Origin of the sequence: Corynebacterium macclintockiae, from assembly GCF_027570165.1 — a bacterium.
Lineage (GTDB): Bacteria > Actinomycetota > Actinomycetes > Mycobacteriales > Mycobacteriaceae > Corynebacterium > Corynebacterium macclintockiae.
Window position 1 is genome coordinate 287,358 of the sequence record NZ_JAKMUV010000002.1, and the last position, 55,543, is coordinate 342,900.

Annotated in this window: 56 protein-coding genes, 1 tRNA gene and 1 pseudogene (2 of these 58 only partly in view); 41 read left to right on the top strand and 17 right to left on the bottom strand. The window is 63.4% G+C overall.

Going from position 1 to position 55,543, the window contains the following annotated elements:
- On the bottom strand, positions 1-1,899 hold the 5' portion of the coding sequence (locus L8U58_RS02995) for an aconitate hydratase (protein WP_034967892.1). Its footprint begins 912 nt before the window's first position; the window shows 1,899 of its 2,811 coding nt (coding positions 1-1,899); its start codon is at positions 1,897-1,899; its stop codon lies off the left edge, out of view.
- 223 nt (positions 1,900-2,122) lie between these two features.
- Here L8U58_RS02995 and L8U58_RS03000 point away from each other — a divergent pair, with 223 nt between their 5' ends.
- Positions 2,123-2,650, top strand: coding sequence for an Rv1476 family membrane protein (locus tag L8U58_RS03000; RefSeq protein ID WP_034967887.1), 528 nt, complete (start codon positions 2,123-2,125; stop codon positions 2,648-2,650).
- A 401-nt stretch (positions 2,651-3,051) separates the two neighbouring features.
- Complete coding sequence (locus L8U58_RS03005) at positions 3,052-4,851, top strand: DIP1281 family NlpC/P60 protein (RefSeq protein ID WP_034974375.1); 1,800 nt, start codon at positions 3,052-3,054, stop codon at positions 4,849-4,851.
- Positions 4,852-4,858: 7 nt separating this feature from the next.
- Here the strand turns inward: L8U58_RS03005 and L8U58_RS03010 are convergent, their stop codons facing one another.
- Complete coding sequence (locus L8U58_RS03010) at positions 4,859-5,635, bottom strand: hypothetical protein (RefSeq protein ID WP_269954658.1); 777 nt, start codon at positions 5,633-5,635, stop codon at positions 4,859-4,861.
- A 25-nt stretch (positions 5,636-5,660) separates the two neighbouring features.
- Between L8U58_RS03010 and L8U58_RS03015 the strand changes: the two genes are divergently transcribed.
- Genes L8U58_RS03015 through L8U58_RS03025 form a run of 3 tightly spaced genes read left to right on the top strand, consistent with a single transcriptional unit; the run spans position 5,661 to position 8,116 of the window.
- Entirely contained in the window at positions 5,661-6,491 is an 831-nt protein-coding gene (locus tag L8U58_RS03015; RefSeq protein ID WP_034967876.1) for a DUF3097 domain-containing protein, read from the top strand.
- Between the two features lie 22 nt (positions 6,492-6,513).
- Positions 6,514-6,954 (top strand): NfeD family protein, encoded by a 441-nt coding sequence (locus tag L8U58_RS03020; protein ID WP_034967871.1) that lies wholly within the window; start codon positions 6,514-6,516, stop codon positions 6,952-6,954.
- A 19-nt stretch (positions 6,955-6,973) separates the two neighbouring features.
- Positions 6,974-8,116, top strand: a complete 1,143-nt coding sequence (locus L8U58_RS03025) for an SPFH domain-containing protein (RefSeq protein WP_034974369.1) — start codon at positions 6,974-6,976, stop codon at positions 8,114-8,116.
- Here the strand turns inward: L8U58_RS03025 and L8U58_RS03030 are convergent.
- The 3 genes from L8U58_RS03030 to L8U58_RS03040 form a co-directional block, all read right to left on the bottom strand.
- A complete protein-coding gene (locus L8U58_RS03030) occupies positions 8,113-8,733 on the bottom strand; it encodes a hypothetical protein (protein WP_034967864.1) in 621 nt (206 codons plus the stop codon). The genes L8U58_RS03025 and L8U58_RS03030 overlap by 4 nt on opposite strands.
- A 5-nt stretch (positions 8,734-8,738) precedes the next feature.
- A complete protein-coding gene (locus L8U58_RS03035) occupies positions 8,739-9,443 on the bottom strand; it encodes a TVP38/TMEM64 family protein (RefSeq protein ID WP_269954659.1) in 705 nt (234 codons plus the stop codon).
- 4 nt (positions 9,444-9,447) lie between these two features.
- Positions 9,448-9,533 (bottom strand) — tRNA-Leu (locus L8U58_RS03040).
- 151 nt (positions 9,534-9,684) lie between these two features.
- Here L8U58_RS03040 and L8U58_RS03045 point away from each other — a divergent pair.
- Positions 9,685-10,242 carry a YbhB/YbcL family Raf kinase inhibitor-like protein gene (locus L8U58_RS03045; RefSeq protein WP_034974368.1) on the top strand — a complete coding sequence of 186 codons (558 nt, stop codon included), beginning with the start codon at positions 9,685-9,687 and terminating at the stop codon, positions 10,240-10,242.
- On the opposite strand, the gene L8U58_RS03050 is transcribed toward L8U58_RS03045, so the two are convergent.
- Both L8U58_RS03050 and L8U58_RS03055 read right to left on the bottom strand, forming a co-directional pair.
- A complete protein-coding gene (locus L8U58_RS03050) occupies positions 10,239-11,342 on the bottom strand; it encodes a quinone-dependent dihydroorotate dehydrogenase (protein ID WP_269954660.1) in 1,104 nt (367 codons plus the stop codon). The two genes, L8U58_RS03045 and L8U58_RS03050, sit on opposite strands and share 4 nt — an antisense overlap.
- A 49-nt stretch (positions 11,343-11,391) precedes the next feature.
- Positions 11,392-12,513: a hypothetical protein gene (locus L8U58_RS03055; RefSeq protein ID WP_230580533.1), complete on the bottom strand. Its 1,122-nt coding sequence runs from the start codon at positions 12,511-12,513 to the stop codon at positions 11,392-11,394.
- 70 nt (positions 12,514-12,583) lie between these two features.
- Here L8U58_RS03055 and L8U58_RS03060 point away from each other — a divergent pair, with 70 nt between their 5' ends.
- The 3 genes from L8U58_RS03060 to L8U58_RS03070 are packed head-to-tail and all read left to right on the top strand — an operon-like array spanning position 12,584 to position 15,216.
- A complete protein-coding gene (locus L8U58_RS03060; protein ID WP_034976545.1) occupies positions 12,584-13,456 on the top strand; it encodes an undecaprenyl-diphosphate phosphatase in 873 nt (290 codons plus the stop codon).
- A gap of 11 nt (positions 13,457-13,467) precedes the next feature.
- The gene (mshC, locus tag L8U58_RS03065; protein WP_269954661.1) at positions 13,468-14,715 is read left to right on the top strand and encodes a cysteine--1-D-myo-inosityl 2-amino-2-deoxy-alpha-D-glucopyranoside ligase; all 1,248 of its coding nucleotides are present in this window, start codon (positions 13,468-13,470) and stop codon (positions 14,713-14,715) included.
- A 24-nt stretch (positions 14,716-14,739) separates the two neighbouring features.
- Positions 14,740-15,216, top strand: coding sequence for a hypothetical protein (locus L8U58_RS03070; RefSeq protein ID WP_034981934.1), 477 nt, complete (start codon positions 14,740-14,742; stop codon positions 15,214-15,216).
- On the opposite strand, the gene L8U58_RS03075 is transcribed toward L8U58_RS03070, so the two are convergent.
- The gene (locus L8U58_RS03075; RefSeq protein WP_034974362.1) at positions 15,213-16,058 is read right to left on the bottom strand and encodes a thioesterase family protein; all 846 of its coding nucleotides are present in this window, start codon (positions 16,056-16,058) and stop codon (positions 15,213-15,215) included. The genes L8U58_RS03070 and L8U58_RS03075 overlap by 4 nt on opposite strands.
- A gap of 89 nt (positions 16,059-16,147) precedes the next feature.
- Here L8U58_RS03075 and L8U58_RS03080 point away from each other — a divergent pair, with 89 nt between their 5' ends.
- From L8U58_RS03080 to aspA, 3 genes are read left to right on the top strand one after another with little or no spacing between them, the layout of a single operon-like run.
- A complete protein-coding gene (locus L8U58_RS03080; RefSeq protein ID WP_269954662.1) occupies positions 16,148-17,146 on the top strand; it encodes a phosphoribosyl-ATP diphosphatase in 999 nt (332 codons plus the stop codon).
- 22 nt (positions 17,147-17,168) lie between these two features.
- Positions 17,169-18,014 (top strand): ATP phosphoribosyltransferase, encoded by an 846-nt coding sequence (gene hisG, locus L8U58_RS03085; protein WP_269954663.1) that lies wholly within the window; start codon positions 17,169-17,171, stop codon positions 18,012-18,014.
- 58 nt (positions 18,015-18,072) lie between these two features.
- The gene (aspA, locus tag L8U58_RS03090; RefSeq protein ID WP_269954664.1) at positions 18,073-19,635 is read left to right on the top strand and encodes an aspartate ammonia-lyase; all 1,563 of its coding nucleotides are present in this window, start codon (positions 18,073-18,075) and stop codon (positions 19,633-19,635) included.
- Here the strand turns inward: aspA and L8U58_RS03095 are convergent.
- Positions 19,605-20,408: a RecB family exonuclease gene (locus L8U58_RS03095; protein ID WP_269954665.1), complete on the bottom strand. Its 804-nt coding sequence runs from the start codon at positions 20,406-20,408 to the stop codon at positions 19,605-19,607. The genes aspA and L8U58_RS03095 overlap by 31 nt on opposite strands.
- A gap of 54 nt (positions 20,409-20,462) precedes the next feature.
- Between L8U58_RS03095 and L8U58_RS03100 the strand changes: the two genes are divergently transcribed.
- Genes L8U58_RS03100 through L8U58_RS03150 form a run of 11 tightly spaced genes read left to right on the top strand, consistent with a single transcriptional unit; the run spans position 20,463 to position 32,557 of the window.
- A complete protein-coding gene (locus L8U58_RS03100; protein ID WP_034967823.1) occupies positions 20,463-21,296 on the top strand; it encodes a tRNA (adenine-N1)-methyltransferase in 834 nt (277 codons plus the stop codon).
- 13 nt (positions 21,297-21,309) lie between these two features.
- Complete coding sequence (arc, locus tag L8U58_RS03105; RefSeq protein ID WP_269954666.1) at positions 21,310-22,863, top strand: proteasome ATPase; 1,554 nt, start codon at positions 21,310-21,312, stop codon at positions 22,861-22,863.
- Positions 22,864-22,875: 12 nt separating this feature from the next.
- Positions 22,876-24,399, top strand: coding sequence for a depupylase/deamidase Dop (dop, locus tag L8U58_RS03110; protein WP_269954667.1), 1,524 nt, complete (start codon positions 22,876-22,878; stop codon positions 24,397-24,399).
- A 3-nt stretch (positions 24,400-24,402) separates the two neighbouring features.
- Positions 24,403-24,597 carry a ubiquitin-like protein Pup gene (locus tag L8U58_RS03115; protein ID WP_034967812.1) on the top strand — a complete coding sequence of 65 codons (195 nt, stop codon included), beginning with the start codon at positions 24,403-24,405 and terminating at the stop codon, positions 24,595-24,597.
- 26 nt (positions 24,598-24,623) lie between these two features.
- Complete coding sequence (gene pafA, locus L8U58_RS03120) at positions 24,624-26,003, top strand: Pup--protein ligase (RefSeq protein ID WP_269954698.1); 1,380 nt, start codon at positions 24,624-24,626, stop codon at positions 26,001-26,003.
- The gene (locus tag L8U58_RS03125) at positions 26,000-26,935 is read left to right on the top strand and encodes a helix-turn-helix transcriptional regulator (RefSeq protein WP_269954668.1); all 936 of its coding nucleotides are present in this window, start codon (positions 26,000-26,002) and stop codon (positions 26,933-26,935) included. Before pafA ends, L8U58_RS03125 begins: the two co-directional genes overlap by 4 nt.
- Positions 26,932-27,900: a WYL domain-containing transcriptional regulator gene (locus L8U58_RS03130; protein WP_034967805.1), complete on the top strand. Its 969-nt coding sequence runs from the start codon at positions 26,932-26,934 to the stop codon at positions 27,898-27,900. Before L8U58_RS03125 ends, L8U58_RS03130 begins: the two co-directional genes overlap by 4 nt.
- 38 nt (positions 27,901-27,938) lie before the next feature.
- The gene (gene tatA, locus L8U58_RS03135) at positions 27,939-28,199 is read left to right on the top strand and encodes a Sec-independent protein translocase subunit TatA (protein ID WP_034967801.1); all 261 of its coding nucleotides are present in this window, start codon (positions 27,939-27,941) and stop codon (positions 28,197-28,199) included.
- Positions 28,200-29,177, top strand: coding sequence for a twin-arginine translocase subunit TatC (gene tatC, locus L8U58_RS03140; protein ID WP_034967798.1), 978 nt, complete (start codon positions 28,200-28,202; stop codon positions 29,175-29,177).
- Complete coding sequence (locus L8U58_RS03145; protein WP_269954669.1) at positions 29,164-31,836, top strand: DEAD/DEAH box helicase; 2,673 nt, start codon at positions 29,164-29,166, stop codon at positions 31,834-31,836. The genes tatC and L8U58_RS03145 overlap by 14 nt, the downstream gene beginning before the upstream one ends.
- Positions 31,829-32,557, top strand: a complete 729-nt coding sequence (locus L8U58_RS03150) for an SDR family NAD(P)-dependent oxidoreductase (RefSeq protein WP_269954670.1) — start codon at positions 31,829-31,831, stop codon at positions 32,555-32,557. Before L8U58_RS03145 ends, L8U58_RS03150 begins: the two co-directional genes overlap by 8 nt.
- On the opposite strand, the gene L8U58_RS03155 is transcribed toward L8U58_RS03150, so the two are convergent.
- Positions 32,554-32,811, bottom strand: a complete 258-nt coding sequence (locus tag L8U58_RS03155) for a hypothetical protein (RefSeq protein ID WP_034967787.1) — start codon at positions 32,809-32,811, stop codon at positions 32,554-32,556. The genes L8U58_RS03150 and L8U58_RS03155 overlap by 4 nt on opposite strands.
- Before the next feature lie 150 nt (positions 32,812-32,961).
- On the opposite strand from L8U58_RS03155, the gene L8U58_RS03160 reads away from it, so the two are divergent.
- From L8U58_RS03160 to L8U58_RS03170, 3 genes are read left to right on the top strand one after another with little or no spacing between them, the layout of a single operon-like run.
- Positions 32,962-33,399 carry an FxsA family protein gene (locus L8U58_RS03160; protein WP_034974346.1) on the top strand — a complete coding sequence of 146 codons (438 nt, stop codon included), beginning with the start codon at positions 32,962-32,964 and terminating at the stop codon, positions 33,397-33,399.
- On the top strand, positions 33,396-34,823 hold the full coding sequence (gene lnt, locus L8U58_RS03165; RefSeq protein ID WP_034967781.1) for an apolipoprotein N-acyltransferase: 1,428 nt from the start codon (positions 33,396-33,398) through the stop codon (positions 34,821-34,823). The genes L8U58_RS03160 and lnt overlap by 4 nt, the downstream gene beginning before the upstream one ends.
- Positions 34,816-35,607 carry a polyprenol monophosphomannose synthase gene (locus L8U58_RS03170; protein WP_034967779.1) on the top strand — a complete coding sequence of 264 codons (792 nt, stop codon included), beginning with the start codon at positions 34,816-34,818 and terminating at the stop codon, positions 35,605-35,607. Before lnt ends, L8U58_RS03170 begins: the two co-directional genes overlap by 8 nt.
- On the opposite strand, the gene L8U58_RS03175 is transcribed toward L8U58_RS03170, so the two are convergent.
- The gene (locus L8U58_RS03175; protein ID WP_034967776.1) at positions 35,598-35,972 is read right to left on the bottom strand and encodes an RNA polymerase-binding protein RbpA; all 375 of its coding nucleotides are present in this window, start codon (positions 35,970-35,972) and stop codon (positions 35,598-35,600) included. The two genes, L8U58_RS03170 and L8U58_RS03175, sit on opposite strands and share 10 nt — an antisense overlap.
- A 71-nt stretch (positions 35,973-36,043) precedes the next feature.
- Here L8U58_RS03175 and L8U58_RS03180 point away from each other — a divergent pair, with 71 nt between their 5' ends.
- From L8U58_RS03180 to L8U58_RS03190, 3 genes are read left to right on the top strand one after another with little or no spacing between them, the layout of a single operon-like run.
- The gene (locus L8U58_RS03180; protein WP_034974339.1) at positions 36,044-36,385 is read left to right on the top strand and encodes a hypothetical protein; all 342 of its coding nucleotides are present in this window, start codon (positions 36,044-36,046) and stop codon (positions 36,383-36,385) included.
- Between the two features lie 20 nt (positions 36,386-36,405).
- On the top strand, positions 36,406-37,089 hold the full coding sequence (locus tag L8U58_RS03185) for a YceI family protein (RefSeq protein WP_035008140.1): 684 nt from the start codon (positions 36,406-36,408) through the stop codon (positions 37,087-37,089).
- A 10-nt stretch (positions 37,090-37,099) separates the two neighbouring features.
- A complete protein-coding gene (locus L8U58_RS03190) occupies positions 37,100-37,267 on the top strand; it encodes a hypothetical protein (protein WP_168163089.1) in 168 nt (55 codons plus the stop codon).
- A gap of 23 nt (positions 37,268-37,290) precedes the next feature.
- Here the strand turns inward: L8U58_RS03190 and L8U58_RS03195 are convergent, their stop codons facing one another.
- Positions 37,291-38,550, bottom strand: coding sequence for an alpha/beta fold hydrolase (locus L8U58_RS03195; RefSeq protein ID WP_269954671.1), 1,260 nt, complete (start codon positions 38,548-38,550; stop codon positions 37,291-37,293).
- 89 nt (positions 38,551-38,639) lie between these two features.
- Between L8U58_RS03195 and L8U58_RS03200 the strand changes: the two genes are divergently transcribed.
- From L8U58_RS03200 to L8U58_RS03215, 4 genes and pseudogenes are all read left to right on the top strand, one after another.
- Entirely contained in the window at positions 38,640-38,843 is a 204-nt protein-coding gene (locus L8U58_RS03200) for a hypothetical protein (RefSeq protein ID WP_269954672.1), read from the top strand.
- Positions 38,844-38,861: 18 nt separating this feature from the next.
- Positions 38,862-39,359 (top strand): annotated as a pseudogene (locus L8U58_RS10225) (family 1 glycosylhydrolase); the annotation flags it as partial.
- A gap of 81 nt (positions 39,360-39,440) precedes the next feature.
- Positions 39,441-39,866, top strand: coding sequence for a family 1 glycosylhydrolase (locus L8U58_RS10230; protein WP_269954699.1), 426 nt, complete (start codon positions 39,441-39,443; stop codon positions 39,864-39,866).
- Positions 39,866-41,077 carry an MFS transporter gene (locus L8U58_RS03215; RefSeq protein ID WP_034976574.1) on the top strand — a complete coding sequence of 404 codons (1,212 nt, stop codon included), beginning with the start codon at positions 39,866-39,868 and terminating at the stop codon, positions 41,075-41,077. The genes L8U58_RS10230 and L8U58_RS03215 overlap by 1 nt, the downstream gene beginning before the upstream one ends.
- 3 nt (positions 41,078-41,080) lie before the next feature.
- On the opposite strand, the gene L8U58_RS03220 is transcribed toward L8U58_RS03215, so the two are convergent.
- Positions 41,081-42,301: an HNH endonuclease signature motif containing protein gene (locus L8U58_RS03220; RefSeq protein ID WP_269954673.1), complete on the bottom strand. Its 1,221-nt coding sequence runs from the start codon at positions 42,299-42,301 to the stop codon at positions 41,081-41,083.
- A gap of 157 nt (positions 42,302-42,458) precedes the next feature.
- On the opposite strand from L8U58_RS03220, the gene L8U58_RS03225 reads away from it, so the two are divergent.
- The gene (locus tag L8U58_RS03225; protein ID WP_034967761.1) at positions 42,459-43,253 is read left to right on the top strand and encodes an SDR family NAD(P)-dependent oxidoreductase; all 795 of its coding nucleotides are present in this window, start codon (positions 42,459-42,461) and stop codon (positions 43,251-43,253) included.
- Here L8U58_RS03225 and L8U58_RS03230 read toward each other — a convergent pair.
- From L8U58_RS03230 to L8U58_RS03240, 3 genes are all read right to left on the bottom strand, one after another.
- Complete coding sequence (locus L8U58_RS03230) at positions 43,228-44,505, bottom strand: amidase family protein (protein WP_269954674.1); 1,278 nt, start codon at positions 44,503-44,505, stop codon at positions 43,228-43,230. The genes L8U58_RS03225 and L8U58_RS03230 overlap by 26 nt on opposite strands.
- Positions 44,492-46,171: an FAD-binding dehydrogenase gene (locus L8U58_RS03235; RefSeq protein ID WP_043015153.1), complete on the bottom strand. Its 1,680-nt coding sequence runs from the start codon at positions 46,169-46,171 to the stop codon at positions 44,492-44,494. The genes L8U58_RS03230 and L8U58_RS03235 overlap by 14 nt, the downstream gene beginning before the upstream one ends.
- Before the next feature lie 80 nt (positions 46,172-46,251).
- The gene (locus L8U58_RS03240; RefSeq protein ID WP_269954675.1) at positions 46,252-47,484 is read right to left on the bottom strand and encodes a class I SAM-dependent methyltransferase; all 1,233 of its coding nucleotides are present in this window, start codon (positions 47,482-47,484) and stop codon (positions 46,252-46,254) included.
- Between the two features lie 181 nt (positions 47,485-47,665).
- On the opposite strand from L8U58_RS03240, the gene L8U58_RS03245 reads away from it, so the two are divergent.
- Positions 47,666-49,081, top strand: a complete 1,416-nt coding sequence (locus L8U58_RS03245) for an NAD(P)/FAD-dependent oxidoreductase (protein WP_034974313.1) — start codon at positions 47,666-47,668, stop codon at positions 49,079-49,081.
- A gap of 3 nt (positions 49,082-49,084) precedes the next feature.
- Here the strand turns inward: L8U58_RS03245 and L8U58_RS03250 are convergent, their stop codons facing one another.
- A complete protein-coding gene (locus L8U58_RS03250; protein WP_269954676.1) occupies positions 49,085-49,567 on the bottom strand; it encodes a PaaI family thioesterase in 483 nt (160 codons plus the stop codon).
- 44 nt (positions 49,568-49,611) lie between these two features.
- Here L8U58_RS03250 and gndA point away from each other — a divergent pair, with 44 nt between their 5' ends.
- The 6 genes in view from gndA to L8U58_RS03280 are tightly spaced (at most 23 nt apart) and all read left to right on the top strand, a layout consistent with a single transcriptional unit that may run on beyond the window.
- A complete protein-coding gene (gene gndA, locus L8U58_RS03255) occupies positions 49,612-51,057 on the top strand; it encodes an NADP-dependent phosphogluconate dehydrogenase (RefSeq protein WP_034993922.1) in 1,446 nt (481 codons plus the stop codon).
- Positions 51,058-52,206 carry a DEAD/DEAH box helicase gene (locus L8U58_RS03260; RefSeq protein ID WP_187402391.1) on the top strand — a complete coding sequence of 383 codons (1,149 nt, stop codon included), beginning with the start codon at positions 51,058-51,060 and terminating at the stop codon, positions 52,204-52,206.
- A 16-nt stretch (positions 52,207-52,222) separates the two neighbouring features.
- The gene (locus L8U58_RS03265) at positions 52,223-53,548 is read left to right on the top strand and encodes a hemolysin family protein (RefSeq protein ID WP_034981911.1); all 1,326 of its coding nucleotides are present in this window, start codon (positions 52,223-52,225) and stop codon (positions 53,546-53,548) included.
- Positions 53,548-54,591, top strand: coding sequence for a hemolysin family protein (locus tag L8U58_RS03270; RefSeq protein WP_034974306.1), 1,044 nt, complete (start codon positions 53,548-53,550; stop codon positions 54,589-54,591). The genes L8U58_RS03265 and L8U58_RS03270 overlap by 1 nt, the downstream gene beginning before the upstream one ends.
- Complete coding sequence (locus L8U58_RS03275) at positions 54,584-55,423, top strand: hypothetical protein (RefSeq protein WP_034976591.1); 840 nt, start codon at positions 54,584-54,586, stop codon at positions 55,421-55,423. The genes L8U58_RS03270 and L8U58_RS03275 overlap by 8 nt, the downstream gene beginning before the upstream one ends.
- Positions 55,424-55,446: 23 nt before the next feature.
- Positions 55,447-55,543, top strand: partial view of a hypothetical protein gene (locus L8U58_RS03280; protein WP_034974303.1) — the 5' portion only. Its footprint extends 407 nt past the window's final position; 97 of the gene's 504 nt are visible here — the first part of the coding sequence; the start codon lies at positions 55,447-55,449; the stop codon falls past the right edge of the window.

Consider the following 55,543-nt stretch of genomic DNA (forward strand, 5'->3'; position numbering starts at 1 on the left):
GTCCTCGATGTCCTGGGTGGACGGCCAGATGTCCTTCAGGAAGACGTCGTTGCCGTCCTGGTCCTGGCCCAGCGGCTGGGTCTCGAAGTCGAAGTCCATGGTGCCGGCGATGGCGTAGGCGATAACCAGGATCGGGGAAGCCAAGTAGTTCATCTTGACGTCCGGGTTGATGCGACCCTCGAAGTTACGGTTACCGGACAGCACAGCGGTGGCAGCCAGGTCACCCTCGTTGATGCCTGCGGAGATCTCCTCCGGCAGCGGACCGGAGTTACCGATACAGGTGGTGCAGCCGTAGCCGACCAGGTAGAAGCCCATGGCCTCCAGGTCCTTCCACAGGCCCGCCTTTTCGTAGTAGCCGTTAACAACCTGGGAGCCCGGCGCCATGGAGGTCTTAACCCACGGAGCGGACTTCAGGCCCTTGGCAGCAGCGTTGCGTGCCAGCAGGCCAGCGCCGACCATGACGGACGGGTTGGAGGTGTTGGTGCAGGAGGTGATGGACGCGATGGCGACCATGCCGTGGTCCAGCTCGATGTCCTCGCCGTTGTAGTTGACGGTGACAGGGTTGGACGGGCGACCTTCTGCACCAGCAGCTGCGGACAGGACGTTGCCCTTAGCGTCTGCAGCGGATGCCGGTGCGTCGGCAGGCTGGGAAGAGGTGTTCTCGGTAGCCGGGCCCTCTGCGTCGAATTCCGGGGTAGCAGCGGATGCGTCGGCGTCGATGTAGTTGTGCAGATCCTTGCGGAACTGTGCCTTGGCGTCGGTCAGTTCGATGCGATCCTGCGGGCGCTTCGGGCCAGCGATGGAAGGAACGACGGTGGACAGGTCCAGCTCCAGGTACTCGGAGTACTCTGCCTCGTTCTCCGGATCCAGCCACATGCCCTGAGCCTTGGCGTAAGCCTCGACGCGGTCCAGGGTCTCCTGGTCGCGGCCGGTCAGTTCCAGGTACTTCACGGTCTCTTCGTCGATCGGGAACATAGCCGCGGTGGAGCCGAACTCCGGGGACATGTTGCCGATGGTGGCGCGGTTTGCCAGAGGCAGCTCTGCAACACCCTTGCCGTAGAACTCTACGAACTTGCCGACCACGCCGTGCTGGCGCAGCATGTCGGTGATGGTCAGAACGACGTCGGTGGAGGTCACGCCCGGCTGGATCTCGCCGGTCAGCTTGAAGCCGACAACGCGCGGGATCAGCATGGAGATCGGCTGGCCGAGCATTGCAGCCTCAGCCTCAATGCCGCCGACACCCCAGCCCAGGATGCCCAGGCCGTTTTCCATGGTGGTGTGAGAGTCGGTACCAACACAGGTATCCGGGTATGCCAGGCCGTTGTTGTCGAAGACGGAGCGTGCCAGGTACTCGATGTTCACCTGGTGGACGATGCCGGTTCCCGGAGGAACAACGCGGAAGTTCTCGAACGCGCCGGTGCCCCAACGCAGGAACTTGTAGCGCTCGTCGTTGCGCTGGTACTCGATCTCAACGTTCTTCTCCAGAGCATCGGCGTTGCCGAATGCCTCGATGATGACGGAGTGGTCGATAACCATCTCGGCCGGGTTCAGCGGGTTCACGTCGTCTGCGTCGCCGCCCAGTGCCACAACCGCGTCGCGGATGGTAGCCAGGTCAACAATGCAGGCCACGCCGGTGAAGTCCTGCATGATGACGCGGGCCGGGGTGAACTGGATCTCGAAGTTGGGCTCTGCGGAAGGATCCCAGTTGGCGATGGCCTCGATGTGCTCGCGAGTGATGTTCTTACCATCCTCGTTGCGCAGCAGGTTCTCGCCGAGAACCTTCAGGGAGTAGGGAAGCTTCTCCATTCCCGGCACAGCGTTCAGCGCGAAGTAGTCGTAGGACTTCTCGCCGACCTCCAGCTTGCTCTTGGAATTGAAGGAGTTGATGCTTTCAGCCACAGTGAGCTCCTTTAATCTCTTCTCTTAGTCGTTGTTTCGTCGTCGATGTGGTCGCCGCGACGCACAGCATTTATGTGCGCCGGAGGCTCTGCTTACCATTGTGGCAGCATTCTTCCCGCGACGTCACGCCAAATTTTAACAGTACGTTCGTTCTGCTGCGAATCCTGGGCTTTTAAGCGTGTCGCCAGCACCCCCACCCCTCTTTCGGTGCTAAAACATCCCCATGACAGATTCGCCTTCGCCCCACACCTCGGACGTCACCGCGCAGCTCATTGCTTCTTTTAATGACGCCCCAGTCTATGTGGCCGAAGGTTTCCCCACCGAGGTTGAATCCGGAACCGCCGGGCTATCCAAAGAACTGAAAGAAATCGTGGAGGCGGCGACCAAGGGGGAGTCGGCGTCCAAAATAGGCAACTTAAAGATCGGCTACATCAACAACGATGGCCCGATGCACAACAGCCTGCGCGACATTGCGCAGAAGATCCTCGATCAGACAAATGCGGACACGGTCATCCTGAAGTCCCCGAATCAAGCAACGGCTGTGTCGGAGAATCTGCCACGTTTTGCGATTGAATCCAACGCGAAGATTCTTTACGGCGCAAACAGCAATCCTGGCGCAACGCAAGAGTTCCTTCAGCAAGCAACGAGCTACGAGGCACCCACGGGGCTGGCCAACATTGGAGTGCTTCTAGCGCTGCTCGTTGCGGCCTTAATCACTTCGTTATTTAACCTGCGAAACAAGCGTGCTTAGATAACGTTTTAGAAAGGTCAAGCCTGAGTGCTTGACCTTTCTTTATGTCAAGTTTAAAGATTTGAGTGCACCTCACGTTAGGCGCAACAAGACACGCCGACGCGTTAACAAATGTGACATAAATCACATTAAATTCTTTTCTCTCACTCTTTGCAGGTCAAGGCATTTGCCGTTACTTATGTGACTATTGCGATTCGTGAGATTCGTGGTGAAAAAGTTTACGGCCTTGACTGAAGTGGCCTAGGGTTCCGTATGTCAACTTTTGAAACGAGTTGATCTCGAAGTGAATCTTGAGAAAACACTCGACGGGACCTGTACTGATCGCATGGGGAAGTGCGGCCAGCAGGACCGAGGGTTTCACTCGCTTCAAAGCCAGTTGTAAACATTCAGGAGAATCGATCGTGACACCACGACCTACAAGCCGTAAGCGCACGGTGTTGGCCGTTGCAGTAACCGCCGGAGTGACGCTGCAGTCCACGACCCTCGCGGCTCACGCCGACGACGACAAGCGCAGTGTAGAAAGCTTCCTGGCCGATCTTGTCGGCCAGGTTTCTCGTGCAAAGACCCAGGTTTCCAACATGGAGACCCTCATGGGATCCCTGCGTGAGGATGCGAACAAGGCTCGCGTTGATCTGACGAAGAGCCAGGACCAGGCGCAAAAGGCGCAGAACAAGGTCGTTGATGCTCGTGGCCGTCTCAAGAGCTCCGATTCCGCGGTATCCAAGGCGCAAGCCAAGCTGAACGACATTGCACGATCCGCTTACGCACAGGGCGGGGATGCATCGCCGATCAACCTTGCGGCCAGCGGCTCGGATGCTGTGGGCGACACGCTCGATCGTTCCTCCTACATTCAGGCTGCAGCCAAAAAGCAGCAGGGCGAAGTAGACCGCCTGGATTTGGCACGCACCCAGAATGCCAACGAGGAGTCCTCGCTGCGCGATTCACGCGACAAGGCGAACTCCGCTGTCGGCGATGCGGTGAAGAAGTACAACACCGCTCGCGATACTCTGCGGGATTCCCAGCAGAAGCTCTCCGACAAGCAGGCTGAGTACAAGCGACTGCTCGACGAGAAGAAGAAGGCAGAGAAGGCTCTGCGCGACGCCCGCGCTGCAGTCGAGGCCTTCACCAAGAAGAACCCGGAGGCTTCCAGCTGGGATAAGCGAAAGGTCGCCGAAAAGGCAGCTGAGGAGGCTGGCGCCACTGTAGACAACACCACTGTAGACAACACTGACGCCAAGCCGACCGAAGAAACGACCCCGGCGGACAAGGCTCCGGAGACCACGTCGGAGACCACTACCGAGGCTCCGAAGGCTACTGAAACCAACGAGTCCACCGAGCCGACCAACGATTCTCCGGCACCGCAGGGTTCCCTGGGCAACCCCGCAGCCCTGCCCGAACTGCCGGCGGAGCTGCGCAGCTCCTACGACCAGAACGTCGGCGGAGACAACCAGCGCCAGTCTGCGATCGACGGCCTAGCGAAGGCTGCTCAGTCCGCCGCGATGGCTGGCTTCAACACCGCACTGTCCGGCAACCCGGAGGGTGCACTGGATGCTGCCGCTCGCGCAGGTCGGGAAACCGCAGGCAAGGAATACGACCGCGCAATGGGGCGGGTTACCAACGTGGATAACCCAATTACGGCACCGGAAGCTCCCGCAGCCCCAGAAGCCGAGGCACCGGAGACCCCCGCAGCCGAAGCTCCCGAAACTCCGGAGGCAGAAACTCCTGCCAACCCGGCTGATGTCCTCACTCAGGCCCTCGATCCGAACGCACCGGACACCTCCGGCACGGCGGAAGAAAAGATCGAGCGCGTGATCAAGCGCGCAGAGAGCCAGCTCGGCCTGCCCTACGCCTGGGGTGGCGGCAACTTCTACGGCCCGACGAAGGGCATCCGCGACGGCGGCGTGGCCGACGCACACGGCGACTACAACAAGGTCGGCTTCGACTGCTCTGGTCTGATGATGTACGCCTTCTACGGTGTCGGCTTCAAGCTGGATCACTACAGCGGTTACCAGTACACCGCCGGCAAGCAGGTTCCGTCCTCGGAGGCCAAGCGCGGTGACATGCTGTTCTGGCCGGGTCACGTTGCCCTGTACCTGGGCGACGGCAAGATGATCGAGGCCCCGCAGTCCGGCGATGTCGTGAAGATCTCCGACGTTCGCTGGGGCGGTATGCAGCCTATGGCTGTCCGAATGATCGAGTGATCCCCCCCTAGCGCAGCAACTCCCGCTGCGCATAATCCACAGCCACCATCCGGGCAGTACGCACTGCCCGGAGCATTGGCATGAGATGGGGGTCAAGGCTCGCTCCGACCTCGGATCGCCGGGTGACCTCCACAATCGCCGCCACCTGATCCGCCCTGGCCATCAGCTTCGCCGCGCGGCTGGGCACCCCGGGTGGCATCCCGGGCAGTCCGAACGCGTCATCCAGCGCCCCCACGGCCAGCTCTGCCCGCTGGAACGCCGCCGCACCACGGGGAACATGGCCCGCGGATTTCACCATGGCCGTCGCCCGGTCGGCCGCCTCCCGCAGCAGCTGATCCGCCTCGCCAGGCGAGTACACCGGCAGGGGCGGAGTCGCTCCTTCTATCTGATCCCAGGACCAGCTGACCAGGTGGGCGTCGATAAACTTGGGGCTAAGCACGTGACTCACCAAGGGATCGCGATCTGCCACGATGAGTGACGCCCCCTCGGTCCCCACCGGCAGCAGTGGCGCGTCGCCGGGGCCAGACAGCATCAGTTGGATCAGGGGGCGCTCATTCACCCCGATGGCTGCCTCATCGGTCACGGCCCGCACCTGGCCAAGAAGTTCCACCAGGCCACCACCATCAGACTCCAGGCGATGGTGTTTACCCTGCGTGGCGTGGAAGGCATCGATCACTTCGTCGGCGCCGATGAGGCCGTGCAGCCACCAGGCCAACCATAGGGAAGTGTTCTGCACGGGCGACCATAGTTGCGCCCCAAGCCACGTCGGTACCGGATCAGTCATTTTTCCTAGCCTAAGCTGGTTGGCCATGAGCTTCAATTACGGTGACATCATGAAGGGCCACTCCCGCAACCACAAGCCCAGCTTCCCGCGCGTCACGCCGGAGCTGGGAATGGTGGTCGAGGTCATCGCCGATGACTTCGTCGGCGCGGTCGTGGGTGGGGAGAAGACGGCCGACGGCGATTTCATCCGGTTGGAGGACCGCTACGGAAAGACCCGGCTTTTCAAGCTCCGCGAAGGCGCCTTCCTACTTGAAGGCAAGCCTATTACCTTGACTCGCTACGTAGATCCCAGGATGCTTCCGCCGAAGCAACGCACGTCGAACTCCGGCTCGCGTCGCGTGGAAGGAGTGCAGGCGAAGGTTGCCGCCCCCTCGCGCATCTGGGTGGAAGGAATCCACGACGCTGCGATCGTCGAACAAGTCTGGGGGCATGACTTGCGGGTGGAAGGTGTGGTGGTCGAGTACCTAGAGGGTCTTGACAATCTGCCGGAGCGCCTGGCCGAGTTTCAGCCTTCCGCAACCCGTCGCGTCGGCGTACTCGCCGATCACCTCGTGGAGGGGACGAAGGAAGCGCGCCTAACCGAATCCCTCGGGCCACACGTGATGGTCACCGGGCACCCATACATCGATATTTGGGAGGCAGTAAAGCCCAGCAGCGTGGGCATCCGCGAATGGCCGAAGATCCCCCGCGGCATCGATTGGAAGACAGGCGTGTGTCAGGAGCTCGGCTGGGGCAGCCCGCAAGACGGATGGCGCCGCGTCGCCCGGGCGGCCAAGACTTTCCGCGACCTAGATTCCACGCTGATCGGCGCAGTAGAACGGCTCATCGATTTCGTGACTGTTCCAGCGGAGTACTGAAGTAACCATTAGGGTCTAAAACATGGGTCCGATCATTTGGTTAATCGCAGCCGGATTATTATTCCTCGGCGAGCTCCTGGTAGCCGACATGTCTTTGTTGATGCTGGGCACCGCAGCGGCCATTACCGCCGGCGTAGCGGTGGTGGATATTCCCGTGTGGGCCGAGATCCTGGTGTTCGGCGTAGCTTCCGTCGCACTGATCCTGGCCATTCGCCCCATGCTGCGCAGGCGGCTGCTTAAGAACAGCCAAGAACATAAGTTCGACGATTCCGAGCTGGCAGGCAAGCGCGCTGAGGTTATCGAACCCGTCTCCGACCAAGCGCAGAGCGGCGGCATGGTGCGGGTCGCCGGCGAGCTGTGGTCCGCCCGTTCCGCCAACCCCGGGGACACGTACTCCGCGGGGGAGTCGGTACAGGTGCTAAGCATCGACGGCACGACGGCGGTCGTGTGGAAAAACAAATAGTAGTAAGGACTCTTAGAGAATGAACTTCACAATATTCCTGGTGATCCTTCTGGTCATCATCGCAACGATAATCATCAAGATGGTTGCCCTGATCCCGCAGGGTGAAGCTGCGGTCATCGAACGCTTGGGTACCTATACCCGCACTGTTTCTGGTGGTTTGACGCTGCTAGTTCCCTTCGTCGACCGTATCCGCGACAAAGTCGATACCCGTGAGCAGGTCGTGAGCTTCCCACCTCAGGCCGTTATTACCCAGGACAACTTGACGGTCGCCATCGACACGGTGGTGACCTTCCAGATCAACGACCCTGCACGCGCGATCTACGGAGTGAACAACTACATCGTGGGTGTGGAGCAGATCTCTGTCGCCACGCTACGCGACGTTGTCGGTGGTATGACGCTGGAAGAAACCCTGACTTCCCGGGAAATCATTAACCGTCGCCTCCGTGGCGAGCTGGACGCTGCCACCACCAAGTGGGGTCTGCGTATTTCCCGCGTGGAACTGAAGGCCATCGATCCGCCGGCATCCATCCAGCAGTCGATGGAGATGCAGATGAAGGCCGACCGTGAAAAGCGCGCGATGATCCTCACGGCAGAAGGCCGCCGCGAGTCCGATATCAAGACCGCCGAGGGTGAAAAGCAGGCCCGCATCCTGTCGGCAGAAGGTGAGAAGCACGCACACATCCTGGCCGCAGAAGCCGAGCGTCAGGCCGCAATTCTGCGCGCCGAAGGTAACCGTGCCGCCAAGTACATCGAAGCGCAGGGTGAGGCGAAGGCCATCCAGAAGGTCAACGCAGCCATCAAGTCTGCACAGGTCACCCCGGAGGTCCTGGCCTACCAGTATCTGGAGAAGTTACCGGAGATGGCCAAGGGCTCTGCAAACAAGACCTGGATGATCCCGATGCAGTTCGGCGACTCGCTAGAGCAGTTCGCCAAGGCTCTGGCCAAGAAGGACGAGGAAGGCGTGTTCCGCTACGAGCCGAAGCCGGTGGACGAGGCCACCCGCGAACAGGCCAACGAATCCAGCTCCGCCGACTGGTTCAGCACCGCGTCCTCTCCGGAGATTGCCGAGGCCGTCGCCGCCGCCAACGCCGTGGCCAACAAGCCGGTGGACGAAACGCCGGAACAGCCGGTCAACGAGAACAACCCGTATAACCAGGGTTAATCCCGCAGCTGATCCGCCCTGGCCAACATATGCACGGCCAGGGTCCACCCGGCCTGCTCCGCGTGCCAGCCGGCTGCTGCCAGGCGCTGGCTCATCGCCTGCTTGCTGATTCCCACGATCTCCGCAGCCTCGGCCTGCAAGTGACCCGCGCGCAGTAGGGCAGTGGCCTCCCGCCCTTCCTTCGTACGGCGCGCCAGCACATGCGCCAGCAGTGTGAAAGCCGCCGCAATGTCTTGAGCTACCTCCGCCGCCAGTCCCGGCGCAATAACGCCGCCTGGTCCGGGCTTCTCGATTCGCACCGACACCGCCCCCGCACGCTGCGACCGGGCGACCGCGCGCGTGGCCGCGCCGATAGCTTCTTCCGTGGAAGACGGGGCGTCCCCCTCAAGATCCGCAACCACCGTGCCAATGCCGAGCGCGAAGTCACCCGCTTGCAGCAGCGACAACACCAGTCCGCCGGCCTCGTCGGGGCCGGGAGCGATGCACACGAATTCCTCGATGCCCTTCATCTCCACAGAGTCGACCATCGACGATTGCTCGAGTGCCGCGGCAACGTCGCGCACGTACTCTCCACGACGCTGAGAACGGCCCCTATATGCGGCATACACGGCAAACATAGGTATTAACTTACTTCATTGACTTTGCTGAGCTGACGCCAGAGTCGGATCTCATTGGCCGCCAGTGCGAAGCCGATGCACACCACCGCAACGCTGAAGAGCAAGACCCACGGCTGGCCTCCCGTGGCCAGCGCGTCGGAAGCCATGGCGGTCGCTATTGTGTTCGGCGCGGAGCCAAGCACGGTAGCCGCGACATAGGGCATGAAGGGGATGCGGCTGAGCCCGCAGGCGTAATTCAACAGGGAGAAGGGGATTGCGGGGACCATACGCAGCCCCAGCACGGCGATCCACCCGCGCTCCGAGATTCTTTCCTGCAGCAGCTGAATGCGCTTATCGTTGCGTGTCTTCTTTTCCACCCACGAGCCACCCACGGCACGCACCAGCACCAGGGACAGCGCCCCCGAAGCGCCCACGCCTACCAACGCAAGGGCAGATCCCAGCAGCGGGCCGAACATCACTCCCGCCGCAATGGTCCAGATGGTTCGGGGCAGGGGTAGCTGCGTAAACCCGATCATCAGCGCAAGGTAAGTCAGTGGGGCCCATGCGCCGGTGGAGTCTACCCAGGATCGGATGTCACTCACCGCTGGCTTGGGCACAAAATAAACGAAAGCGACCAGCAGGATCGGAACTGCAACGCTGAGGAATCGATACCTCAGCTTCAACCCCCACCACGTGCTGAATGCACGGGCAACAAAGCGTGGGATCTTCATGTTGTGTCCGGAGGGGGACTTGAACCCCCACGTCCGTTAATAGGACACTAGCACCTCAAGCTAGCGCGTCTGCCATTCCGCCACCCGGACAAGGTAAGGCGCGCACCACATGTGTGGTGGCAACTGAGGCCACTTTAATGCCAAGGCGGGGATTTACACAAATACCCAGGTCACACCCAGGTAGTTGTGCCAGCATAAGCACTTTAGTGCGGTGGGGAAACACTTTGACTAGCGTGGTGCTATGTCCGAAAACAATGCACAACACCAGCCCACTTACATCGACGATCGCTTCCCCGGGCCCGACCCCTACGCGCCACTGACGGATCTTCCTCCGCTAGAGGTCACCAGCGAAACTTTCGCCGACGGCGATCGCCTGCCGGAGGATCAGCTGGGAGGCAACGATGTATCGCCCCAGCTGAGCTGGTCTCCGGGTCCGGAGGGCACCAAGACGTACGCGGTTACCTGTTTTGATCCGGACGCCCCTACGGCCAGCGGCTACTGGCACTGGGCAGTCTTTAACATTCCCGCCGATGTAACCTCCCTGCCACTCGGCGCGGGCAACGAAGATCTCAGCGGCCTGCCCGAGGGTGCGGTGGCGCTGCGTGGAGATAGCCGCTCCTGGGGCTACTACGGCGCGAACCCGCCGGCCGGCCACGGCCCACACCGCTACCTGTTCGCGGTGCACGCGGTGGGCGAGGAACTGGAGATCGGCGACCGCCAGACCCCCACCGTCCTGGGCTTTAACCTGAATTTCAAGGCCACCGCCCGCGGCATCATCTGGGGTTGGGCGGAGAACTAGCTCTCAATCCACGGCAACCCGCTGCCCACTGCCTGCGAAATATTCTGCAGGCCGTGGGCTTTCACCTGCACGGCCAGCCCTTGGTGGATCTCTCGGATCCAGTCCGGGCCGCCGTAGATGAAGGGGGTGTAGCCCTGGATCAGGCTGGCCCCGGCGCAGATCCGCTCCCATGCCGCGCGCGGGGAGTCGATTCCGCCCACTCCGATCAAAACCAGCTTGCCGTCGGCACGGGCAGCCAGGCGACGCAGCACCTCCAAAGCCCGGGCGGCGACAGGCGCGCCAGAGATTCCACCGGCGCCCATGGCAGCCACCTCATGTGCTGGGGTCTTCAACCCCTCCCGGCTGATGGTGGTGTTCGTCGCGATCAGGCCGGTCACCCCCATGTCGATGGCCAGGTCGCAGACCTTGTCGATGTCTTCGTCGCTGAGGTCCGGCGCGATCTTCACGAACAGTGGCTTGGAGCTTTCCTCCTGCACCGCGCGGATGATCGGCCGCAGAGACTCCACCGCTTGCAGGTCGCGTAGCCCGGGCGTGTTGGGGGAGGAGACGTTGATCACCAGGTAGTCGGCAACGTCGCCGATGGCTTTGGCGGACTCTCGGTAATCCCTATCGGCAATATCCGCCGCGACGATCTTGGACTTGCCCAGGTTCGCGCCCACCGGGATGTCGGTATTGCGCTTGCGCAGTCGCATGGCCGCCGCGCGCGAGCCCTCATTGTTGAATCCCATGCGGTTGAGGATCGCCTTGTCCTGCGGAAGGCGGAACAGTCGCGGTGTGGGGTTACCCGGCTGCGCCAGTGCAGTCACCGTGCCGATCTCGGCGAAACCGAAGCCGATGGGACCCCAGGCGTCCACCTCCTTGGCATCCTTGTCGAAGCCCGCGGCGAGCCCCAGCGGGCGGGGGAAGGTCAGCCCTGCGATCTGCTGGCTCAGCACCTCGTCGTGCACGACCAGCGCGCCATCCAGTGCAGACAGCGCCGCGCGCGAGCCCGCCACCTGCTGCAGCCCTTGGGACATCAGCCCGTGGATACGCTCCGGGCGCAGGGTAAACATTCCCTTTAGCGCTGCCTGGTACGCGCCGTGGCGAATCTTTTTCAACATTCTTGCTCCCTTATTTTGATCCCGCTGTATTAGTCGGCTGTGTTAGTCGTTAGTCCCGCTTCACGGGGTAGTCTTCCGCGGGCTTGTCCTTCATCGATGCGATGTCCTTGTCCACGCTGTCGGCGCTGTAGACGTTGACCTTTCCATCCTCCGTCACCAGCACTAGGGCACCATTGGCTGCGTCGCACACCCAGCGCAGCTTGCCGGGCACCTCGGTGTGCGCAGCCTTTACCGGCGCGCCCGAGTCGATGCGGTAGGCCTCCAGGCTGTTCGCGGCGGTCGAGGCCACCCACGCCAGCTTCCGCTTCGCATCCCACGTCACGCCCCAGGGCGAATCCTCGGTCGGCGCTGCCTGGTGCAGGCGCACCACGTCATTCATGGTGTAGATCAGCATCTGCCCCTGGCGGGCGTCGCTGGCCACGACCACGCCGTCGTCCCCACGGCCGGAGGCAACCTGCCCCACACCCTGGCCAATACGCAACGCGGCGTTCAGCGAACCATCGTTGACGTTGACGTCGCTGATGCTGGTCTGTCCCCGGTCGATCAACGCTGCACGCTGATCGCGATCCCGGGGCTTGACTAGCACGGCCTGGTCCAGGCTGCGGCTCACGATCTCGCTGCCAGTCTCCTTGCCATCCTTGTCGTAGAAGCGGGCTTTATCCTCACCCGCCTTGCCCAGCACGGCCTTGCCATTATCCAAGAAGGTCACGGTGGTCACCTTGCCCTCGACGTCCAGGCGACGAGTTTCCTTGCCGTCCGCCCCCAGCTCAATAGCCTTGTCCTGGCAGGCCACCGCCACACCCTGAGCTGTGGTGGTGATGCTGTCGCAGGAATCGTCGATGTCTACCTGGCGTGGCTTGTCTTTGGGATTAGTGGCGTCAATAAAGTGCACCTTGCCCTGGGTAAGCACCGCAACCAGATTGGCGCCCGGCGCGTTCTCGTCGGCGGACAGCCCCACGCGCGCGGCTCCCAACGCGGGCTTGCCCAGGTCGAGCTGTTCGCCCGGCCCCTGCGACGAGGTGGGGGAATCCTTCGGCTGCGCCGGATCGCCGGCCACGGGCCCGTCGTTGGGGGAATCATCGGATCCACAGGCGGACAATGCCCCTACGGCCAGGCCGGCCGCTACGATGCAGGAAAGAGTACGACTAAAGCGATTGACGTGCACGTTCACAAGCCCTAACGCTACCAGCCCGGCCATGTCACACCCGCAAGGCGGGGCGGAAGGACTAGGCTTTGTGCCCATGACTACAGACATGACTTGGGCGCAGACGATCATTCTGTCCCTAATCCAGGGCTTGACGGAGTTCCTCCCCGTATCGTCGTCCGGCCACCTGCGCATCTTCTCCACCCTGTTGTGGGGCGAGGATGCCGGTGCATCGTTCACGGCCGTTATCCAGCTGGGCACGGAGCTGGCGGTGCTGGTGTTCTTCGCTAAGGACATCTGGAACATTGCCAGCGCTTGGTGCCGTGGCGTGTGGGAAGGCCTCACCGACCTGACTGGTAAGCACGGCCGCCGCGTGCACCGGGATCGCTTCGATTACCGCATGGGTTGGATGGTTATCGTCGGCACGCTGCCCGTCGCCGTCCTGGGCTACCTGGGTAAGGATCTAATCCGCGATAACCTGCGCAACCTCTGGATCACCGCCACCATGCTGGTGCTGTTCTCCTTCGTCTTCATCCTCGCCGAGCGCATGGGCCGCCGCGAGCGCAGCTTCGACCAGCTGACCATGCGCGATTCGGTGATCATGGGTTTTGCTCAGTGCCTGGCGCTGATCCCGGGAGTCTCCCGCTCCGGCGGCACGGTCTCGGCCGGTCTGTTCCTCAACCTGGATCGCGAGGTCGCCACCCGTTACTCGTTCCTGCTCGCCATCCCTGCGGTGCTGGCCTCGGGGCTTTTCTCTCTTCCGGACGCCTTTAGCCCCGAAGCCGGTCAGGCCGCCTCGGGCGCCCAGTTGTTCGTGGGTACGGCAATTGCCTTTGCCGTGGGCTATGCGTCGATTGCCTGGTTGCTGAAATTCGTGGCCAACCACTCCTTCGCCTGGTTCGCACTGTGGCGTATCCCGCTGGGCCTGGCGGTCATGGGTCTACTCGCATTCGGAGTACTGCAGGCTTAGAATCGGAATCCATGCACTCTTGGCCCGAACCGGAAGTCCCTCAGCTGCCGGGTGAAGCCCCACAGCTTCGCCTGTACGACACCGCCGATGACGCGCTGAAGCCCGTCGACCTTGCGGGAGACGAAGTCGGGATGTACGTCTGCGGCATCACACCCTACGATTCGACGCACCTGGGCCACGCCGCTACCTACCTGACGTTCGACCTGATCCACCGTTACCTGCGTTCGGCAGGTGTGGGCGTGCACTATGTGCAGAACATCACGGACGTCGACGACCCGCTGTTTGAACGCGCAGAGCGCGACGGGGTGGACTGGCAGGATCTGGGCAGCAGCCAGATCGACCTTTTCCGCTCCGACATGGAGGACCTGGCGGTAATCCCCCCGCGCGAGTACGTCGGGGCGATGGAGTCCATCGACGAGGTCATCGAGATGGTAGGCACGCTGCTGGACGTCGGCGCCGCCTACCAACTGGAAGGCGACGAATACCCGGATATCTACGCCGACCACACCTTCCTGCCCCAATTCGGCTACGAATCCCGCTATACCGAGCAGGAAATGGCCAAGTTCTTCGCCGAACGTGGCGGAGACCCCGAGCGCCCCGGCAAGCGCCACACCCTGGACGCACTGCTGTGGCGGGCCCACCGCGACGGCGAGCCGAAGTGGGAATCCCCGTTCGGGCCCGGCCGTCCCGGCTGGCACATCGAGTGCTCGGCCATTGCCGTCAACCGCCTGGGCGCGCCCTTCGCAATCCAGGGTGGCGGCAGCGACCTGCGCTTCCCGCACCACGAGTTCTCCACCACCCACGCCGAGGCCGCCCACGGGGTGGAGCGCATGGCGCAACACTATGTGCACACCGGCATGATTGGCCTGGATGGCACGAAGATGAGCAAGTCCCTGGGCAACCTGGTGTTCGTCTCCAAACTCACGGCCGCCGGCCATGAGCCGTCCGCCATCCGATTGGGCGTGTACGCAGGCCACTACCGCCAGGACCGCGACTGGGCCGATGAGGTGCTGGCCGCGGCCGAGCAGCGCCTAGCCAACTGGCGGGACGCCCTGGCTGCCGGTGGCACCACCGTCGAACAGGCCCGGGAGCTCATCGCCACGGTCCGCGACCACCTGGCCTGTGACCTCGACACACCCAGCGCCTTGGAGGCAATCGACCACTGGGCCGCAGCCACCGAACCTGGGGCTGCGGGGGAGGAGGCTGCGGCGTCCGAAATAAAAACCGCAATCGATGCGCTGTTGGGCGTGCGCCTCTAGCTTCCACAGGGCAGACTGTGTTCTATGAGCACCACACAGCTAAGTACAGCCACCGCTGATGCCCGCGACGAGTTCCTCGACAACCTACGCCAGATGGCGACAGGCAGCTACCTGCGCGACGAGGATCGAGAATTCTGGGAGGCCCCCTATCCGGAGTCCGCAGTAGACGAAGCACAGCAAATCGTCGACGGTATGCTGCAGGCCGCCCAGACCGTAGCAGCCGGCGACGAGGCGGAGCTAAAGAAGATCGCCGCTACGCTCAACCTGCAGAACAGCGACGAGAGCGCGGACGAACAGCCCAACGCCACCACCCTCGCCGTCACCGCCGTCGTCATCCAGCACGTCACGAAGCTCAAGGAGCTGTCCGCCCGTCACGAGGACGCGCTGCTGGAAGACGAAGAAATCAAGGATCTGCTGGCACTAGTAGAAAAGCTGGCCGTGGACCTGGACGCCGACGAGATCTTCGTGGAGAACCAGGCCGAGGCCGTCTGCGAAGCCTAGCGCGGCGCCAGCATAATTCCCTGGTTGCAGGTGCCGATGAGGCCCTGCTCGTCATAGATCCGGGTGACCGTCGTGCCGATGCCGTCGGTGCCGTAGTTCGCCTCGGCGGATAGTCCCAGCCACTCGCCTCGCATCTCGTGGTGAAGGTAGACCGTCGTATCGACGTTCATATACGTCCACTTGTCCGTGTCCAGCAGGTTGTTCAGGCCGTTGGCGATGTCCACGGTCTTCATCAGGCGCACCCAGTTGGAATCTTCCTTCCCCTCGACTGCGGGGAGGTCGGTGCGCGACCAGTAGATCGCCGGGTTGCGCTTCTCCGCGACCTCCAATTGGCGCTGTTCCAGGTGAGCCTTACGGGCGTCAATAGAGTCGATATAGCCGCTGGCCCAGCGTTCCAAGAAGTCCGTGCCGTCCTCCGCACCGACCGGCCCTGGCATGGGCTCGCCGACGGTGCGCTCGATCTCCTGAGTATCTCCGCGGCGGATCCACCAGCCGGAACCGCGGACGAACTCGCGACCGGATTCGTCGGTGACGACGGCCTCCAGGAAGCTGATGCGCTTGCCGGGGCGCACCACCCGCGCGTGGGTGCGCAGCTCGCTGAGAGGCACCGCCCCCAGAATCTCGACGGTCATGCGGCTGAAACGACCCTCTTCCAGCGACATGCCCGCGTCCCGGGCGCCGTCCTCCAACACCGTCGCAATCAGTGCGGCGGGCGGCGAACCGTGCTGGAATCCCGGCCCCCAAGGGCTTTCGGTGTGCTTGGTCGGGTGGTAGTTGCGGTAGATGTGGCCGCCTTCTTCCGTGACCTTGCCGGGGATAAAGTACGCCGATTGCTCGCTCATTGCTTTCCTCTCCAAAATGTGGGCTACATCACTTACTACCACATACGCCCGGGGGCTGGTTGCACGTTTGACCTAAACTGAACGACATCATGAAAGCAATACTTTGGGACATGGACGGCACCCTGGTCGATACCGAACCACTGTGGGGGATCGCAACCTTCGAGATGGGCGAAAAGATGGGGCGCCCGCTGACCCCGGAGGTCCGCGAAAAGACCGTCGGCGCCACGACCCCCACGACCGTCGAGATCTGCGCGGCGCATGCGGGTTTGGTTCTTGATGACGCCGCCAAGGCCGCATGGCTCGACTTCATGTACACGCGCGTAGGGGAGCTCCTTGCACGGGAGTTGGAATTCCGCCCCGGGATCAGGGAGATCCTGCACGAGGCCAAGGCCGCTGGGTTCCCCATGGCGTTGGTTACCAACACTAACCGCGCACTGACGGAGCTGTCCCTGGATTCCATCGGTCGGGAGTTCTTCGACTTCACGCTGTGTGGCGATGAGGTCCCCAATGGCAAGCCCGCGCCGGATATCTACGCCACTGCGGCAGCCCGCCTCGGCTTCGCACCCGACGACTGTCTGGTAGTGGAGGATTCCACGACGGGCATGACGGCTGCCCGCGACGCGGGCTGCCGCGTGCTGGGCGCGCCCACCGACCCGCACACCGCGATCCCCACCGGGGTGCAGACCCTGGCCGAGCTGCGCGGGGGAGCCCAGGATCTGGGTGGCTTCGCACTGGAGGATCTGCGCCAGATCCACGCAGACCTGGGGCACACAGCACCGGCCAGTGTGCGATCTGCCACAATGGAAGACGTGAACGAACAAGAACTTAAGTCCTTCGAATCTCTCTTCGCTGAGCTGTCCTCCCGCGCCAAGGAGCGCCCGGAAGGTTCCGGCACGGTTAAGGCCTTGGATGCCGGCGTGCATTTCCAGGGCAAGAAGATTGTCGAAGAGGCCGGCGAGGTGTGGCTGGCCGCGGAGTACGAATCCGACGAGGAGCTCGCCGAGGAAATCTCCCAGCTTCTGTACTGGCTGCAGGTCGTCATGGTCGGCCGTGGCCTCACCCCCGAAGACGTTTACAAGTTCCTCTAAGCAAGAAAGGCAATCGTTAATCATGCTGCGCGTCGCAGTGCCCAACAAGGGCTCTCTGTCCGAGAAGGCCACGGCGATCCTCAAGGAGGCCGGCTACGCCACCCGTGGCGACTCGAAATCCCTGACGATTGCCGACGAGGACAACGGGGTGGAGTTCTACTTCCTGCGCCCCAAGGACATCGCGATCTACATTGCCTCCGGCCACCTGGACATCGGCATCACCGGGCGCGACCTGGCGGCGGATACCCGCGAAGAAGTCGACGAGTTGTTGCCGCTGGGCTTTGGTGCCTCCACGTTCCGCTACGCCGCCCCGCAGAACGAGGAGTGGACGGTGGAGCAGCTGGAGGGCAAGCGCATCGCTACCAGCTACCCGAACCTGGTTCGCAAGGATCTTGCCGCGCGTGGCCTGGAGGCCCAGGTGATCCGCCTTGACGGCGCGGTGGAGATTTCTATCCGCCTAGGCGTGGCCGATGTCATCGCCGACGTCGTCTCCACCGGCCGTACTCTGCGACAGCAGGGTCTGAAGCCCTTCGGCGAACCCCTGTGTGTCTCCGAGGCCGTCATCGTCGGCCGCAAGGACGCGGAGGTCACAGCGGAGCAGAGCGTGCTGATTAACCGCATCCAGGGTATCCTGCACGCACACAACTACGTGATGCTGGACTACAACATCGCGCGTGCCAACCTGGACAAGGTCACGGCCATCACACCGGGGCTCTCCGCGCCCACCGTGTCTCCGCTGGCCAATGACAGCTGGGTTGCGGTTCGCGCAATGGTGCCAAAGACGCAGGCCAATTCGCTGATGGACGAGCTGTCCGCCCTCGGCGCAGAAGCGATTCTTGCTACCGATATACGCATTGCCCGCATCTAGTCACTAATTCGTTAGGGTGGGGTATACATTGCAACCCCTAAATACCCAAGGATGTTTTGTGACTGATCAACCCATTCCCTCAGCAGCAGCGGCAGAAGTTTATGGCGATAAGGTCGTCAACTCGACCGACATCATCACGTCAGCTGAAACGCACTCCCAGCTGGCGCGCGCCGCGAAAAGCTTCCGCACCGAGGAAGACCTGTTGGGCACGATGGAGGTTCCGGACGATGCCTACTATGGCGTCCACACCCTCCGCGCCGTGGATAACTTCCAGGTCTCGCGCACGACCATCAACCAGATCCCGGAGTTCATCCGCGGAATGGTGATGGTCAAGAAGGCCACCGCCATCGCCAACAACGAGATCTTCGCACTGCCGGATGAAAAAGCAAAAGCGATCATCTGGGCCTGCGACCAGGTGCTGGAAGAGCACCGGTGCATGGATCAGTTCCCGATCGACGTGTTCCAGGGTGGTGCGGGCACAAGTGTGAACATGAACACTAACGAGGTGATCGCCAACCTCGCGCTGGAGTACCTGGGCCACCCGAAAGGCTCCTACGACATCATCAACCCCAACGATGACGTCAACATGTCCCAGTCCACCAACGACGCATACCCCACGGGCTTCCGCCTGGGTCTGCACTTTGCGATTGACCAGCTGATCAAGCACCTCGACGCGCTGGAGCGCGCCTTCCTGGCCAAGGGCCAGGAGTTCCGCAGCATCCTGAAGATGGGCCGCACCCAGCTGCAGGACGCGGTTCCGATGTCCCTGGGCCAGGAGTTCCGCGCCTTCGGCTACAACATCGCCGAGGAGCGCCTGCAGCTCGAACGTTCCCAGGCACAGCTGCGCGAAATGAACCTGGGCGCCACCGCTATCGGTACGGGAGTGAACACGCCTCCCGGTTACCAGAACGCGGTCATCCGCGCCCTCAGCGATGTCAGTGGATTGAAGATCGAACCGGCCCGCGACCTCATCGAGGCCACCAGCGATACCGGCGCGTACGTCAACGCTCACGCGGCGGTGAAGCGTGTGGCAATGAAGCTGTCGAAGATCTGTAACGACCTGCGCCTGCTGTCCTCCGGTCCGCGCGCGGGGCTGAACGAGATCAACCTGCCGGAGCGCCAGGCGGGCTCGTCCATCATGCCTGCCAAGGTCAACCCTGTGATCCCTGAGGTCGTCAATCAGATCTGCTTTAAAGTCTTCGGCAACGACCAGACGGTCTCCATGGCGGCAGAGGCCGGCCAGCTACAGCTCAACGTCATGGAGCCGGTCATCGCCCAGTGCGTGTTCGAATCCGTCCGCTTCCTGGCTCGTGCTTGCACCACGCTGCGCACTCTATGCGTCGTGGACATCACTGCCAACGCCGATGTGTGCCGCAAGTATGTGGAGGATTCCATTGGCATCATCACCTACCTCAACCCGCTGATCGGTCACCACAACGGTGACTTGGTGGGTAAGGAGGCCGCCCGCACCGGCCGATCCGTCCGCGAGCTGGTGCTGGAAAAGGGCCTGTTGGACGAGAAGACCCTCGACGAGGTCCTCAGCCCCGAGAACCTGCTGAACCCGAAGTTCCAGGGCAAGCTGTACACCGACTACAGCGAAGAGGAAACCTCCCAGGGATAATCCGGCGGGGTGCCACCGAAGGCAGGGCAGAGGCCCTGGAAGTGGCACCATCCGCACAGTTTCGTCGTGCGCGGCTGGAAGTTTCCGCTGCGCACATCCGCCTGAATGCGCCCCCATAGCTCGCCGAGCTCCCGCTCAAACGCGACTAGCTCGGCCGCTGTGGGGCTCAGCACCATATCGTCGCTGACCTTCAAGTACATCAACCGCAGCTGGGTCGGCAGCTCGCCGGTCATGCGCCACCACACCAGGGCGTAGAACATCATCTGGAAACGGGCCGAGTCGGCGAAGCGAGGGGCGGGTTTCTTTCCCGTCTTATAGTCCACCACGCGCACCTGCCCGGTCTCCGCTATGTCCACTCGGTCGATGAAGCCCCGCACCGGCACATCATTGGGCAGCGTTAGATTCACGAATTGTTCGCACTCGTGGGCGTCAAAACCCTCCGGATTCTCCATCTGAAAGTAGCCTTTCACCAGCTCCCGGGCTTCCTCCCAGAACGCCAGGGTAGATTCCTCCGGCACCAGCTCAGCCAGCTCCGCGTCCGCAGCCAGCATCTTTTCCCACTCCGGGCGGATCATCTTCACCGCCGCCGGGTAGGTGCGCTGCCCGCGCGGTAGCTTGTGTAGGTTCTCCAGCACCGCATGCACCAGCGTGCCTTTGACCTGTGCGACCGTCTTCGGCTCCTCCAATTTGTCGATGGCTCGAAAGCGGTACAGCAGCGGGCACTGCTTGTAGTCGTTGGCGCGGGAAGGGGACAGGGCTGGTTTCTTACTCACCCCGCCCAGCCTAGTAAAGTGGTGCAGATCCCTTAAAGCAGGAAGGAAGACCACATGGCATATTCCGGCCGTTTCACCGAAGGCGACCGCGTGCAGCTCACAGACGCCAAGCGCAGGCACTTCACCATCACCCTGGCCAAGGGCGAGAGCTTCTTTACCCACAAGGGCGAGATCCGCCACGACGACATCATCGGCCAGCACGAAGGCACCGTGGTGAAGTCCTCCGGCGCGGGCGAATACCTGTGCTTCCGCCACCTGCTGGTCGACCACGTGTTGTCCATGCCCCGCGGCGCTGCGGTCATCTACCCGAAGGATGCCGCCCAAATCCTCGTGGAAGGCGATATCTTCCCCGGCGCCACCGTGCTGGAAGCCGGCGCCGGCTCCGGCGCAATGAGCACCTGGCTGCTGCGCGCCGTCGGCCCGACCGGCAAGGTCATCAGCTATGAAATCCGCGAAGATCACCTGGCCTACGCCAAGGACAACGTGGAGGACTACTTCGGCGGCCACCCCGACAATTGGGACCTGCGCCTCGGCGACCTGAAGACCGTCACCAAGGAGGACGTCGGGGAAGTCGACCGCGTGCTGCTGGACATGCTGGAGCCCTGGGAGATGCTGGATACCGTCAAGGACGTGCTGATCCCGGGTGGCGTGTTCATGACCTACGTCGCCACCGTGCCGCAACTGATGAAGGTCATGGAAGGCATCCGCGAAACCGGTTGCTTCACCGAACCCAAGGCGTGGGAATCCCTCGTTCGCGAATGGAAGGTCGACGGCCTGGCCACCCGCCCCGAACACCGGATGAATGCGCACACGGCATTTCTGATCCTGGCGCGCAGGCTGGCTGATGGCGTCACCGCACCTCGACCGCAACGCCGCGCACGCCGTTAGTAGACTGGTCAGTATGACCGAGAACACAGCAGCGGAAGGACCGAAGACCCTACGCGAGTTGCAGATCGCAAACCGGCAACTCGGCGCGCGCAACGCGAAGCTCGTGGAGCTGCTGCAGGCCAGCCGCGCGAAGCTGGAGGAGATCAACGGTCGTCTGGAAGCGCTCGCGGAACCGCCCAGCACCTACGGCACGTTGCTGCAGGCCAACCGGGATTTCACCGCGGAGGTATTTACGGCCGGCCGCCGGATGCGCCTGATGGTTTCTCCACATGTTCCGCAGCACGAACTGGTGCCCGGCGCGATGGTGCGCCTGGGGGAGGGGCAGCAGGTCGTGGAGGTCACCGGCCAGCCGGACTTCGGCGACATCGCGCAGGTCGTGGAGGTCACCGGGGATCGATTGATCATCGCCGACAAGGTGGGCGAGGAGTACGTGGTCAAGGCCGCCGCGGACTTGGTCGGCAACGTGGTCACCGGCGATTCCGTCATCGTGGATCGCAAGTCGGGCTGGGCCTTCGAGGCCGTACCCCGCGCGGAAACGAACAACCTCATCCTGGAGGAAGTCCCGGACGTCACCTACGACGACATCGGTGGCCTTGGCCAGCAGATCACCCAGATCCGCGACGCGGTCGAGCTGCCCTTCCTGCACCCCGAGATCTACACACGCTATGGCCTGCGTCCGCCGAAGGGCGTGCTGCTCTACGGCCCGCCCGGCAACGGCAAGACCCTCATCGCGAAGGCTGTGGCGAACTCCCTGGCGCAGTCGGATTCCCCGTACTTCCTCAACATCAAGGGCCCCGAACTGCTGAACAAGTTCGTGGGCGAGACCGAGCGCCAGATCCGCGCCATCTTCGAGCAGGCTCGCCGCGTGGCCAGCTCGGGCCGCCCTGTCATCGTCTTCTTCGACGAGATGGAGGCGCTGTTCCGCACCCGCGGCACGGGCGTCAGCTCCGACATGGAGTCGACGGTCGTCCCGCAGCTGCTCGCCGAGCTCGACGGTGTGGAGGCCGCAGGCAACGTCATTATCATCGGTGCCTCGAACCGCGAGGAGCTCATCGACCCGGCCATCCTGCGCCCTGGTCGCCTCGACGTTAAAATCCGCATTGCCCGGCCCGACGCGGCCGGTGCGGAGGCCATCTTGTCGAAGCACCTCGTTGCTTCTCTTCCTATTGACGCCAACTTTTCCGCCGCCGCCGGTTCCAGCGACGCAGCAGCGGCGGCCCTGCGGCAGAGCATTGTCGACGAGCTCTTTGCCCGGGACGAGGCACACCGTTACGTCACGCTCCACTACGCCGACGGCAGCCACGAGGACCTGTACTGGGCGGACTTCGTTTCCGGCGCGATGCTGGCGAACATCGTGGATCGGGCGAAGACCTTGGCCATCAAGGATGCGCTGCACAACGGCGCAAACGGTACAGACGGCCTGCGCCCGGATCACGTCTCCGCGGCGGTGCTTGCCGAGGTGGCGGATTCGGAAGACCTGCCGGATACCACCAATCCCGCGGAGTGGGCGCGCATCTACGGCCATGGCACGAAGCGCGTCGTGGACATCGACGTGCACAAGGTCTAGGAGGGAAGAATCTTGTTTGGCCCGCACATCATTGGCTCGGAGACGGAGTACGGCATCGTCGCGGTGAACGACCCGGCTGCCAGCCCGATCCTCACCTCCACCCAGGCTGTCATTGCCTACGCAGAGCACAGCGGCCAGGGAGTCAATCGTCGCACCCGGTGGGACTATGAGAACGAGTCCCCTCTGCGCGACATTCGCGGCTTCGACCTGCGCCGCTATCGCCGGGGGAGCGCACCGGTACTGGATCCGAACGCCCTCGGCGCGGCGAACGTCATCACGGCCAACGGGGCGCGTTTCTACGTCGACCACGCGCACCCGGAGTACTCCGCCCCGGAGACCACGACCGCCCGCGATGCGGTGGTGTGGGATCGGGCGGGGGACATCATCATGCACCGCGCAGCCGAGGCCGCCGAGCCGGAGCTGAAGATCTACAAGAACAACGTCGACGGCAAGGGCGCCAGCTACGGCGCGCACGAGAACTACCTGTACCCCCGGGACCTGAACGTTGAGGACGTGCAGGCCGCCCTAATTCCGCACTTCGTCACCCGCCAGGTTTTCTGCGGCGCTGGCCGCATCGGGTTGGGTCCAGCAGGCGAGCAACCAGGATTCCAGATTACCCAGCGCGCCGACTACATCGAGACCGATATCTCGCTGGAGACCACCCTGAACCGCGGCATCATCAACACCCGCGACGAACCCCACGCCGAGGCCGATAGGTGGCGCCGCCTGCACGTCATCATCGGCGATGCAAACCTCAGCGAGTTCTCCAACTACCTGAAGTTCGGCACCACCGCGCTGGTGCTGGCGGCTGTCGCCGCGGGCGCCTACTTCGGCGACCTGCGCCTGCTGGAACCGGTAGCGGACGTCCAGCGCGTCTCCCGCGACCTGGACTGCGCCTACCGCCTGCGCTTCTACGGTCAGGTCGAGCGCACGGCGATTGAGACGCAGCGGGAGATCCGCAAGAGGGTCTGGGAGATCCTCGATCTGCGCGGCGACGACCTGGAGGTCTACGAGCTCTGGGGCGAGATCTTGGACGACCTGGAAGCCGACCCGCTGTCCACCGCCGATCGGCTGGACTGGACGGCCAAGCTGCAGCTGATCAACGCCTACCGCGCCCGCGGGCTGGAATGGACCGACCCGCGCCTGGCGTTGGTGGATCTGCAGTACTCGGACATCGACCCGCGCCGCGGGCTGTATCACGCTCTGGTGAACAAGGGCCGGATGCGCACCTTGGTCGACCCGGCGGAGGTAGCGGCAGCGGTGGACGCCCCACCACGGGCCACGCGCGCCTGGCTGCGCGGGCACCTGGTGGCGAACTACTCCGCCGACATCCTCTCGGCGAACTGGGATAACGTCATCGTCGATACCCCCGACGGTGCCGTGCGGATCACCATGGACGACCCCCGCGCGTTCAACCAACTGGAGCTGCGCGCACTGTTGGAATCGGGGTCTCGGCCCACCGTTGCCGAGCTCGTGGCAGGCTTGAAGGACATCCACCCGGACAAGGTCTCCGGGATTGGCAGAAAGGAAGATTAACCAATGACTCAGGGCGGACAGATCAGCGCCGGCGGCGGTCGGCGCGACGACGACCAACCGCTGGATCAGACGACCGGCGCCGGCACCCAGCAGCTGAACGTCACCGGCACCGACGATCTGCTGGACGAGATTGACGGGCTGTTAGAAAACAACGCCGAGGAGTTCGTCCGCTCCTACGTGCAAAAGGGCGGGCAGTGACCTCCCCAGCTATCCGCCGCCGCATCATGGGCCTCGAGACGGAGTATGGCATCGCCAACATGCAGGATTCCTCCCGTCGCCTGGGACCCGACGAGATCGCCCGCAAGCTCTTCGCCCCCGTCGTGGAGGAACACCGCAGTTCGAACATCTACACCGAGAACGCCTCGCGCCTCTACTTGGACGTCGGCGCCCACCCGGAGTTCGCCACCGCGGAATGCGATAGCCTGCACCAGCTGATCGCCTATGATCGCTCCGGCGACCTGATGTTCCACGACCTGGCCGACCGCGCCGAGAAGGCCGTCGGCGGCAAGGTCTATCTGCTCAAGAACAACACGGACTCCCTCGGCAATTCCTATGGTTGCCACGAAAACTACCTGGTTAGCCGCGATATTCCCCTCAAGGGGCTCAGCAAGCAGCTGCTGCCTTTCTTGGTCACCCGCCAGCTGATCTGCGGCGCGGGCAAGCTCGCCATCCCGTACCCCGGCGCGCCGAACGAGAACTTCGGCCCGGGCTACACCATGAGCCAGCGCGCCGACCACGTCTGGGAGGGCGTCTCCAGCGCCACGACCCGTTCGCGCCCCATCATCAACACCCGCGACGAGCCGCACGCCGATTCCTCCCTGTACCGCCGCCTGCACGTCATCGTGGGCGATTCAAACATGTCGGAGGTCACCACAGCCCTGAAGGTCGGCTCCACTCTACTGGTGCTGGAGATGATCGAGGCCGGCGTTCCCCTGCCCGACTTCGAGATGGCCAACGAGATTCGCTCTATCCGCGAAATCTCCCGCGACTTCACCGGCCAGGTCGACATCGCTCTGCGCAGCGGGTCGACGGCCACGCCGTTGGAGGTGCAGCGCGCTTTTTATGACGCCGCCCGCGCCTACCTCGCCTCGCGTGAAGACACGGAGCAAGGCACCTCCAACGCGGAGTTAGCCCCCGTGGTGGATCTGTGGGGCCGCGTGTTGGATTGCTTCGACACGGGCGACTTCGCTCCGGTCTCCACGGAGATCGACTGGGTGATCAAAAAGTCCCTCCTGGATCGCATGGCCGCCGCCCGCGGCCTGGATCCCATCGATCCGCGTTTGGCGCAGATCGACCTGATGTATCACGACATCCACCCGGAACGTGGTCTGTTCAACGTGCTGGCTCGGCGCGGGCTGGCCAAGACTCTGCTGGCGCCGGAGGTCATCAAGGAGGCCGTCCGTCACGCCCCGCCGACCACCCGCGCGGCGGTGCGCGGCCGCTTCATCTCCGCGGTGCGTGCGCATCCCGAACTCTCCTACACGGTGGATTGGATGCGGGTGAAGGTCAACGGCGAGAATGGGGCAGAGGCTCTGCTGGCCGATCCTTTCGCCAACTCCAACGAGGATGTCGACCGCATTATCTCCTCCCTGGAAGCCCGATGAACCGCAATCGCCCCGTCGAAACCCACTGGATGCCCGGCGCCACCCGGCTGTTTAACTTGGTGATCGCACTTCTCAACTCGGACGGTCCGCGCTCCGTCGAGTGGGTGCTGGCCAATGTTGATGGCTATCAGCACGACAACGACGATTCCGCCCGCCGCCAGCTCAGCCGCGACCGCCGGGACCTCGCCGCGTTGGGCGTGCATATCGGCGGCACGGACGAACTGAGCCTCGACCCCGCCCAGACTTTCCTTCCCGACATCGAGTTCACCGATGCCGAGGCCGCCGTCATCGCAGCCGCCAGCCACTGGGCCCAGTCCAGCGGCATGCATCACGCCGCCCAGTCCGCGTATGCCAAGCTGGCCGCCGCCGGGATGCAGCACCGCATCTCCACCGGCGAGGTTGCCATTCCCGCCATCCCGGATCACACTGACCTGGATGGCGATTCCTTCGACGCTATCTTTCGCGCCCTCGATAACGGGCTGGTCTTGAGCTTCAACTACTATCCCTCGCTGGTCGATACACCCCAGGAGCGCCGCCTGGAGCCGTGGGCGTTCGGCGCCCAGGACGGCCTGACCTATGTCACGGGTTTCGACCCCGACCGCGCGGCCCAGCGCACCTTCCGCCTGGCGCGCATCGATTCCGTCGTAGCCCTCCCGGAGTTCTCCCAGTACCCCCGCCCGGAAGGCACCCCGCAGCAGCTCATCGCCCAGGGGTTGGCGCGCAGCCGCCAGATGGTCACGGCGACCGTGGAATTCCCGGATGACGGCGCCTGGGAGCTGCGCCGCCTCACCGATGACAACGGCCAGATCGGCCCCGTGGAGCGCACATGGTTTGTCCGCACCGCGGCCGCCTATGCACCCCATGTCATCGTTACCTCGCCGCCGGATCTCGTCGCCGATGTTGTTGCCGTTCTCAAGGAGGCTGTTAAATGACGCCCCTTCGTTCCAACGCCGAGCAGTTCCAGCGCACACTGTCGGTGGTCGCCTGGTTCCGCAATCACCCGGACAGCAGCCTGATGGAGGCTGGGCGCGCCCTTAACCTGTCGACCGCGCAGATCACCCGCGAGCTCGGTCAGGTCAGCATGTGCGGCCTTCCCGGCTATTTCCCGGGATCCCTGGTGGAGGTCACGGTCGACCGCATGCGCGCCACCGTGGAGTTCTCCGCCGGGTTGGATCGCCCAGTGGCGCTCACGCCGATGGAGGCCGGTGTACTGTTGCTGAACCTGGAGGCGTTGCGCTCCACGGCGCCGGCGGAGACACAGCAGACGATCGACACGGCCAGCGAGAAGATCCAGACGCTCCTGCGCGCGCGACGCGCCCATACCGAAACTTTTACCCCCGAGTTGGCCCCCTCGGAGGCGTCCTTCCTGGATCTGCGCCACAGCCTGGCTGAGGCCATCCGCACCCGCCGCCAAGTCAGCTTCAACTACCAATCCGTCTCCAGCGACACGTTCAGCCCCCGCACCGTAGACCCCGACCACGTGGGCCTGGTCGACGGGGAGTATTACCTGTGGGCGCGGGAAGGTGGCGTCACTAGAAAAACCTTTGCGCTGTCCCGCATCGACGGGCTTGACCTGGGCGAAGAAGGCACAGCCAGCCCGCTCGACGTACCCGAGATCGACCCGCAGGATCCCTTCGGGTTTGCGGGTAGCGACCGATGGGCTCGCATAGAGCTCGACGAGTCGCTGCGGTGGATGCTGGAGTACTTCCCGATGTGGGTGGTGGAGGACGAGTCACGCCTGGTCGTCGACGTGCCCGAAACCGGCCCGTGGCTTCTTAGGTTTTTACTCGGGTTTTCGCACGGAATTCGCGTGCTTGAACCGCTACCATTGTCCGAGAACTTAAAAGCCCTAGCGCGGCGCGGCCTCGAAGCATACGAGGCTCGCGGGCTAGGATAGAAAGACCGATTCCAACAACAGAAAGCTCGTGGAAAACAATGCCGAACCTTGGCGTTCCTGAACTAATTATCATCGCTCTGGTCATCTTCCTGCTGTTCGGAGCGACCCGCCTGCCCAACGCGGCACGTTCCCTGGGCCGTTCCATGCGCATCTTCAAATCCGAGATGGACGAGATGAAGACCGACGGCGACAAGAAAGAGCTGGCCGAGAAGAAGGCTCCGACCGCCGAGCAGCAGCAGGCACAGAACCTGGCCCAGCCGCAGGCCCAGCCGAAGACCGAGCAGCAGCCGAACGAGTAAGTGGCTAAGAAGCTAAAGAAGCCCGCCGATGGTTCGATGACCATCGTCGAGCACATCAATGAGCTGCGCAAGCGCGTATTCATTTCCCTGGTTGCCATTTTCATCGGCACGATCATCGGCTACATCTGGTACAACGTCGAGGTCGGCCCGATCGCTTCGCTGGGCGAGGTACTGCGCGGACCGTATTGCAACCTGCCGCCCGAGGCGCGTTTCGGCTCTGAGGCGGGGGAGTGTCGCCTGCTGGCGACCAGCCCGTTCGAGATGTTTATGCTGCGCCTGAAGGTCGGTGCGCTGGCCGGCATGGTGTTTTCCTCACCCATCTGGCTGGGTCAGATCTGGGCTTATATCACCCCGGGTCTGCACAAGAATGAGAAGCGCTGGACCCTCGGCGTGGGCATTTCCGCCGGCGTGCTGTTCGCCGTTGGTGCGGTGCTGGCTTACTTCGTGCTGGCCTTCGGCCTGGAGTTCCTGCTGACGATCGGTGACGAGGCGCAGATCGCCGCGCTGAACGGCGAGAAGTACTTCAGCTTCGCCATGGCGCTGCTGCTGATTTTCGGCGTGAGCTTCGAGGTGCCGCTGATCACCGTGCTGCTGAATCTGGCGCACGTGGTGAGTTACCAGCAGCTAAAGGAAAAGCGCCGCTTCATCTGGGCCTTCCTGTTCCTCTTCGCTGCGTTCGTCACGCCGGGTCAGGATCCGATCTCTATGGTCATCCTGGCGACCTCCCTGTGCGCGATGATGGAGATCGCCACGCAGATCGCCCGCCTCAACGACAAGCGCCGCAAGAACAACCAGGAGGACTGGCTGGAACTCGACGACGATGACAGTTCCGACATCGCCGCACCGCAGCCCATCCAGCCTGCCACCGCCACGCCCGCCCCGCAGTCCACTAGCGCGGCTCGCCCGATAGCCACGCCGAAACGTCAAGACCCCAAGGCTCAAGACTTCACTCACAGCGATTTCGATGACATCCTTTAGCCCCCAGGTAGAGCGCTTCTGCGCCCAGTACGACTTCCCGCTGGACGATTTCCAGGTCCAGGCGGCCGAAGCCATCGACAGGGGGCAGGGGGTCCTGGTGGCCGCCCCTACGGGCGCGGGCAAAACGATCGTCGGCGAGTTCGCCGTCTTCGCCGCCTTCCACGGCGACGGCACCTGCTTTTACACCACGCCGATCAAGGCCTTGAGCAACCAGAAGTTCAGCGACCTGGTGGAGCGCTACGGCGAGGCCAACGTGGGCCTGCTCACCGGCGACGTCACCATCAACGGCGACGCACCCATCGTTGTGATGACCACCGAGGTCCTGCGCAACATGATTTACGCCGATTCCGAGCGGCTGGAGACCCTCACGCACGTCGTCATGGATGAGGTGCACTTCCTGGCCGATCGCTCCCGCGGCCCAGTCTGGGAGGAGGCCATCCTCAACCTCGACCCGCGCGTGATCCTCGTGTCCCTGTCCGCCACCGTCTCCAACGTCGAGGAATTCGGCGGCTGGCTTTCCGCCGTCCGCGGCGATACCGAGATCATCGTCACCGAGAAGCGCCCCGTGCCGCTGACGCAGTTTATGATGGTCGGCCGCCAGATTCTGCCCCTCTTCGAAGGCTCGGAGCAGCATCTCGGCGCTATCAACCGCAAGGTCGTCGCAGCCGCCGCTAAGGCCGAGGAAACCGGCAAGCGGCGCGGCCCGAAGCGCGTGGACGTGATCCAGCACATGGCCACCGCCGGCATGTTGCCTGCGATTTACTTTATCTTTTCGCGGGTTGGTTGTGACGCCGCCGTTCGCGCCCTGCTGGTCAATCGCGTGGACTACTCATCCCCAGCGGAGAAGGAGGAGATCCTGCGCACCATCGACGCAGGAGTGGCCGACCTGACGGAGGAGGACCTGAACGTCCTCGGCTTCCGCCAGTGGCGCCGCGCAGTCTCCCGCGGCTTCGCTGCCCACCACGCCGGCATGCTGCCGGCATTCCGCCACATCGTGGAGGACCTCTTCGCCCGCGGCCTTCTGAAGGTCTGCTTCGCCACGGAGACCCTGGCGCTGGGCATCAACATGCCCGCCCGCTCGGTGGTGCTGGAGAAGCTGGTGAAGTTCAACGGCGAGACCCACGCCGACCTGACCCCCGGCCAATACACCCAGCTCACGGGTCGCGCGGGCCGCCGCGGCATCGACACGAAGGGCAACGCGGTGGTGTTGTGGAGCCATGGGCTGGATCCTTATGGAGTCGCCGACCTGGCGTCGACAAGAACCTACCCCCTAGATTCCACCTTCCGTCCGGGGTACAACATGGCCGTGAACCTCATCGGCACGATGGGGCTGGATGAGGCACACCGCCTGCTGCTGCGCTCCTTTGCCCAGTATCAGACCAATGGCGCGGTGGTGGAGAGCGCCGAGCAGATAGAGAAGCGCCGCCGCGAACTTGCCCAGCAGGAAAAGCAGCTCAAGGCCGCGATCCGCAGCGTGCGCCGCCCGTCAAACAGCCTGAACGAGGACTTCCAGCTGGTCACCGAGTACGGCCAGCTGCGCCGCGAATTGTCACAGGAGGAGCGCCGTGCCAAACGCATGGTCGTCGACGAGGCGGCGACGGAGACCACCTCACTGTTGCAGTCTCTGCAGGCCGGCGACGTGATCGCCCTGCCCACCGGCAAGGATCCCACGACGGCTGTCATCGTCCGCTCCGACCACCGCGGCCGCCCGACGATCATCACCGATGACGGCTGGGTGGAGCGCGTGAACCCCGACATGTTCGGCAACACCCCGGTACACATCGGCCACATGCGCCTGCACAAGGGCGTGGCGCGCAACCCGAAGCGCCAGGCCAGGGGAGTGGCCGCCAACCTGCGGCGCCTGCAACTGGATAAGCCAAAGAAGCTTAAGCCCCGGGCGCGCCGCCGTTCCCTGCACGCGCTGGAGCTGCGCGAACGGGTCCACGCCCACCCGGTGCACGCCTGGGAAGGCCGCGAGGAACTGTGCCGCGCCGCCGAACAGTACCTGAAGGCCGGCCGCCGCCTGGAGTTCGAACAAAAGGAGCATCCGCAGGAGTCCGATTCCCTGTCCGCCCAGTTCAACCGTATCCTCGCGCTGCTGGCGGAGCTGGACTATGTGGAGCTCGGCGACAACACCGCCCGCATCACCCTGGAGGGCGAGCGCCTGTCCAGAATCCACCACGAATCCGACCTGCTGGTCGCCCAGTGCCTGCGCCGCGGAATCTGGGACGACCTGGATCCGGCGGAGCTCGCGGCCGTGGCCAGCACCTGTGTCTTCGAAAACCGTCGCGATTCCGGCGCCAAGGACGATGGCGTGCCGACCGAGCCCCTGGCCACCGCCATCAGCCAGACCTGGCGCATCTACCAGGAGCTTTCCACCGACGAGCAGCGCCACAACCTCACCGTCACGCGCGAACCGGAGCTGGGCTTCGCCACCGCAGTGCACCAGTGGACCGCCGGTGCCCCGCTGGAATACTGCCTGCGCGCGGCCGAGGCGAGCGGCGCCACCCTGACCCCCGGCGATTTCGTGCGCTGGTGCCGCCGCGTGATCGACCTGCTGGATCAGATCAAGCTGACCGGTTATTCCAATGAAGTGAAGGCGGCCTCCCGCAAGGCGGTCGCCGCTATGAGACGAGGAGTTGTAGCCCTCGATGGCTAAGAAAATCGCAATCTTCGGCGCGACCAGCGAGATCGGCGGCGAGATCGCCCGTCGCCTCGCCCCTGGCAATCATCTGGTGCTCGCGGGCCGACGCACGACGGACCTCGCCGAGGAGCTGACAGGCCTCGGCGCCACGCAGGTCGATTCCTTCTTTTTTGACGCCACCGACGTGGATTCCCACGCCGACCTCATCGCGGAGATCGAGGCCACCGGCCCGCTGGACGTCGCACTGGCGATGTTCGGCGTGCTGGGCGACCAGGAACTCGCGGAGCGCGATTCTGCCGAGGTCTACCGCATTCTGCACACGGACTTCACCGCCCAGGCGGTCCTGCTGACGGAGCTGTCCCAGGTGATGAAGTCCCGCGGCAGGGGAGTGCTGGTGGCCTATTCCTCGATCGCCGGTGCCCGCGTGCGCCGCCCGAACTATGTGTATGGTTCCGCGAAGGCCGGCCTGGATGGCTTCTGCCAGGGCATGCAGGACGCTTTGCAGGGCACCGGCGTGCGCCTGGTGATCGTGCGCCCGGGGTTTGTCATTGGCCGCATGACCCGCGGCATGGATCCGGCGCCGTTGTCCACCACGCCGGACGTGGTCGCCGAGGCCACGGTTCGCGCTATAAACGACGACAGCGCGGAATCCGTGTGGATCCCGCGCTCCCTTAAGTTACTTGCCGCCGCCATGCAGGTGGTTCCGCGCTGGCTGTGGCGGCGTGCGCCACGCTAGACGTGGAAGATGTTGTAGAAGATCGTCCGCAGCACGCCGAAGGCGACGGAGATGCCGGTGGCAGCGGCGATACCGATAGCTACCTTGGCGAAGGGGTTCAGGTTTTCCCACCACTCATCGGATTCCTTGGTGCTGGAGCCCTCGGTGGTAGTGCTGGAACCCTGAGTAGTCGTTTCCGCAACCGCCGGAGTGACGGTGGCCAGAGCCATGGTGGGGGCCAGTACAGCGGCGATGATAGAGCGACGTAGACGCATCGAGGTTCTCCCTAAAAGTATCGTTTTTCGAGTTGCGCAGGAACGATTCTTCCCACACCTTCGTTATCGTTATGTAAGCACGATTCCGTTACGAAGATCGCGATTTCATAACAAATTTTCAGACAGAGACTATAGGAGCTTCCAAGTCTTATGCAATTTCTTCCCGCCGTATACCTCGTAGTGGAGGTCATCGCCTTCATCCTGCTTGGCCAGTGGATCGGCTGGCTCTGGGCATTGCTGCTGCTCCTAGGCCTGTTTGTCCTGGGCATTGCTGTTGCCACATGGCAGATGCGTGAGCTCACCGTCCGCGCTCTGCAGCATAACGACCAACCGGGGAAGCTGTCGGCCGATATGGCGCTCTCCATGGTTGGCGCGTTGGGCGTCGCCGTTCCCGGTATCGTCTCGAGCTTCCTGGGCCTGCTTTTCCTGATCCCCCCGACGCGCACCGTGATCCGCAAGATGCTCGGCCAGGCGGCGCGCCGTTCACTGGAAAGCTTTGGCGTCACGACGTATTCGCGAGTTAACCGGATCCAGGATTCGAATGGGTGGGGCGACGTCATCGACCACCGTGCGGGCGAGAACGAATGATCCTCAGGCTCCTCGTCGCTGTATTCAGCGGCGTGATGATCTTCGCTTCCTTCGAGCCGACTGGTCTGTGGTGGGCAGCGCCGCTGGGGTTTGCGCTGCTGTTCTACTTCGTCGACCACCGGCGCGCGATGCTAATGGCATGGGCGCAGGGAGCCACGATCTATGCCCTGTTGCTGCCCTGGGTGGGGGAGTTCGTCGGCGCGGCTGCGTGGATCGCCCTCGCTCTTGTCCAGTCCCTGTATAGCCTGCTGTTCGGCTGGGGTCTGAAGCATTTAGTACGACGCCCCCTCCCAGCCCAGATCCTCGGCATCCCAGCCTGGTTCGTCGCGGTCGAGTGGCTGCGTTCTTCCTTCCCCTTCGGGGGTTTTCCGTGGGGACGCATCGCATGGGGCCAGGCCAGCGGCCCGCTGAGTTGGCTTATCCGCCTCGGCGGCCCGGCGGTGGTCACTTTCGCCGTGGTGCTGTTCGGCGTGCTGTTGGCCTTGACTGTCCGCAAGCAACGGATGCCGGCATTCACCCTGGCCGGGGTAGTGGCCGTGGTGGGCGCCTATGTGCTGCTGATTCCCGGAACCAGCGCAGAGCGCAGCGTCGATGTCGTCGCCGTGCAGGGCAATGTGCCGCGCCTGGGCTTGGACTTCAACGCTCAGCGCCGCGCTGTGCTGGATAATCACGTGCGCCGCACCGAGAAGCTGGACTCGCACCCGGACATCGTCATCTGGCCGGAAAATTCCGCGGACGTCAATCCTTTCACCGACCGCGCCGCCCGCCAGGAAATCGAGCGTGCGCAGAGTTCCATCGGCGCCCCGATCCTGGTCGGTACCGTCAGCCCGCAGCACAACACGATGGTGGTGTGGGACGGCAACGGGCCGGGGGAGAGCCACGTCAAGCGCTTCCTCCAGCCCTTCGGCGAATACATGCCCTTCCGCAGTTTCCTGCGCAACTTCAGCGAGTACGTCGACCGCGCCGGTAACTTCCAGCCCGGCGACGATAATGGCGTGGTGCACATGAACGGCATCCCCGTTGGCGTGGCTACTTGCTACGAGGTCAGCTTCGACGGGGCTTTCCGCATGGCTGTACAGGGTGGCGCGCAGATCCTGACGAGCCCGACGAATAACGCGACCTTCGGGTTCACGGATATGACCTACCAGCAGCTTGCAATGTCGCGAATGCGCGCACAGGAGTACGATCGTGCGGTGGTGGTTGCCGCTACCTCGGGTGTCTCGGCGATTGTCTCGCCGGATGGGAAGGTTCAGCAGCGCAGCGATATCTTTACTTCTGACGCCCTCGAGGCCGAGTTGCCTCTAAACGATACAATGACCCTGTCAGCTCTCGTCGGCCCATGGGTGGAAAGGATCCTAGCTATCCTGGGTCTGCTGTCTGTGATTTTCACTTTTAGGAAAGGTAAGAAAGCTTTTCATGAATAAGCTGAGCGATAAAACGCTGGTCATCATCCCGACCTACAACGAAAGGGAGAACCTTCCCCTGATCATCGGTCGGCTGCTGAAGGCCGAGCCCGAGCGTGTGGACGTGCTCGTTGTCGATGATTCCAGCCCGGACGGCACCGGTGAGCTGGCCGACGAGATGGCCGCTGAGAACCCGAAGATCCACGTGATGCACCGCGGCGGCAAGGGGGGTCTGGGTGGCGCTTACATCGCAGGCTTCCACTGGGGCCTGGAGCGCGACTACGAGATTCTGTGTGAGATGGATGCCGATGGCTCTCACGCTCCGGAGCAGCTGTACCTGCTGCTGGATCGCATCGATTCCGGCGCGGAGATGGTGCTGGGCTCCCGCTACGTGAAGGGCGGCAAGACCGTGAACTGGCCGCTGAGCCGCCAGGTGCTTTCCCGGGGCGGCAACGTGTACGCCTCCATGGCTCTGGGCGCTGGCCTGTCCGATATCACCGGTGGCTACCGCGCTTACCGCCGCGATGTTCTGGAGGGCATCGACTTGGACGCCGTTGATTCCGCCGGCTATGTCTTCCAGGTGGATCTGGCGTGGCGCGCTGTCGAGGCCGGCTTCGACGTGCGCGAGGTTCCGATCACCTTCACCGAGCGCGAGATCGGCGATTCGAAGATGAGCGGCAACATCGTCTCCGAGGCTCTGGTGCAGGTGACGAAGTGGGGTGCGGCGCACCGCTTTAACCAGGTGAAGTACCTGGCGCAGGAGTCCTGGCGTATCGGCGCCGGCACCGTTAGCCGCTACTTCTGAGCGGCTTCCTGCTCCTTCATGAGCTTCACCGCGGTGCGACGGCGCTTGCGAAGAAGCTCGATGCGCTCCTCGAGCAGCTCGTCGAGCTCCTCCAGGCTGCGGCGCTCACGCAGCATGTCCCAATGAGTGCGCGGGGGCTTCACCGGCTTGGATTCCTGGCCTTCGCCTTCTACAAGCGTGCCTAGCTGGCCGTTCTTGCACATCCACTCCTGTGGAATCTCCGCATCGTCGGCGAAGGGGACCTCGTAGATCTCCCCGTCCTCGGTACGGTACTTCACCATCTGGCGGGGAGCCAGATCGTGATCGCGATCCGTCTCATAAGAAACGGCACCCATGCGACTTCCGCGCAGCACGCGATCGGCCATAAGAATCATCACTCCTCATAGTGTTTTGAACTAACTCATCATAACAACGAAACCCTACGAAGAATTGTTCCATGCCCCGACCACAGCCCCGACCCAAGCACTGCGCCTGGTGCGGCAGGGTAGTCGAACCCGGTCCGACGAATCGTCCCCGCAAGTTTTGCAATCAGTCGTGCCGCCAACGGGCCTATGAACAGCGTGCCCAACTCGCGGGCACGTCCATCCCGGTCGACTCCGTCATCCTGTCAGCCAGCGCTGCCCAGAAGTTTCACGATGACCTCTTCGAGCTCCGCTGCGCCGCTGAAGACCTGTGCACCGCGGCGCGGGAAGGGGAGTCCGCCGAGGTGGTGGAGGAGTTGGCGTCCGAACTAGAAGGGCTAGCCACCCGCGTCGAGCAACTTCGGGGTCGCAGGTAGGAAGGGCTATGCTGTAGAGCATGCGTAAGGGAATCATCACTCTCGCCGTAATTGGCATGGTCGTTGGCGTGCTGATGGCGTTCGGGCCGCTGGTTGTGAATTTCTTCAACGATCGCGGGCTCCGCACGGCCGACATAACCGCAGGTGGCGAGCCTGCCAGCGTGGGCGTAGACGGCACGTGGCAGGTGGTGAGCGGCGCCGGAGACAACACCTCACAGGCCGGATACACCTTCGACGAGAAGCTGCCGGCGGGCACCAAGACCACTTCGGGCCGCACCGAAGAGGTTGAGGGCGAGCTCAAGGTCGTCAACAAGAAGCTGACAGAAGGCCAGGTCACCGTGGATGTTGCCAGCATCAGCAGTGACGTAGAGAAGCGCGACATCAACGTGCGCAACAACATTCTGCACACCGATAAGTTCCCGAAGGCCTCGTTCACGCTGACGGAGCCCGCCGACGTGTCCAAGCTGCCGGACAATGGCACGACTGACACGGTGAGCATCACCGGCGACCTGGAGCTGCACGGCAAGAAGAACAAGGTGACCGCCGAGCTGAAGGTTTTGCGCACCGGCGAGCACGTGATCCTGCAGGGCAACATTCCATTTAAGCGCGGCGACTACGACATTCACACGCCGCAGTTCGTTGCCGCAACGATTGCCGATGAAGGCACCATCGATCTGTTGCTGGTGCTAGAGCAGGTTAAGTAGGCTCGGTCGCATGTCTCCGGAGATGCTTAAGTACTCGCGCATCATGCGCATCGTCGTGCTGTTGTTCTTTATCGGCTATCTGCTGTGGAAGGGCACGGGGCTGACGTATTTCTTCGCCGCGTTCTGTGTGCTGTTCCTGGCCGCCACGTGTTACCAGCTGTGGCAGGCCAGGGATTAGCCGATAATATACATTATGACACTTTAACTTCCCATCACGTTGGGCAGCGCCGCACTACCTTCCACGGAGCCCTGCGCCTGCCCCACCGACCCCTCGCATGTACGCCCCAGCGGCTCGCCGCGGAAACGCTTCAGAATGAAGTCGATACCGAACGCGCCGCCCGTCACCGCCTGAATGAAGTGATTGTATTCACCCACCGGCGGCATGATGTCGTCGCGGTATTCGACCTGCGCGCCCTTTTCGCACCACTTACGCGCTAGTTCCTTCGCCTGGTTGTATTCGACGTTTTTGTCATGACGCCCAGATATCACCATCACCGGCGCCACCGGACGTTTAGTGCCAATGCGCTGACGCTCCATAGCCTCCCGCGCCTCGGGCATGTCATCCAACAGCTCATCGAGCGACTTGCCTGACTTGGTCCACTCGCTAGTCTTCTGGTGGCCGTATTTGTCCGTAATCTCGTTGGTGCACATCGTCGACAGGTCCTTGAGCGCCTGCTTTCCCTTGTCGTTCAGATGTTTGTCCAGCAACGGCTGCAGGTGCGGATAACGCTCCAACAGCCCATTGATCGTGAAGCCGATTGCGCCCACCAGGTCAGATCCATCAATGTTGCGCTGCACCGCCTCCAGGTCCGCCGGCGGCGCGGATGCATAGGCGCCGACCACATTCAGCTCCGGAGCGTACTCAGCCGCCGCCTCGACCGCCGCTGCCGACGCGCCACCGCCCTGCGAGTGCCCGTAGAACGCCACCGGCCCGTCACCCACGCCCGCTGCGCGCGCTGCATCCAGCATCGCGTGCGCCTGGTCGTCGCGGTTCATGTACGTGTGCATTTCCGGCGTTCCCATGCCGATGTAGTCCGTCACCACCACGCGCACACCCTTGGAGGCGAACACCCAGTCGTAGATGCCCTCCAGGTTCACCAAACGCTTCGACTTGATCGGACCCGGCTGCCCATCCAGCGGCCAGTTCTTACTCGGCGCGCACTGGTCGCCCTGCCCGACCGTTCCACGGCCGATCACCACCGTTGGGCGTGGCCCCTTACCCTTCCACTCCACGACTGGCTCCACGATATAGCCGCTAACCTGGGTTTTCTTCCCATCCGAGGTGGTCGTCGTGTATTCGATCCGGTCCACCGTCTTCGGCATCCTCATGTGCAGGTCACCGAATACATTGGAGTATGCGACCTTCTCCCTCTTCGTCACCTCCGCCGCCTGGGCTGGCGAGATGAAACCGGCAAATGCAATGGCTGTTGTGCATGCGAGCGCTGCTGTCTTTTTGATCATTGTTTTGTTTTAACAAACCAAATACCCCCAATGGGGTAAAAATGAAAAACTTTGCCAACAGAAACTAAGGGCGTCAATAAGTTAGGTGCATGGACCTCAGCAACATCCGCATCGGCACCGCATCGGCCGGCCTCCAGATCGAAGGATCGCCGCGCCCCAACAACTGGAGCGAGTGGGTCGCCAAAGACGGCACCACCCCGCACCCCACCACCGACCACTGGCGCCGCTGGCGCGAGGACAACCAACTCATGAGCGAACTCGGCCTGCAGATCGCCCGCGTCGGCGTGGAGTGATCGCGCGTAGAGCCCGAACCCGGCCGCTACGACCACGACGCGCTAAAGCGCTATCGAGAAGAGCTCCTAGACCTGCGCGAACGCGACATTGAACCGCTGGTGACTCTGCACCACTTCAGCCATCCCGCCTGGTTCGAAGCCACCGGCGCCTTCACCCGCGAAGCGAACGTCGAGATCTTCCTGCGCTACGTCGACGTCGTGCTTGACCACCTGGGCGACGTGGTCACCGACTGGATCACCATCAACGAGCCAAACGTCTTCGCCACCGAAGCGTACCTCTTCGGCTCCACCCCACCCGGCCGCGGTGGCCTCGCCAAGGTCCGCCCGTGCCTGCGGAACATGGCAGCCGCGCACCTGCTGGCCTACCAGCGCATCCACTCACGCCTGGACAATCCGCGCGTGACCTTCGCCCACCACCGCCGCGTTTTCGCCCCCATGAACCCGCGCAACCCCATCCACCGCGCACTAACTCCCCTGGTCGAATGGCTTTTCCAAGGGGCAATCGAGCCCGCCTTCTTCGAAGGCCGCTTCCACCCACTCCTCGGCCACCCCGGCGTCGACCTCCCCAGCGGCGGGGTCTTCGCCGATGCTGTCGCCATTAACTACTACTCGCGCACTGCGGTTCGCGGTTTTTCTGACGCCACCTTCCCCCATACCCCCACCAACGACCTCGGCTGGGAAATCTACCCGCCGGGGATTGCTGAGGTCTCCGCCGAGCTCGCGGAGCGCTACCAACTGCCGGTGTGGATCACGGAGAACGGCACCGCCGACGCGGACGAGCGTTTCCGCTGCGCATTCATCCTGGACCACCTGGCGGAACTCTCCCGCGTTCCTGCCGTGGAGCGCTACTACCACTGGTGCTTCGTGGACAACTGGGAATGGTCCGAAGGCATGGCGCAGAAGTTCGGCGTGGTCGACGTTGATCGGCAGGCCAAGCCCGCCGCCCGCCTATTGCAGGCGCTGATCCGCGAAGGCGCCATTACCCCGGAGATCAGCGCTCAATTCAGAGAGGACGGCCACTGATGCTGCACACCCTCACCGCCGCCGAGCGCGAGCCGAAACTGTTCTTCTGGAAGTTCGGCATAGCCTTCTTTGGCTCCGTCATCGCCTGGGCCGGGCCGACTCAGCTGTTGCTGGGACTGCAGATGATCGAACTGCGCCCGGATAGCAAGGAGGAATCCCTCGCCCTACTCATGATGCTCGGCGGCGCGACCGCCGTGGTATCCAGCCTGATCACCGGTTATGCCGCCGACCGCAGTTGGTTCTGGGTGAACCGCTGGGGCAAACGACTGCCCTGGGTGCTGCTGGCCGCTCCCCTGGTCACGGTCGGCTTGTTTCTGATGTCCTTCACACCCAGCTTCTGGGTTCTCACCGGATTGTGGTGCCTAGTGCAGGTCTTCGTTGCGTTTGTGACGAACAACCTCATGACAGTCACCGCCGACGTCGTGCCGCAGGAAAAGTTTGGGCTCGTCTCTGGCATTGTCGGCGCCACATACACCTTCGGAATTGTCGGCGGGACTGCTGTCGCAACAGCTTTGCCGATTACGCAGGCTTACTGGGCTGTGGGCGTCATTTCCCTTGTCTTCATCTTCCAATTCGCCGTCGGGCGCGGCCACGTTGATTCGCACGTTCGCCCGCATAATTCGCTGTCTGTCACGGTCGGCGACGAAGGGTCCTACCGCAACTATTGGCTGGTTTTCGCCAGTCGATTCGTGATTCATCTGGCCAATTACACCAGCCTGTTCTACTTGCTGTACTACCTGCGGGATCACATCGGCGTGCCGGATCCAGACGCCGGCGTGTTGATGCTGACCGTGCTGTATGCGGTTTTCACCATCATCACCGCGATTGTCAGCGGCAATGTGTCGGATCGGATTGGCCGGCGGAAGATCCTGGTTGTCGTGTCGGCGTTCGGGGTGGCGGCGGCTACGGGCATGATGACGATCGCCACCGGCATGGGGTTAGTCTGTGCCGCGGCGATTCTGTTGGGTATCAGTTGGGGTGTTTTCAGCAGCGTGGATCAGGCCATGGTCAACGAGTCGTTGCCCAGCAAGAGGAACCGCGCGCGCGACGTGTCGCTGATGTCGCTCACCCAGGGGGTCAGCAACATGTTCTGTGGCGGCCTAGCCGCACTCGCGCTGAGGCATTTTGACTACCCCGGCATGTTCCTCATGTGCAGCATCATCTGCATCGTCGGCGCGCTGATGGTGCTGCCCGTCACCTCTTCGAAGTAGTGGCTAGTACGGCGGTTCCCCTTCGTTGCGTTGCATTATTTCCGCGTTCAACTGGCGCACAACCCGTGCCTTCCGAACCCCGCGTTCTGCGAAGTTCTCGCGAGCAAGAGGGCCGTCGGGCGTGGTCACAACCTGGTGGCCGTCACCGTGGGAGGTCCACACCTCCGTGCCGTCTGCATGCAGCGCAACGTCCCAGGTACCAGCCGTTTTGAGCCGGTGATGGGTACGACACAGCAGGTGCATGTTCGCGGTGCTCGTCGGACCGCCATCGGCATGTCGGTGTACATGGTCGACGTCGCACGCGTACCCCGGCACGTCGCATCCCGGGAAACGGCAGTGCCCATCGCGCCCTGTTACTGACGCCCGCAGCAGCTCCGTCGCCTGGTAGCCCTCCGTCGCGGTGTACCCGGGGGCCGCCAGGTGGGTGACTTTCTTGAGCCACTCGCAGCTGGCGGCCTCTGACAACCAGTGATCCTCGGCGAATACTCCGCGAGGTTGCGGGGTGACTGCCTTGTACAGGTTGAGGGTGACTTCGGTGGTGATACTTTGGTCGAGCATGGCCAGGAAGGCCTCGCCCATGGAGCAGCCACGCTTGGTTGCGGCCGACTTCACGGCTTTGTGCAGTTCCACACCACGCAGACGCGGAACGATGAGGGTGATCGCCGTGGTCTCGTTCTGACCGCGGTCGAAAAAGAGCTCGGGAGCGTTCGTATCCTTTGGCGGGGCTTTATCGTGCGGAGTCGCCAACACGTCCCGATTGCCCACGACCGTCTTCACCTTGTTATAGGCAGCCCGCGGAGTGGGAACATGCTGGTTGGGACGGGTGGGGCTGAGGGCTTTGAGAATCCCTTCCTCAACATGGGCGCGCTTCTCGGGGGCCACAGCCTGGACTGCTTCAGTGATCTGCTGGATGTGGCGGATGGTAAACGCACCGCTACGGAAGAGTTCGTGGATCCGCGGGAATGCTGCAAGCATCAGGCCCGCGTCGGCGTAATTGGCCGCCACTACCTTGCTAATACCGAAGCGCACCGCGATCTTCGATACATGATCGGGAACGAGGTCGTCCGGGGCCGGAGTAGACTGCTCGACCATAGCAAGATGCGTCAGGTTTAAGGTGCGAGACGTGACCGTCAGCGGATCGTCGGAACGCGCGAGACGGTAGTAGGGCTCAGTGGTTTCTGGTGGTGGTTCGGCGGGTGTGTTGGCGTGTGCAGTGGTGTTCATGCGATCCCCTTGTGTGAACTAACACCATTCTAGAACACACGTTCCAAACTAGTCAACACTTTTGCCGTATGAAAAGCTAACTCTGTAGTATAACTAGACTGTTTGTTCGAATCCAATCAGGCTGCCGAACTCCCCCGAATCATGTAGAAATAGAGGCATGAGCACTTTGGATCTCTCCCAAGAAACCGTCCTTATTACAGGCGCCAGCTCGGGTCTCGGCAAGGAATTCGCCCTCCAGCTGGCAGCCAAGGGTGCGAACCTCGTTCTGGTCGCACGTCGTCAGGATCGGCTGAATAGGATTGCGGCGGAGATTAAGAGGCGTCACAAAGTAAAGGTCGAAGTAATAGCCAAAGACCTATCGGAACACGGCGTGGCAGGCGAGATTTCGTGGGAGCTATCGACGCGCGGAATCACGGTAACCTCACTGATCAACAACGCGGGCTTCGCCAACTACGAATCCTTCAGCGACGTGCCGACCGACAGCCTGCGCGCAGAGATCGCGGTGAACGTCCACGCGCTAGTAGAGCTGACGCACATGTTCCTGCCGCGGTTCGAAGAGCGCGGAAATGGCTTCATCCTGAATGTGTCGTCGATCGCGGGGTTCCAGCCCTCCCCCGGCATGGTGGTCTACGGTGCGACGAAAGCTTTCGTGCTGTCATTTACGGAAGGGCTGTACGCGGAGCGGAAGGGCTCGGGGGTGCGGATCATGGCGCTGTGCCCCGGACCGACGGAGACGGAGTTCTTCCGGGTGGCGGGCAGCGACCGCGCCGACGGCGGACTCAAGCGCATGAGCAGCCACGACGTGGTCGCTGCGGGCATCGAAGCGCTGCTGCGCAAGTCGCCTCCGCCCTCGGTCGTCGCGGGCGCCCGCAACAAACTGCTGACGAGTGTGTCGCAGCGCATGCCACGGCGCGTGATGACTGAGGTTATGGGCCGGCTGATGAAGCGCTAGCCAGGTCCAGCAAAAGCCGCTCATCGCGCGCCACCAACTGCACACCAACCGGCAGGCCATCGCGCCCCTTACCTGCGGGAATGTTCATCGCGGGATGGCCGGACACGTTCCACAGGGCGGTGTAGGCCACCGACGGAAGGCTGGCGATCTGCGCTGCCAGCATCCCCTTGCCCGTCAGCACACCGGCCCGCGCCGGGCGCGCAGCGACGGTCGGGGTCAGCAGCACATCGACCTCGTCGAACACCCGATCCAGCTGCTCCCCCAGCCGGTCGGAGAAGCTCTCTGCCCAGCGCAGCACCGGCCCCTGCGCCCACACGCCCGCCGCGCGCGTGACTTTGTGGCGCCCCTCGATGCGCTCGGGGTACTCGAGGTCAGCGATCTCCTTGCGGATCCCCGCGAAGAACTGAGTCACAAACGCCGCCGTCGGATCCTTGTGGCGCAGCGTGTAATCGCGCACGTCGTGGCCCATTCCGCGCAGCCGCTCGGCCATCGCGCGCACGGCACGGACGTGGTCGCGGTGCGGTGGAGTCAGCGGCGTTGTGGGGCGCAGGCTTACGCCGATTCTTAGTGACGCCCCCTCGGGTTCGGTAGCGACGGAATCAGACAGGGCGTCAAAAAGAAGGGCGCAGTCGCGTGCGGAACGAGCAATCGGACCGGCGGTGCCGAGGCGACACCACAGATCCTCCCCTGGCAATGTGCCGCGGGCGGGCTTGAGGCCGTACAGGCCGCAATGCGCGGAGGGGATGCGGATCGAACCGCCACCGTCCCCGCCGACGGCGAAAGGCACCCAACCAGCGGCGACGGCGACGGCGGAGCCTCCGGAGGAACCGCCCGGGGTGAAGCGCGGGTTGTGCGGGTTGCGGGTGATGCCGCGGGCCTCGGACTCGGTGAACGGGAAGGCGCCGAAGGCGGGCATGGTGGTTTTGCCCAGGATGATGGCGCCGGCGTTGCGTAGCCGACGAACAATCTCGTCGTCGGCGGCCGCGGGCGTAGGGTTGGCGTTGGTGCCGTAGGTGGTGGGCACGCCGCGGACGTGGACTTCCTCCTTAATGAGCACTGGCACGCCGTGCAGCGGGCCGGGGTCTGTGGAGGAATCGAGTTCGGCGGCGGTGGCCAGGGCCTCGTCGTCGAGCAGCACCGAGATCGCATTGAAGTTCCGGTCCTGGGCGCGGATACGCCGGAGGGTCTTCTCAATGAGCGGAACCGTGCCGTGTTTCAGCGCCGCGGCGCGCCATTCGCTAGCGCTGAGCAATGGTCGCCTTCAGGTTCTCGCCAACGCGCTTGCCGGAGTGGATGCAGCCGCCAAGGAAGGTGCCTTCCAGGGCGTTCTTGCCGTGCATACCGCCACCGCCGAAACCGGCAACCTCGCCAGCGGCGTAGAGGCCCGGCAGCACGGAGCCGTCGGTGCGCAGGCAACGGCCGGACAGATCAGTTTCAATACCGCCGAGGGTCTTGCGGGTCAGCACGTGCAGCTTGACGGCGACGAGCGGCCCCTTCGTCTCGTCCAGCAGGCGGTGCGGAGCGGCGCAGCGGACGATCTTGTCGCCCAGGTAGCCGCGGGCGGTGCGGATGTAGTTGATCTGCGAGTCCTTGCTGAACTTGTTGTCGATCTGGGAATCGCGATCCTCGATGATGCGGCGGATCTCGTGCACGTCGAGTTCGGGCGCATCGTCGTCGGCGATGGCGTTCATGCCCTCGACCAGGGAGCCGAGGTCGTCGGCGACTACCCAGTCCTCGCCATGATCCATGAACGCCTTGACGGCTGGGTGCGTGCCGGGGCCGACCTTCGAGAGCAGGTTCTTGACCTTCTTGATGGTCAGATCCGGGTTCTGCTCGGAGCCGGAGAAGATGAACTCCTTGTCGGCGATCGCCTTGTTGAGGACGAACCACGAGTAGCTGTGGCCAGTGGTACCGAGGTGCTTCATGGTGGCGATCGTGTCGCCGCCCGGGATGATATTGGACGGGAAGCGCCTACCGGTCGCGTCCAACCACAGAGAGGACGGGCCAGGGATGATGCGGATTCCATGGCCTGGCCAGATGGAGTTCCAGTTCTTCATCCCCTCGGTGTAAGCCCACATGCGGTCGGTGTTCACCAGGTTCGCGCCGGCGGTTTCGCAAGTCTTGATCATGCGGCCATCCACGTGGGCCGGCACGCCGGTGACCATGTCGTTCGGGACCGGCCCCCACTGGTCGGTCGGCCACGCGCGGCGCACCAGGTCCAGGTTGCCGCCGATGCCGCCAGAGGTCACTACGACGGCGGACGCGCGCTGTTCGAACTCCCCCACGACCTTTCTTGAGGACGCCACGCCGCGGTCCAGATCGCTAGGTTCCAGCACGCTGCCGCGAACGCCGACGACGGCGTCATTTTCTACGATCAGTTCGTCGACCTGGTGGCGGAAGCGGAACTCGACCTTGCCTTCTGCCTCGGCGGCTTCAATGGGCTCGCGGAAGACGCGCACAACCTCGGGGCCTGTGCCCCAGGTCAGGTGGAAGCGGGGAACGGAGTTGCCGTGGCCGCTGGCGTCGCCGGAGCCGCGCTCTGCCCAGCCGACGGTGGGCAGCACGTTGAGACCCAGGGACTTCAGGTAGTCGCGCTTCTCAGTGGCGGCGAAGCGAACGTATTCGCGACCCCAGCGGCGGGGCCAGTAGTCGTTTTGGGTGTCGTCGAACTGCGCGGAGTTCTCCCAGTCGCGCCAAGCGAGTTCCTCGGAATCCTTGACTCCCATCAGCTTCTGCTCGGGGCTATTCACGTAGAACAAGCCACCCAGCGACCAAAACGCCTGTCCGCCCAGGTTGTTGCGGTTTTCCTGGTCCAGGATCAGGACTTTCAAACCCGACTTCTGCGCCTCGTAGGCGGCGACGAGGCCAGCCAGGCCGGCACCGACGATGATGACATCGGGGTTGGTGGGAGTTGTCACAGGTATTTCCTCTCGGTTAATCGCCAGTAGTTCTTATTACGCTAAAACTATCTGGCGACCCCCGCGGGGAAATCGCAAAACTATTTAGGGGCGAGAACGAATTGGACACACCCGATGTCATCGGCGGTGGCCAGGGCCTCGTGGAGAGCTAGCTGATAGTCCCAGAGTCGGCGGAAAACCGGGTCGAATCCGGCAGCTGCGGCCTGGCGTTCGCGGGACAGGAAGTTGGCGCGCCACAGGGGCAACGTCGCGCGCAGGTGGGTGCTGAGGTTGTTCTCGGCAATCACGCGCAGTTGGGTGTTCTCGGCGGCGGCTTCACGAACCTGGCCGACGGTTGGGTACTCCAGGGCGGGCCAGACGTAGGCGCGCATCACGTCGAGGGATTCCCGGGCGGTCTCGCGCATCTCCTCGGTGGCCACGATCGACTGAATGACGGCCAGGCCGTCGTCAGACAGCATGCGGTCGACGGCTTTGAGGTAGTGGCTCAGCCCACCGAGCCCCAGGGTCTCCATGCGTTCGACGGAAAAGATGGCCTCGTAGCGGCCCGACCACTGGCGGGGCGAGGGCACGGGGCCGGGTATGAGTTCCACATTGACCGCTCCCCCGACTCCGGCGGAATGGACACGGGCGCGGACGGCCTCGGCGTGTTCCTCATCGCTGGTCAACACGTCCACCCGGGCGCCGCGGCGGGCGGCCTGCACAGCCAGCTGCCCGCCCGAAGAGGGCATCTCCAGTACGCGATCGCCGGGGCCAACCTCCGCCTCGTCAAGCATCGTGTTGATGCGGCGACGCTGGGCATCGTCGAGGTCCAAGCGCTCCACCGGATCCGGGTCACCGAACCAGGTGAAGTCGATCCCCTGATCGTGGGCACTGGTGCGGGAGGCGCTACTGAACTGGGCTGCGCCAGTGGCACGCGACGCGCCCGCGTAGAGCTCGACAAGAGCCTCCGGCAGCTCCCCCGGCAGTGGACCGCGGCGCTTCGGCGAGCGGCGTGCGAAAAACTCCCCCACCTTGCCTTCGAAAGGCTGGGCAAGCAGGATTCCCAGGATCTCCGGGAGGGGCTCGGCGTTCCATTCCCCGGCCATGTAACCCTCCGCAAGGCCCAACCACCCCTCAGCGACCACCCGATCGATCACCTGGCCATCCCGAACGACCATGTGCGGCACCGAGCCGGCGTCCAGACCAATACCGCGAGAAGACAGCAACGACTCGAGGCGCGAGGTGACACCTTCAGCGCGGCGGCTCATGAAGCGAGCGTGCGGGGTGGCAACGAGGTGCGGCCAGCGCTCCTCGTCGATGTACGGCGACGTCATCCTGCCCTCCTTATGCGCTGTGACTCCCCCCGAAGTTACTAGGAAAACCACACCAAACTTCCGAGGCACAACCGAAAGATAAGGAAAATTTCAGATCCGGGGGCTCTCGGTGTGAACGCTACGCAGGAAACAATTAGGATAGTGCCGGATAACAACCATCATTGAGGAGAGAAGCAACTACATGACCAGCAAAACCAACCGCCACCACGTCGTCATCATCGGCGCGGGCTTCGGCGGCCTCTTTGCGGCGAAGAAGTTCAAGAACGAGAACGTCCAGGTCACCATCGTCGACCGGACGAACCACCACCTGTTCCAGCCGCTGCTGTACCAGGTTGCGACCGGCATCCTCTCGGAGGGCGAGATCGCCCCGTCCATCCGCCAGATCCTCGCGGACCAGGACAACGTCCGCGTGGTGAAGGGCGAAGTACGCAACGTGGACATCGCCGAGCAGACCGTGACCGCCGACCTGGGCGGCAAAGATGCCGTACTGAAGTACGACTCGCTGATCCTGGCAGCTGGTGCCGGCCAGTCCTACTTCGGCAACGAGCAGTTCGCAGAGTTCGCGCCGGGCATGAAGTCCGTCGACGACGCACTGGAGATCCGCGCCCGCGTGACCGGCGCCTTCGAGCGCGCCGAGATCACCAACGATCCGGTCGAGCGCGAGCGTCTGCTGACCTTCGTCGTCGTGGGCGCTGGCCCCACCGGCGTGGAGCTGGCGGGTCAGCTGGCCGAGATGTCCCACCGCACCCTGCGCGACGAGTTCCGTGAGATCGACACCGAGGACACGCGCATCCTGCTGATCGACGGCGGCTCGCAGGTGCTGGCTCCGTTCGGCAAGCGTCTGGGCCGCAAGGCCGCCCGCCGCCTGGAGGACCTGGGCGTGGACATCATCCTGAACTCCCTGGTGACCGACGTTTCCAAGGAGGGCGTGCGCTACAAGGACATGAAGACCGACGAAGAGTTCTTCGTGCCCTCCTACGCCAAGATTTGGTCTGCAGGTGTGGCCGCTTCCCCGCTGGGCAAGCACGTGGCGGAGCAGGCTGGCATCGAGGTCGACCGCGCGGGCCGCGTGCCGGTGAACGCCGACCTGACCCTGGGCGATCACCACAACATCTTCATCGTCGGCGACATGATGAGCAAGGACGGTTTGCCCGGCGTGGCCCAGGTCGCTATGCAGGGTGGCCAGTACGCGGCCAAGACCATCCTGGATGAGATCAACAACGGCACCTCCCACGAGGGTCGCGTGCCGTTCAGCTACTTCGACAAGGGCTCCATGGCCATCGTCTCCCGCTTCAACGCGGTGGTGAAGATGAACAAGGCCGAGGTCTCCGGATTCCTGGGCTGGGTCATGTGGCTGGTGCTGCATCTGCTGTACATGGTTGGCTTCCGCAACCGCGCAGTCGCCGCGTTCAGCTGGGGCCTGAACTCCGTATCCCGTCGCCGCTGGCAGCTGGTGGCTACCCGCCAGCAGCTGCACGCCCGCAACGCACTGCGCAAGCTGCGCGACCTGGAGGATAAGGAAGAAATCCGCTCCATCGAGGTGCGCGATAACCTGCGCTTCGGCGAGGGCCGCGATACCCGCGCGGTATCCGACTAGCCCCTACTTTTTGGGCTGCATATCCGGCACAACCTGCGTCTTGAGGAAAGTCAGGGCGCAGCGTTTGCCGGTTTTTTCATTCTTGTGCTCGATGCGGAACAGGTGGGTGGTGCGCCCGATGTGCTCGGCCTCGGCGGTGGCGATGATGGTGTCCCCCTTGACCGATGGACGCAGGAAGTGCGTCTGGTTCGAGGTGCCGACAACGGCCGGACCGGCGCCTGCAGCAACGAAGCTGGCCATAGAGCCGGCGGTCTCCCCCAGGCTGGCGTACACGCCGCCGTTGGTCACGCCCCAGGGCTGCAGGTGATCTTCTGTGATTTCGAGGGCAAGCTCCAGCTTGTTCGGCCCGACGGCGCGGTACTGCACGCCCAGGGTGCGGTCGAGGGTGGGGTGCTGAGCCAGCAGCTCGTTGAGGGTGGAGATCTCCTCAGTAGTGAGTTCGCGTTCTGCGGCAACACGGCTTAGTTCAATGAAAATATTGGACATGCGCCTAAGCCTAACCAAGACATCGCCCTGTAAGATGTAAAACCATGACTACTGCTGAAGGAACCGCCCAAATCGGTGTTGTTGGCCTGGCCGTCATGGGCTCCAACATCGCCCGGAACTTTGCCAACAACGGTCACACCGTGGCCGTCTACAACCGCACCACCGCGAAGACCGAGAAGTTCATGGAGGACTTCGGCGAGACCGGCAACTTCGTTCCCTCGGAGACGATCGCCGATTTCGTTAAGTCGCTGGAGCGGCCCCGTCGCGCGCTCATTATGGTGCAGGCAGGTGCTGGTACGGACGCCGTCATCTCCCAGCTCGCCGAGGAAATGGACGAGGGCGACATCATCATCGACGGCGGTAATGCGCTGTACACCGACACGATTCGCCGTGAAGCTGAGATGTCCGAGCGTGGCCTGAACTTTGTCGGCGCCGGCATCTCCGGTGGCGAAGAGGGCGCGCTGAATGGCCCGGCGATTATGCCCGGTGGACCGGCGGAATCCTGGGAGGCTCTGGGCCCGCTGCTGGAGTCAGTGGCCGCGAAGGTCGACGGCACCCCGTGCGTGACCCACATTGGCCCCGACGGAGCGGGGCACTTTGTGAAGATGGTGCACAACGGCATCGAGTACGCAGACATGCAGGTCATCGGCGAGGCCTACCAGCTGCTGCGCTACGGCGCGGGCATGGAGCCAGCGGAGATCGCCGAAGTCTTTAAGACCTGGAACGAGGGCGACCTGGATTCCTACCTGATCGAGATCACCGCCGAGGTGCTCTCCCAGGTGGATGAGAAGACCGGCAAGCCGCTCGTCGACGTGATCGTTGACTCCGCGGGCCAGAAGGGCACCGGTCGCTGGACTGTGAAGGCGGCGCTGGACCTGGGCATCCCCACCACCGGTATCGGTGAGGCCGTATTCGCCCGTGCACTGTCCGGCGCCCGCGAGCAGCGCGACGCCACCATCGGCAACCTGCCTAGCGGCGAGCTTTCCACCCTGGACGTGCCGAAGGAGGAGTTCATCGAGGACGTCCGCCGGGCACTGTACGCCTCCAAGTTGGTGGCCTACGCGCAGGGCTTCGACGAGATCAAGGCTGGTTCCGACGAGCACAAGTGGGACGTCGATCCCCGCGACCTGGCCACCATCTGGCGCGGCGGATGCATCATCCGCGCGAAGTTCCTGAACCGAATCCGCGAGGCCTATGACGCCAACGCGGAGCTGCCCTCCCTGCTGCTGGACCCGTACTTCAAGGGCGAGCTGGGCGGTCTGATCGACTCCTGGCGCCGCGTGGTTATCCTGGCTACCCAGCTGGGCCAGCCGGTTCCGGTATTCGCCTCTTCCCTGTCCTACTACGACTCGCTGCGTGCAGAGCGTTTGCCGGCAGCCCTGATCCAGGGGCAGCGCGACTACTTCGGCGCCCACACCTACCGCCGCACCGACCGCGAGGGCTCCTTCCACACTCTGTGGTCCGGAGATCGCAGCGAGGTCGAGGCGTAATTGTCCCGATCAGAGTTCGGAAAGCTTGGACTGGATGACTGCATCACCAAGGAGCTTTCCGCCGAGGGGATAACCAAGCCCTTCCCGATTCAGGCGGCCGCCATCCCCGCGGCCGTCGAGGGGCGCGACGTTCTGGGCCGAGGACCGACAGGTTCCGGCAAGACATTCACGTTCGGGCTGCCGATGATTCAGTTGTTGAGGCGGGGGGCGTCCAAACCAAAAAAGCCGCGTGGCGTGGTGCTGGTGCCGACCAGAGAGCTGGCGACGCAGGTGCGCTCGCGGCTGGATCCGATCGCTAACGCAGCAGGTCAGCGGCTGCTGGAGGTCGTCGGCGGGGTGAAGATTCAGCGCAACGTTACGGCGCTGGCGCGGCCGGTCGACATTCTGGTGGCTACGCCGGGGCGCGCGCTGGACCTGCTGGGCCAGGGGATGCTGGACTTTTCCGACGTGAAGGTCGTGGCCATCGACGAGGCCGACCAGATGGCCGACATGGGCTTTCTGCCGCAGGTGACGAAGCTGCTGGATCGCATGCCGAAGCAAGCTCAGCACCTGCTGTTTTCCGCCACACTCGACGGCGATGTGCAGGTGCTGGTGGACAAGTACATGCGCGATCCGGTGACGCACTCTACGGGTGAAGCCACCGCTAGCGTGGACACGATGAACCACCTGCTGGGTGTGGTGAGCAGCCGCGAGGAACGCAACGAGCTGATCGTGAAGATTGGAAAACTGCGCAAGCGGACTGTAATGTTCATGCGCACCAAGTACGCAGTGGACCGGCAGGTAAAGAAGCTGGTGCGCGCGGGCGTGCCCGCCGTGGGAATCCACGGAAACAAGGGGCAGAATACGCGCCAGTCGGCGCTGGATGGCTTCACGGAAGGCAAGAACTCCGTGCTGGTGGCAACCGACATTGCCGCCCGCGGGATCGATGTGAAGGGCGTGGAGCTGGTCGTACACATCGATCCGCCCGCGGAACACAAGGCGTACGTCCACCGGGCCGGGCGCACGGCGCGCGCCGGGGCCAGTGGCACGGTGGTCACGCTGACCTTCGCCGATACACAGCAAGCCACCGAGAAAATGATGGCCAAGGCGGGCGTGCACCCCACCGTGCTGCCGGGTTCACAGTTGATCGCCGAGTTGAAGAAGATTTAGGAGTCGAATTACTCAAGTGGAAATACTGCTTTCCATAATCGGGCTAGTGCTATTTGTGCTGCTGACGGGCGCTACGGGTCTGTTCGTGGCCGTGGAGTTCGCGATGACGGGGCTGGAGCGCTCCACCATCGACGAGCACGCCCGCACCAAGGGCGACGGCACTGCGAAGCTGGTGCAAAGGGCGCACGGGCAGCTGTCCTTCCTGCTGTCCGGGGCGCAGCTGGGCATCACGATCACCACCTTGGCCACCGGCTATCTGGCGGAGCCGATCCTGGCGAAATTCTTCAACCCGCTGCTGGAGCTAATAGGGCTGAGCGAAGCCGTCGCAATGCCTATCGCGCTGGTGCTGTCACTGATCGTGGCGACGGTGCTGTCGATGGTCTTCGGCGAGCTGGTACCGAAGAACCTGGCGATCACCAATCCGCTGGATACCGCTCGGACGACAATCCGGCCGGTGTGGGCCTTCAACGTGGCGCTGAAGTGGTTCATCAACGGGATGAACGCGATGGCCAACGCGATTGTGCGGAGGCTGGGGATTGAGCCGGCGGACGAGTTGGCGTCCGCACGATCGGCCGAAGAACTATCGGCGCTGGTGCGTAACTCAACGGGCAACGGTGGATTCACTGAGTCGAAGGCGCGGATTCTGGACCTGTCGCTGCGGTTTAGTGACGCCTCAGCAGAGGATGTGATGACACCCCGTTCGACCGTCGAATCTCTGACTGTCGAGGACACCGCGCAGGATCTGATCGAGCTGGCGTTAGAGACTGGCCACTCGCGCTTCCCCGTGACGCGCGGCGATCTGGACGATACCGCGGGCGTGGTGCACGTAAAGGACGCGCTGACCATTTCCCACGAGGCACGCCCCACCACCACGCTGGATAAATTGATGAAGGCCGTGCCCTCGGTGCCGGATTCCTTGAGTGGCGATGACGTGCTGAACCGGGTGCGGGCCGCGGGCTCACAGCTGGTGATGGTTGTGGACGAATACGGCGGCACCGCCGGAATCGTGACCATCGAAGACGTGGTCGAGGAGATCCTGGGCGAGGTGTGGGACGAGCACGACGACGCGGAAGAGGACAAGGAGGTCCGCAAGGCGGGCACCAGCTGGGAGGTTTCCGGGCTGGTGCGCACCGACGAACTGCCGGATGCAGTGGGATACACCGCGCCAGAAGGCGACTATGACACGCTCGGCGGGTTGATCATGGCCACGCTGGGTCGCATCCCCGCCGAAGGTGACGAGGTGCTGCTGCCCGACGGCTGGCGCGCCACGGTCAAGGAGATGGATAACCGCCGCGTGGATAGAGTCCTGCTGCGACCGCTGACCGAGGAAGAGGCAAACTAATGAGTGACATTTGGGCCATAGTTCTCGCCGTCTTCCTGCTGGCACTCAACGGGTACTTCGTGGCGGTGGAGTTCGCACTGATTTCCTCGCGCAAGGATCGCCTGGATTCCATGATCGCCGCGGGCAACAAGCGCGCCGAGCGGGTGCAGTACGCCGCAGAGCACCTGTCGATCATGCTGGCGGGCGCGCAGTTCGGCATCACCATCGCTTCCCTGCTGCTGGGTAAGGTCGGCGAACCCGCGATCGCGCACCTGATCGAGGCCCCCTTCGAGGCACTGGGCATGCCGCCGGAGTTGTTGCACCCGGTCGGCTTCACGATCTCCCTGCTGCTGGTGACGATGCTGCACATCATCCTGGGCGAAATGGTGCCGAAGAACATTGCTCTGGCCGGGCCGGAGACCGTGGCGACGTTCGTGGTGCCCCTGCACCTGCTGTTCGTAAAGGTCACGAACCCGATCATGCAGCTGCTGAACTGGATCGCTCGCCAGACGCTGAAGCTGATGGGCGTGGAACAGAAAGACGAGCTGGACTCCACCGTCTCCCCGTCCGAGCTGGCCAGCATGATCCAGGATTCCCGCTCCGAGGGGCTCATCGCCCCCGAGGAAGCCACCCGGTTGAACAAGGCGCTGGGATCTTCCCGCCGCACGCTGGACGAGGTGCTGATTCCCCTCGCCGACGTGCATTGCATCCTGCAGGAAGGCCCGCGCATGCAGGTCGCGGCCGTGGAGAAGGCGGTGCAGGAAACCGGGTACTCCCGCTTCCCCGTCACCGACAAGAACGGCAAGTGGATCGGCTACGTCCACGTCAAGGACGTGCTGGACAATCTGGTGGAACCCAACGGGCAGCTGGATACCACAGACATTCGCCCGCTGCTGCGGGTAAAGTCCGGCTCCAGCTTCGACGTTGCCATGCGAAACATGCGGCGCACCTCTAGCCACATAGCCGCGGTGGAAGGTACCAATGGCCAGATCATTGGCATGATCACGCTGGAGGACATCATCGAGGAGCTCGTCGGCACCGTCCGCGACTGGACCCATGACTGAGGTACTGCACGACTGGCGCGATAGACAGGCCGCCCACCGGGAACGCGTACAGCGCCTAACCGAGGGGCACCGCCAGCGTCGCGCGGAGGGAGAACGGCACCCGGTGTGGGATTTCATGTTCACCTACTACCCCACTACTCCTGGGAAGTTGAGCCACTGGCATCCGGGCGTCAATACGGGTGTGGTGTGGGACGGCAACGACGACCTGCCGCACTACAAGGACCACTACGTGCGCCGCGGCGATGTGTGGACCCTCGACGTGGAGCGGCACCTGGCAGCGCGGGGCAAGACGGTGCGCTATATCGCGCGTCTGCTGGAGGCAACGTACCGGCACCCGCCCGTGCTCGGCTGTTTCGGGCTGCACGAGTGGGCGATGGTCTACAAGGACACGCCACGCCACCCCGAGCCTTTGCGGCTGGGTGCGGCCGGTACCGACGAGGTTGTTGAGGCCTCGCAGTTGAAGTGCACGCACTTCGACGCTTATCGCTTTTTTACGGACGCCGCCGCGCCCCGCAACGCCCACACCCCAACACGCGACGCGCAGCCCCAGTTGGAACAGCCGGGCTGCCTGCACGCCACCATGGATCTATACAAATGGGCGACGAAGCTGGGGCCGCTGGTGCCCGGCGAGGTATGGCTGGATAGCTTCGAGCTGGCATGCGACGTACGGCGGCTAGACATGGAGGCATCGCCCTATGACCTGCACGAATGGGGGTTCGAGCCCGTGCGGATCGAAACGGCCGCGGGACGGGCGGAGTACGTGCAGCGACAAAAGGGGCTGATGGATCGCGGGCAGCGCCTGCGCAAGCAACTGCTGGCCTACACTGGATAGAAAACTACCGGGAGGATTCAATCGTGGCACGTCACGCAAGCGGGAAGCAGAACTATCGGATCGCCGGATGGATCTGGGCTGCGCTGGCGGCAGTGATTGTGATCGCAGTGATGGTAGTCG

Bases quoted from the DNA above. Each gene is read 5' to 3' on its own strand.
- L8U58_RS03000 (WP_034967887.1), top strand. From the start codon at position 2,123: ATGACAGATTCGCCTTCGCCCCACACCTCGGACGTCACCGCGCAGCTC.
- L8U58_RS03010 (WP_269954658.1), bottom strand. From the start codon at position 5,635: ATGACTGATCCGGTACCGACGTGGCTTGGGGCGCAACTATGGTCGCCC.
- L8U58_RS03015 (WP_034967876.1), top strand. From the start codon at position 5,661: ATGAGCTTCAATTACGGTGACATCATGAAGGGCCACTCCCGCAACCAC.
- L8U58_RS03020 (WP_034967871.1), top strand. From the start codon at position 6,514: ATGGGTCCGATCATTTGGTTAATCGCAGCCGGATTATTATTCCTCGGC.
- L8U58_RS03025 (WP_034974369.1), top strand. From the start codon at position 6,974: ATGAACTTCACAATATTCCTGGTGATCCTTCTGGTCATCATCGCAACG.
- L8U58_RS03030 (WP_034967864.1), bottom strand. From the start codon at position 8,733: ATGTTTGCCGTGTATGCCGCATATAGGGGCCGTTCTCAGCGTCGTGGA.
- L8U58_RS03035 (WP_269954659.1), bottom strand. From the start codon at position 9,443: ATGAAGATCCCACGCTTTGTTGCCCGTGCATTCAGCACGTGGTGGGGG.
- L8U58_RS03045 (WP_034974368.1), top strand. From the start codon at position 9,685: ATGTCCGAAAACAATGCACAACACCAGCCCACTTACATCGACGATCGC.
- L8U58_RS03050 (WP_269954660.1), bottom strand. From the start codon at position 11,342: ATGTTGAAAAAGATTCGCCACGGCGCGTACCAGGCAGCGCTAAAGGGA.
- L8U58_RS03060 (WP_034976545.1), top strand. From the start codon at position 12,584: ATGACTACAGACATGACTTGGGCGCAGACGATCATTCTGTCCCTAATC.
- mshC (WP_269954661.1), top strand. From the start codon at position 13,468: ATGCACTCTTGGCCCGAACCGGAAGTCCCTCAGCTGCCGGGTGAAGCC.
- L8U58_RS03070 (WP_034981934.1), top strand. From the start codon at position 14,740: ATGAGCACCACACAGCTAAGTACAGCCACCGCTGATGCCCGCGACGAG.
- L8U58_RS03075 (WP_034974362.1), bottom strand. From the start codon at position 16,058: ATGAGCGAGCAATCGGCGTACTTTATCCCCGGCAAGGTCACGGAAGAA.
- L8U58_RS03080 (WP_269954662.1), top strand. From the start codon at position 16,148: ATGAAAGCAATACTTTGGGACATGGACGGCACCCTGGTCGATACCGAA.
- hisG (WP_269954663.1), top strand. From the start codon at position 17,169: ATGCTGCGCGTCGCAGTGCCCAACAAGGGCTCTCTGTCCGAGAAGGCC.
- L8U58_RS03100 (WP_034967823.1), top strand. From the start codon at position 20,463: ATGGCATATTCCGGCCGTTTCACCGAAGGCGACCGCGTGCAGCTCACA.
- arc (WP_269954666.1), top strand. From the start codon at position 21,310: ATGACCGAGAACACAGCAGCGGAAGGACCGAAGACCCTACGCGAGTTG.
- L8U58_RS03115 (WP_034967812.1), top strand. From the start codon at position 24,403: ATGACTCAGGGCGGACAGATCAGCGCCGGCGGCGGTCGGCGCGACGAC.
- pafA (WP_269954698.1), top strand. From the start codon at position 24,624: ATGGGCCTCGAGACGGAGTATGGCATCGCCAACATGCAGGATTCCTCC.
- L8U58_RS03125 (WP_269954668.1), top strand. From the start codon at position 26,000: ATGAACCGCAATCGCCCCGTCGAAACCCACTGGATGCCCGGCGCCACC.
- L8U58_RS03130 (WP_034967805.1), top strand. From the start codon at position 26,932: ATGACGCCCCTTCGTTCCAACGCCGAGCAGTTCCAGCGCACACTGTCG.
- tatA (WP_034967801.1), top strand. From the start codon at position 27,939: ATGCCGAACCTTGGCGTTCCTGAACTAATTATCATCGCTCTGGTCATC.
- L8U58_RS03145 (WP_269954669.1), top strand. From the start codon at position 29,164: ATGACATCCTTTAGCCCCCAGGTAGAGCGCTTCTGCGCCCAGTACGAC.
- L8U58_RS03150 (WP_269954670.1), top strand. From the start codon at position 31,829: ATGGCTAAGAAAATCGCAATCTTCGGCGCGACCAGCGAGATCGGCGGC.
- L8U58_RS03155 (WP_034967787.1), bottom strand. From the start codon at position 32,811: ATGCGTCTACGTCGCTCTATCATCGCCGCTGTACTGGCCCCCACCATG.
- L8U58_RS03160 (WP_034974346.1), top strand. From the start codon at position 32,962: ATGCAATTTCTTCCCGCCGTATACCTCGTAGTGGAGGTCATCGCCTTC.
- lnt (WP_034967781.1), top strand. From the start codon at position 33,396: ATGATCCTCAGGCTCCTCGTCGCTGTATTCAGCGGCGTGATGATCTTC.
- L8U58_RS03170 (WP_034967779.1), top strand. From the start codon at position 34,816: ATGAATAAGCTGAGCGATAAAACGCTGGTCATCATCCCGACCTACAAC.
- L8U58_RS03175 (WP_034967776.1), bottom strand. From the start codon at position 35,972: ATGGCCGATCGCGTGCTGCGCGGAAGTCGCATGGGTGCCGTTTCTTAT.
- L8U58_RS03180 (WP_034974339.1), top strand. From the start codon at position 36,044: ATGCCCCGACCACAGCCCCGACCCAAGCACTGCGCCTGGTGCGGCAGG.
- L8U58_RS03185 (WP_035008140.1), top strand. From the start codon at position 36,406: ATGCGTAAGGGAATCATCACTCTCGCCGTAATTGGCATGGTCGTTGGC.
- L8U58_RS03190 (WP_168163089.1), top strand. From the start codon at position 37,100: ATGTCTCCGGAGATGCTTAAGTACTCGCGCATCATGCGCATCGTCGTG.
- L8U58_RS03195 (WP_269954671.1), bottom strand. From the start codon at position 38,550: ATGATCAAAAAGACAGCAGCGCTCGCATGCACAACAGCCATTGCATTT.
- L8U58_RS03200 (WP_269954672.1), top strand. From the start codon at position 38,640: ATGGACCTCAGCAACATCCGCATCGGCACCGCATCGGCCGGCCTCCAG.
- L8U58_RS03215 (WP_034976574.1), top strand. From the start codon at position 39,866: ATGCTGCACACCCTCACCGCCGCCGAGCGCGAGCCGAAACTGTTCTTC.
- L8U58_RS03220 (WP_269954673.1), bottom strand. From the start codon at position 42,301: ATGAACACCACTGCACACGCCAACACACCCGCCGAACCACCACCAGAA.
- L8U58_RS03225 (WP_034967761.1), top strand. From the start codon at position 42,459: ATGAGCACTTTGGATCTCTCCCAAGAAACCGTCCTTATTACAGGCGCC.
- L8U58_RS03240 (WP_269954675.1), bottom strand. From the start codon at position 47,484: ATGACGTCGCCGTACATCGACGAGGAGCGCTGGCCGCACCTCGTTGCC.
- L8U58_RS03245 (WP_034974313.1), top strand. From the start codon at position 47,666: ATGACCAGCAAAACCAACCGCCACCACGTCGTCATCATCGGCGCGGGC.
- L8U58_RS03250 (WP_269954676.1), bottom strand. From the start codon at position 49,567: ATGTCCAATATTTTCATTGAACTAAGCCGTGTTGCCGCAGAACGCGAA.
- gndA (WP_034993922.1), top strand. From the start codon at position 49,612: ATGACTACTGCTGAAGGAACCGCCCAAATCGGTGTTGTTGGCCTGGCC.
- L8U58_RS03270 (WP_034974306.1), top strand. From the start codon at position 53,548: ATGAGTGACATTTGGGCCATAGTTCTCGCCGTCTTCCTGCTGGCACTC.
- L8U58_RS03275 (WP_034976591.1), top strand. From the start codon at position 54,584: ATGACTGAGGTACTGCACGACTGGCGCGATAGACAGGCCGCCCACCGG.